The organism is Mesorhizobium sp. B2-3-13, assembly GCF_006442195.1.
Classification (GTDB): domain Bacteria; phylum Pseudomonadota; class Alphaproteobacteria; order Rhizobiales; family Rhizobiaceae; genus Mesorhizobium; species Mesorhizobium salmacidum.
The window spans coordinates 1-56,959 of record NZ_VFVQ01000027.1; the positions used below are offsets into that span (position 1 = coordinate 1).

Genomic DNA, 56,959 nt, shown 5'->3' on the forward strand with positions numbered 1-56,959 from the left:
AACGATCGACCATCCGAATCATCCCTCTTCATTCCTTACGCACGGAATCACCAACCCGGTTCCGTGCAAAGGCCTCCAAGCAGGATCAGCGCCGCAGCAGACGACGCAATATTGATCACGGTCCCGACAAGCATCATGTCACGCCAGAACAGCCGGTCGACCGGCACCTCGCCAAGCCAACGCGAGCGGAAGAAATCCGCGATCACTTACCCTGCCCAAGCACTTCGGTTACGGCGCGCTCGACCCGTGAGCATTCCGTGACCAGCCAGTCGGTCATGGCAGGCCAGTTGTCCTCGGGAAAGCAATTGACCCGCCACATCGAATTGATGCCGAGGCCTTCGCAGCTTTGTTCCGGCCTGAGTTTCAGCCTGTCTTCGATCGCCGGCCGGAACGGCTCCAGCCGCGACCAGCTTTGCGTGGCGCCGAACTTCTCGTTGCGGCCGAAGAAGACGCCGACATGGTTCTGCGCCGGCGCGACATACATGGAAAGGACCAGTGCGAAGTCGGGCAGCCCGCGCTGCCAGAACCAGGGTCCGCGCCGCGCCAGCCGGGCCCTTTCTTCCGGATGCCGTTCGGCAAACAGCGACCAGAAGCCGCGATGGCGGAATTCCGAGGCGCGACGGCCGCCGAAGTCGAATTCGCTCATGGTTAGATGCCGCTCCAGCATCACCCGGGTTAAGACCGTTGCTGAGCCTTGGCTAGAGGCTGTTTCGAAATTCGCTCTGGTGAGTCATGTGATTGTGGTTTCGAGAGCCGTAGCGCAGCGGACATTGGTCCGTGAGCAACGGAAGCGCAGAAAACGCCATCAGATGACCGCCAGAGTAGAATTTCCAAACAGGCTCTTAGACCATGCCGAGCGCGGCCATGTACAGATCGAGGATGGCATCCTCCTCCTGGCGCTCGGCCTGGTCCTTCTTGCGCAACCGGATGATGGTGCGGATTGCCTTGGTGTCGAAGCCGGTCCCCTTGGCCTCGGCGAAAACTTCCTTGATGTCGTCGGAAATCGTCTTCTTTTCTTCCTCGAGCCGCTCGATGCGTTCGATCAAGGCACGCAGCTGGCCGGCGGCAACAGTCTGGCTGGTCTCGGTGATATCGTCGGCCATGTTTTCTCCAAAATCGGTTCCGCGCCGCGACTCGGGGAACGTGCCGCGGCGAATTTCAGCGGTTCGATGCCCGACCCAGGCCGGCGGGTCAAGCCGTTATCGAACAGCTCGCCAAGCCTGCCGCCAGAAGCCGACAGCCTGCTCGTTTCTTGCGAGCTCTCAGTTGAACGCGATCAGCAGATCCTTCGCATCGATCTGGTCGCCGGCCTTGACCAGCACCTCGGCAACCGTACCGTCGCGCTCGGCGTGCAACGCCGTCTCCATCTTCATCGCTTCGATGGAGAGCAGCACGTCGCCGGCCTTGACCGCCTGGCCGGCGGCGACCGCAAGCGCCGAAACCACACCCGGCATCGGCGCCCCGACATGCGCCTCGTTGCCGGGCTCCGCCTTGCGGCGCGCCTTGGCTGCCGAGGCACCATGCGCACGGTCGGGCACCTTCACACGCCGCGGCTGGCCGTTGAGCTCGAAGAACACGGTGACCATGCCCTTCTCATCGACATCGCCGAACGCCTGGCAGCGCACGACCAAGGTCTTGCCCCTTTCGATATCGACGAAGATCTCGTCTTCCGATTTCATGCCATAGAAATAGGTCGGCGTCGGCAGAACGCTGACCGGGCCGTAGGTTTCCTGCGCGGCGACGAAGTCGGAAAACACTTTCGGATACATCAGCCACGAGGCGAACTCGTATTCCGACAGCTTGCGCTCGAGCTTGTCCTCGATCTCCTTGCGGCTCTTCTCGAGGTCGGCCGGCTTCAGCAACGAACCAGGCCGCGCCGTGATCGGCTTGTCGCCTTTCAGTGCCTTCTTCTGCAGCACCCGCGGCCAACCGCCCGGGGACTGGCCGAGGTCGCCGCGCAGCATCGAGACGACCGAGTCCGGGAAGGCGATGTCGCGGGCCGGGTTCTCGACATCGGCAACGGTCAGGTCCTGGCTCACCATCATCAGCGCCATGTCGCCGACGACCTTCGAGGACGGCGTCACCTTGACGATGTCGCCGAACATCAGATTGACGTCGTGATAGGTCTGCGCCACTTCGTGCCAGCGTGTCTCCAGCCCCAGCGAACGGGCCTGTTCCTTCAAATTGGTGAACTGCCCGCCCGGCATTTCGTGCAGGTAGACCTCGGAAGCCGGACCTTTCAGGTCGCTCTCGAAGGCAGCATATTGGTTGCGAACGGCTTCCCAGTAGAACGAGATCTTGCGGATCCACTGCGGGTCGAGGCCCGGATCACGTTCTGTGCCCTTCAGTGCTTCCACGATCGAACCGAGACATGGCTGCGACGTATTGCCGGAGAAGGCGTCCATCGCCGCGTCTATAGCGTCGACGCCGCTTTCCACCGCCGCCAGCACGGTTGCCGCCGACAGACCCGATGTGTCGTGGGTGTGAAAATGGATCGGCAGGTCGGTCGCCTCGCGCAGCGCCTTGAACAGCACGCGGGCGGCACTCGGCTTCAACAGGCCGGCCATGTCCTTGACCGCGATGATATGGGCGCCGGCTGCCTGCAATTCGCTGGCGAGCCCAACATAATATTTGAGGTCGTACTTGGCCCGCGCCGGATCGAGGATGTCGCCGGTATAGCACATCGCCGCTTCGATCAGCTTGCCCTCGGCGCCCACGGCGTCCATGGCGACGCGCATGTTCTCGACCCAGTTCAAGCAGTCGAAGACGCGGAAGAGGTCGATGCCGCCGCTTGCCGCCTGCTTGACGAAATGCTGCACGACATTGTCGGGATAATTGGTGTAGCCGACGCCGTTGGCGCCGCGCAGCAGCATCTGCAGCAACAGGTTGGGGGCTGCTTCCCGCACCAGCGACAGCCGCTCCCACGGATCCTCGGTGAGGAAGCGCATGGCGACGTCGAAAGTGGCGCCGCCCCAGCATTCGAGCGACAAAAGCTGCGGCAGGGCGCGCGCATAGGTGCCGGCGATCCCGGCAATGTCATGCGTGCGCACGCGGGTGGCGAGCAGCGACTGGTGGCCGTCGCGCATCGTCGTGTCGGTGACCAGCACTTCCTTCTGCTCACGCATCCAGGCGGCGAACTTCTCCGGCCCGAGCACGTCGAGCTTCTGCTTGCTGCCGCTCGGCACATTGCCGTTGAGATAGGGCACCACGGGCGGCGCCGCGTCGGCCTTTGGCGTCGGCCGCCCGCGCGTCTCGGGATGACCGTTGACGCTGACGTCGGCCAGATAGTTGAGCAGCTTGGTGGCGCGGTCCTGGCGCTTGACCTGCTGGAACAGCTCCGGCGTCGTGTCGATGAACCTCGTCGTATAGGAATTGTCGGCGAAGCTCGGATGATTGATGATCGCTTCGAGGAAAGTGAGGTTGGTGGCGACGCCGCGGATGCGGAACTCGCGCAAGGCGCGGTTCATGCGGGCGATCGTCTCTGCCGGCGTCGGCGCCCAGGCCGTGACCTTCTCCAGCAGCGGATCGTAGAAGCGGGTGATGACCGCGCCGGAATAGGCCGTGCCGCCGTCGAGGCGGATGCCGAAGCCGGTGGCGCCGCGATAGGCGGTGATGCGGCCGTAGTCCGGAATGAAATTGTGTTCGGGGTCTTCGGTGGTGATGCGGCACTGCAAGGCATGGCCGTTCAGCCGGATGTCCCTCTGCGCCGGTACGCCCGATTCCGGCGTGCCGATGGCGAAGCCGTCGAGGATGTGGATCTGCGCCTTCACGATGTCGATGCCGGTCACCATCTCGGTGACGGTGTGCTCGACCTGGATGCGCGGATTGACCTCGATGAAGTAAAATTTGCCGGTATCGGCGTCCTGCAGGAATTCGACGGTGCCGGCGCCGATATAGCTGGTCTCGCGCGCGATTTTCAGCGCGTAGCCGCAAAGCTCCTGGCGCAGGTCCTCGCTGAGATAGGGCGCCGGCGCGCGCTCGACGACCTTCTGGTTGCGGCGCTGGATCGAGCAGTCGCGCTCGAACAGGTGCACGGCATTGCCGTGTGTGTCGCCAAGCACTTGCACTTCGACATGGCGAGCGCGCTCGATCAGCTTTTCGAGATAGACCTCGTCCTTGCCGAAGGCTGCTTTCGCCTCGCGCTTGCCTTCCATGACCTCGCGAGCGAGATCGGCCTCGGAACGGATGGCGCGCATGCCACGGCCACCGCCACCCCACGAAGCCTTCAGCATGACCGGATAGCCGACCGTCTTGGCGAGTTCCTTGACCGCCTCCAAATCGTCCGGCAACGGATCGGTGGCCGGCACCACCGGCACGCCGACCTCGATGGCGAGATTGCGCGCGGCGACCTTGTTGCCCAGCCGGCGCATCGTGTCGGGCTTCGGTCCGATGAAGGTGATGCCTGCTTGCGCGCAGGCCTCAGCGAATTCGGGGCTTTCCGACAGCAGCCCGTAGCCGGGGTGGATGGCATCGGCGCCCGAAAGCCTGGCGACGCGGATCACCTCCTCGATCGACAGATAGCTCTCGATCGGCCCCATGTCCTTGCTGAGGTGCGGTCCGCGCCCGACCTGGTAACTTTCATCGGCCTTGAAGCGGTGCAGCGAATATTTGTCCTCCTCGGCCCAGATCGCCACGGTTTTGAGGCCCAACTCATTGGCCGCGCGAAAGACGCGGATGGCGATTTCTGACCGGTTGGCGACGAGGATCTTCGTGATGGCCAAGGCCTGGGCTCCAGCAGCGGAAGGGACGGGAAATGGAGGCAATGATTAACGTGAAAATGCTGCAGTGCAAACAAAATCGACGCCGGTTTAAACCGATTTAAATCTATTATCCGGCCAACACTCGCACGCATTCGTTCGAACGGACGGAACAATGGCGACAATTTCGATCCTGGATGCGATGTTCCCAACCAAGGAGAACCGACGGGGATGTCACCGTTGCCGGCGCGTCAAAGAAAATGCCCGGCGCGAGGCGCCGGGCATCGTTGGTTTCGGATCCGAATGAATTACGACTTCGGGAACCAGGAATACTTCCCGTCGTCCTTCTTCTTCCATTCGTACATGATGTAGCCTGGCAGCTTCGGATCGCCCTTGGCGTCATAGGCGAGGTCGCCGAGAACGGAGGGGAACGGCCCGTTTTCATGCATCGCCTTGGCGACGGCCTGCGGATCGTTCGTCTTGGCGGCAGCGGCTGCCTCGGCGACCACCTGCACGGCGGCATAGGCGTAGAGCGTGTAGGCTTCCGGCTCGAAACCCTGCGCGCGGAACTTCTCGACGAGTTCCTTATTGGCCGGGATCAGACGCGGGTCGGGGCCGAACGTGTTGAGGGTGCCGGCGACAGCGTCGCCCGCGATGGCGGCGAGTTCGTCCGTCACAATGCCGTCACCCGACATCATCGGGGCCTTGAGGCCCTGGTCCGCCGATTGACGGATGATCAGGCCGGCTTCGGTGTGCAGGCCTCCCCAGTAGATCAAGGTGACGCCGGCTTCCTTCATCTTGGCGATCAGCGCCGAGAAGTCCTTGTCGCCGACATTGACGCCTTCATACATCACTTCCTTGATGCCCGCGGCGTTCATCGCCTTCTTGGTTTCGTCCGCGAGGCCCTGGCCATAAGGGGTCTTGTCATGGATCACGGCAACCTTGGCATCCTTGAAGTTCGCCGCGATATAGGCGCCGGCGATGCTGCCCTGCTGGTCGTCGCGTCCGCAGGTACGGAACACATTCCACAGGCCGCGCTCGGTGAATTTCGGGTTGGTTGCGGCCGGCGTGATTTCGACGATGTTGTTTTCAGCGTAGACTTCGGAGGCCGGGATCGACACGCCCGAGTTGAAGTGGCCGATCACAAACTTGACGCCGTCGCCGACGAACTTGTTGGCGACCGAGATGCCCTGCTTCGGATCGGAGACATCGTCGCCGATTTCAAGCTTGATCTGCTCGCCATTGATACCGCCCTTGGCGTTGATATCGGCGACCGCCGCTTCGGCGCCCTTCTGCAGCTGTGCGCCGAAGGCCGCGTTCGGACCGGTGATCGGCCCGGCGACCGCGAACATTACATCAGCCCACGCGTTGCCGCCGAACGCGACGAGCGCGGTCAGGGCTACGGCGGACAAAAGTGACTTTTTCATTTAAACGCTCCCATTAACGGAGTGGGCGTGAATGAAGCTTTCATGCGATGCCCACCCTTATCGCAGAAAGCATAGTTTGCCGATTTTCAGGCACTTGTCACGCCGATTCATCCCTGACGCGGCGCTAATGATGAACGTCAACCTTTCGGTTTCCAGCTCAAGATGGAAGCTCTTTCATAGAGCCAATTATACTGTGTGACCATCTGGTTGGTTCGTGTGTATTGATAGCCAACGAAGCCCAGTATCATCAGCACGATGGTATCGACGATATAGTAATGCAGCGAGAACATCGTGCCGTCGAACAGCGCATGATGGATGAAACGGATACCGATGCCGAGGCCGAGCATATAGGCGAACAGCTGGATGAAGCTGCGCCATGTCTGGGCACTGGCCTTGCCGGTCATCCAGGCCGCCCAGCCGCCGAGCAGGCAGGTGACGAAGAAGAACTGCCAGATCGACGGTTCCTCGTAGAGAATGCCTTGCATGGGAAGTCTCCTGAACTCAGTGATGTCCGCCTTCGAGATAGGCGGCGCGCACTTCCGGATTGGCGAGCAGTTCCTTGCCGGTGCCGCTCATCGTCACATTGCCGTTGACCATGACATAGCCGCGCGTGGCGAGCTTGAGCGCGCCGAACGCGTTCTGCTCGACCAGGAACACGGTCAGCCCTTGGGTGCGGTTCAATTCGCGGATGGCATCGAAGATCTGCTTGACGATCAGCGGCGCCAGACCCAGCGACGGCTCGTCGAGCAGAAGCAGTTTCGGCCGCGCCATCAGTGCGCGTCCGATTGACAGCATCTGCTGTTCGCCGCCCGACAAGGTCCCGCCACGCTGGGCGATGCGCTCCTTCAGTCTGGGGAACAGCGTGAACACCTTCTCGACGTCCTCGCCATAGTATTTGAGGTTATCGAGGCTGGCGCCCATCTGCAGGTTTTCCATCACCGTCATGCGCGGGAAGATGCGACGGCCCTCGGGTGACTGTGCGATGCGCATGCGTGCGATTTCGTGCGTCGGCAACTGGGTAATATCGGCTCCGGCGAAGGTGATGGTGCCCGTGCGGGCCCGCGGAGCCCCGAAGATGGTCATCATCAGCGTCGACTTGCCGGCGCCGTTGGCGCCGATCAGCGCCACGATTTCACCCTGCTTGACGGTGACGTTGACACCGTTCAGCGCGCGGATGTTGCCGTAATAGGTCTCCACGCCCTTGATATCGAGCAGCGTTGTCGTGGCCATCACTTGCCCCCTCCACGCTTGCCCTGAACGGGCTTGCCTGTGCCCGCGGCCTTGCCGGAAGCATGACTTGTCGCCACCTTGCCCGCATCGACGCGGCGCGAGAATTGCGTATCCTTGCCCTGACCGAGCAGCTTCGCCTGCTTGACCCATTCCTCGCGCGCGATGCGTCCGTCAAAGGCGAGATAGGCCTCGACCGCCTCGACATCGGCCTTCTTCCAGGCGCCGATCTGGTCGAAGTGGAAGATGCCGTGTTCGTTGAGCTTCTTCTCGTTGACCGTCCCGATGCCCTTGATGCGCGTCAGATTGTCGGCCTTGCCGCCACGGGGGGCAGCGAGCCGGTTCGAAACGCCTTCGGCCTTCGCGGCAGGCGCCTTGGCGGCCGTTTTCCTTGGTGCCGCTTTCTTCGGCGCGGGCTTGGCTGGCGCCGGTGCGACAGGCCTGCTTGCCACGGTGGCGGCGCGGGCGTCGACCTGCGCTGCCTTCGAAGCGCCCTTCGACACGGTCACCCGCTCGCCTTCGCTATGGCCGACGGTGTCGCTCACCGGCCCGGCAAGATACGACGACGACGTCGCCGGGCCATGCGCCGAGTCGGGACCGATATCGAGCTGTTCGATGACGTCCTCGTCACCGACTTCGGTGAGCGCGGTCTCGACCTCCTCGTCGTCGACGCCGAGATAGGCGGCGATGACACGCGGGTCGGTGCGCACCGACTGCGGATTGCCGTCGGAGATCTTGCGGCCATATTCGAGCACCACGACGTGGTCGGAAATCTGCATGACCACCGACATGTCGTGCTCGATCAGCAGGATCGAGGTGCCGCTCGTGTGCTTGATGTCCATCAGCAGTTCGTTCAGCGCCGCCGATTCCTTCGGGTTGAGGCCGGCCGCCGGTTCGTCGAGGCACAGAAGCTCCGGACCGGTGCACATGGCGCGCGCGATCTCGAGCCGCCGCTGCGCGCCGTAGGGCAAGTCGCCGGCCGGATCGTCGGCGCGATCGACGAGATCGGCCTTTTCCAGCCAGTGCTTGGCAAGCTCCACCGATTCGGCCGAGGCCTTGCGGTAGCCGCTGAAGCCGAACAGGCCCAGGATCGTGTAGCCCGAAGCCTTCATCAGCTTGTTATGCTGGGCGACGAGCAGGTTCTCCAGCAGCGTCATCCCCGAGAACAGGCGGATGTTCTGGAAGGTCCGCGCCACCTTGGCGCGCGCCGGGATCTCATGGTTGGGCAGCCGTTCCAGCAAGTAGCTGGAACCATCGGCCCGGTTGAGCGTGATCATGCCCTCCGACGGTTTGTAAAAGCCGGTGATGCAGTTGAACACGGTGGTCTTGCCGGCGCCGTTGGGGCCGATCAGCGCGGTGATTTCGCCGCGCCTGGCGGTGAAGGACAGGTCGCCGATGGCGACCAGGCCGCCGAACTTCATCGACAGGTGATCGACCTGCAGGATGGCATCGTTCATTTGCGTGGTCGCATTCATCAGCCGTGGCCCTCCTTGGTGAAGGAGCCTGAGACAGCTCTTCGTTCCTTGAGGAAGGCTGTCGGTTCACGGCTGCCGACGAAGCCGCGGGGCTTCCACAGCATGACGATGACCATGGCCATGCCGAACAGAAGCATGCGGTAGAGTTCCGGTGTGAAATCGGGCCCGAAGACCTGCTTGAGGAAGTCGAGTTCGCGCAGCGCCTCGGTGCCGCCGATCATCACCATCGCGGCGACGGCGATGCCGACCAGCGAGCCCATGCCGCCGAGCACGACGATGGCGAGGATAATGGCCGATTCCAGGAAGACGAAGGATTCGGGGCTGACGAAACCTTGCCGCGCGGCGAAGAACGAACCGGCGAAGCCGCCGAACATGGCGCCGGTGGCAAAGGCCGTCAGCTTGGTGGTGGTGGTGTTGATACCGAGCGAGCGGCAGGCGATCTCGTCCTCACGCAAGGCTTCCCAGGCGCGGCCGACCGGCAGGCGCCGCAGCCGGATGGTGACGAAGGCGGTTAGCAGGCAAAGCCCAAGGATCAGGTAGTAGAGGAAGATCTTGTAGTAGGCGCTGGACGTGGCGATGTTCAGCACCTTGGCGATGTAATTCGGGTCCGACACGTTGAACGACATCAAGCCGAAGAAGCTGACCTTGGGAATGCCGGAGATGCCTGCCGACCCATTGGTGACCTCGCGCCAGTTGATCAGCACGAGGCGGATAATCTCGCCGAAGGCGAGCGTCACGATCGCCAGGTAGTCGCCGCGCAGGCGCAGCACGGGAAAACCGAGCAGCACCCCCCAGAGCGCGGCCATGGCGCCCGCGGCGGGCAACAGTATCCAGAACGACAGGCCGAAATGCGTGGCGAGAAGCGCATAGGCATAGGCGCCAAGCGCATAAAAAGCGACGTAGCCGAGATCGAGCAGACCGGCGAGGCCGACGACGATGTTCAGTCCCCAGGCCAGCATCACATAGATCAAGATCTGGATGCCGAAATTATCGACCCATTTTAACGAACCCTGCAACCCGGTGGCGACCGACCAGGCGTTGAGTGACAGCACCGCGACGACGAGGATCGGGTACAGCACCAATGCCGAGATGCCCAATTTGGTGAAGTTGGCATGGATGAAGGCGCGGAAGTAATAGATCACGCAGGCCAGCACATAGATGACCGTCAGGGCACGCAGGAATTGCAGGTAGCCGGCCGGTTCTGCCCCAACCCATCCGGCGAGAGAGCTGTTGAACAGGAACAGCAGCACCATGGCGACGACCGCTCCGATGAAGGTCGGCAGGGTGAAGAAGCGGGATGCCACACTTGCCGGCATGAGCCCGGTGGCGACATCGGCGATCTTCTGGTTAGCCATGAAGGGCTGGCCGTAGGCGACATAGAGGAAACGCCCGACGGCCGTGGCGATCACCACCGCGGCAAGCAGGCCCCAGCGCTGCACCACGACCAGTTCGTTGGAAATGTTCTGGTCGGTCCTGAGGCCGATGAACAGCACGAACAGGCCAAGCGCTATCGCGCCGGCATAGAAGGCCTCGCGCAGCGCGCGCTGCATGGGGCTGGCGACGAGGTCGCGCTCTGGAGATACGGTCACGGCCATTGTCTCAGACCTTTTCGACTTCTGGCCGGCCCAAGATGCCGGAAGGCAGGAAGATCAGCACGATCGCCAGGATCGAGAAGGCGGCGACGTCCTTGTAGTCAATCGAGAAATAGGCCGACCACATGCTCTCGATGAAGCCGATGAGGAGGCCGCCCAGCACGGCACCTGGCAATGAGCCGATGCCGCCAAGAACTGCCGCCGTGAAAGCTTTTACCCCGGGCGTAAAGCCGTCCGAAAAGGCGATGACGCCGTAATACATCAGGAACAGCGTGCCGGCGACGGCGGCAAGGGCTGCGCCCATGATGAAGGTGATCGAGATGGTGCGATCGACGTCGATGCCGAGCAGTGCGGCCATCTTGCGGTCCTGCTCGCAGGCGCGTTGCGCCCGGCCGAGCGAGGTCTTGTTGACCAGGTACCAGAACAGCGCCAGCAGCAAAGCGGTGACGATGACGATGATGATCTGCTTCAGCGACACGCTGACGCCGTTGATGTTGTAGACCTGGCTGACCATCGGCGGGATCGGCTTGTTGCGCGGGCCTTGCGTCACCTGGACGAAGTTCGACAGCGCGATCGACATGCCGATGGCGGTGATCAGCGGGGCCAGCCGGAACGAACCGCGCAGCGGCCGGTAGGCCACCTTCTCGATCGTCCAGTTGTAGAGGCTGGTGAGCAGCATCGCCACGATCATCATGACCAGCAGCGCGATGACCACGGGCACCGAATAAAACAGCGCGCCGAGGATGAGGAAGACGATCAGTGCCGTGAAGGCTCCCACCATGAAGATATCGCCATGGGCGAAATTGATCATGCCGATGATGCCGTAGACCATCGTGTAGCCGATTGCGATCAGCCCATAGATCGATCCCAGCGTCAGCCCATTGATAAGCTGCTGGACAAAATACTGCATGTGTACATGGCTCCCCTGGAACGTCGCCCATGCAGACGCATTCCTTTTCGTATTTCCCCTAGTCGTAAAGTTTCGAGCCCGGATTGCAACGTGATTTTTTTGACCGCTCCGCGTGGTTCCAAGTCACGTCTTCCCGATTGCTCGTTTTCGCACCCAGCCCCTGGACTATCGCGGACCCTATCATTGGCATAACGCAATGTCTTTGACGATTGCGCCGCATCATGCGCTCCGTTTCGAAGAAATCACCGTCAAGATTAGGTGATGAGAAGAATCGTTGCGTTCCTGACATGGTTCGTTTTTTCGTCACACTCCTTTCCGCAAGGTCAGGATTCTCCTACTTGACCACGAAACCATGCGCGAACGGGTCGCGGTCGTCGATGAAGATGGTGTTCAGTCCGGTCATGCGCGCCCAGCCGCCGATCGAGGGGATGATCGCCGGCTTGCCAGCCACGGTGACCTCTTTTTCGACCTTGCCCTTGAACAGCGAGCCGATGATCGATTCATGGACGAAGGCGTCGCCGGCCTTGAGCTTGCCCTTGGCATGAAGCTGCGCCATGCGCGCCGATGTGCCGGTGCCGCAGGGCGAGCGATCGATCGCCTTGTCGCCGTAGAAAACGGCATTGCGGGCATCGGCGCCCTCGACCGTCGGCTTGCCGGTCCACAGCATGTGCGACAACCCGGCGATGCCGGGGTTCTCCGGATGCACGAAGGAATACTTCTCGTTGAGCCGCTGCCGCACCACCGGGCTCCAGGCGATGAAGTCGCTGGCGGAATGGTCGGCCATGTCGCGATAGTTCGCCTGCGGTTCGACGATGGCATAGAAATTGCCGCCATAGGCGACATCGACGGTTATTTCACCCAGCCCTGGACATTCGACTGTCAGCCCTTCGGCATGGAGGAAGGACGACACATTGGTGATGCGCACCTCCTCGACATACTCGCCAACCTGCTTGTATTCGGCGATGACCAGGCCGGCCGGCGTGTCGAGCCTGAGCACACCCGGCGTCTTCGGCTTGATCAAGCCGTGCTCGATGGCCATCGTCACCGTGCCGATGGTGCCGTGGCCGCACATGGGCAGGCAACCGGACGTCTCGATGAACAGGATGGCGATGTCGCAATCCTCGCGTGTCGGCGGATAGAGGATCGAGCCGGACATCACGTCATGGCCGCGCGGCTCGAACATCAGGCCGGTGCGGATCCAGTCATATTCGGCGAGGAAATGCGCGCGCCGTTCCATCATCGTCGAGCCCTGCAGCAGCGGCCCACCGCCGGCGACCAGTCGCACCGGGTTGCCGCAGGTGTGGCCGTCGATGCAGAAGAAGGATTTCTTGGCCATGTCGCTCCTCAAGATCAAAACCGTTGTGGGCTGAAGGGGGCCAGATCAACGGACGAAGTCTGCCCCAGAACCAATTCCCTGATCAACCGCCCGGTTGCTGCGGCCTCGGTCAGGCCGAGATGGCCGTGACCGAAGGCGTAGATCACCGACCGGCTTCGCGTCGCCCTGCCGATGACGGGCACCGAATCCGGCAGCGATGGCCGGAACCCCATCCATTCGCGTCCGCCCGAGGGATCGAGCCCCGGAAGGAATTTCTGCGCCTTCTGCAGGAGCGCTTTCGACCTGTTGAAATTGGGCGGCCGCTCGATGCCGCCGAGTTCCACGGCACCCCCGACGCGCAGGCCCGTTTCGAGCGGGGTGATGACGAAGCCATGACCGGAAAAGATCAGCTGCCGCGTCACGTCGAAAGCGCTCGTCGGCAGCGTCGTGTTGTAGCCGCGCTCGGTCTCCAGCGGAATGCGATCGCCGAGTTGCCGCGCCAGCAGGTGCGACCAGGCGCCCGCGGCAATGACGATGTGCCTGGCTTGTCTTGTCGAGCCATCGGCCAGCGTCAGTGTTGCACCATCCTGATTCGCGGCGACGCGATCGATGCGGGCCATCTCGAAGCGGGCGCCTTTGGATTGCGCGTAAGCCCACACCGCCTTGCCGAGCAGTTTTGGATCGGCGACCGTCTTCCATCCCGGCACGAAGGTGCCCTTGACGAAGCGCGGTGACAACCCAGGCTGCAAGCCCGCGAGGTTCTCGCCCTCGACATGGCGGAAGCCGATGCCGAAGCGCTCGCGCGCCGCCCAGCCCGACAGTGAGGCGCGGAACTCGGCTTCGCTTTCGTAGAGCTCGAGCGAACCGTCCTCGCGCAGCATCGGCCGCGTGCCGGACCGATCGAGCAGATCCATCCATTCGGCCTCGGCAAGCTTCATCATGCCGGCCTGGGCCATCAGGCTCGCCTCGTATTTCCCCGGCGCGCCGGCGCGCCAGAACCGGATCAGCCAGGGCAGCAGCTTGGGCAGGTAGGCGGGCGGGATGCTGAGCGGGCCGAGTGGATCGGCCAGCCATTTCGGCAGCTGCCTGATCATGCCCTTGTGCGCCAGCGGCAGCACGTCGGAAAAAGCAAAGGCGGCAGCATTGCCTGAGCTCGTCTCCTCGCAGATGCCGGTGCGATCGAAGACCGTGACATCCAGCCCGGCCTCGGCGAGGAAGGCAGCCGCGCAAATGCCGATGATGCCGCCACCGACGATGGCAATGTCTTTCCCTTCTCCCCGTTCAGGGTTAAAAGGCGCCCGAAGGGCGGGGCGGCGCCCCGCTTCTGTCCATTTGGTACTTCCTGTCACGTGGGCGCTGCCCTTCACCTGGCTGGCGGCACCTTCTCCTTAGAACTGTGGCAGTGTCGGCCGTACCGCCAGCGCATCCTTGACGATCTTCTCGACGGTCTTGCGGCGTTCGCCCGACAGCGGCATGCGGGGCATTCGGACGCGATCGTTGGTGTTGATGGCGAACACTTCGGCAAGCTTGATGTTCTGCACCAGATAGGTCGAGACATCGAGGTCGAGCAGCGGCCGGAACCAGCGGTAGATGGCGAGCGCCTCTTCGCGGCGGCCGTGCTTCATCAGCTGGTAGATGGCGACGGTCTCGCGCGGGAAGGCGGTGACCAGGCCGGCCACCCAGCCGATGGCACCGACGGACAGTGCCTCGAAGGCGAGGTTGTCGACACCGGTGAACAGGTCGTAGCGGCTGCCCAGGCGGTTGATGATCTCGGTCGAGCGGCGGATGTCGTCGGAAGATTCCTTGATGGCGACGAAGCGCTTGTCCGATGCCAGCTCCTCCATCTGGTCGACGGTGACGTCGACGCGGTAGGCAAGCCGGTTGGAATAGATCATGACCGGCAGGTCGCCGGCCTCGGCCACGGCGCGCAGGGCCGCCACCGTCTCTTCCGCGTTGGTGTGGTAAATCGGGCTCGGCACCACCATCAGTCCGTTGGCGCCTTCCTTGGCGGCGCGCCTGGCGATGCTGGTCGCCTCGCGGGTGCCGGCCTCGTTGACGGTCAGCAGCACCGGCTTCTTGCCTGCGATCTTCTGCGCGGTCTTCAGCACCTCGATCTTCTCGTCAGGCGACAGCATCGGCCCTTCGCCGAGCGAGCCGCAGACGATGATGCCGTCGCAGCCGGCCTCCATCTGCAAGCTGAAGCAACGCTCCATTTCGGCGTGGTCGAGCCGGTCGTCGGCGGTGAATTTGGTCGTGACGGCGGGGAAAACTCCGGTCCACATGGCTATTTCTCCATCTGATATATCAGCCGTATATCTGTTAGGAAAGCCGCTGTCAATGCAGAATCCGTTATGATATATTCTAGATATATCAGGAGACCGACTTTGATATCCATGGAAGCAACCACCCTGTCCGAGCCCGCGGCGACCAAGGCTTACCGTGTCCTTGAGCACATGGTCGTCACGCTCGAACTGGCCCCGGCGAGTTTTGTCACCGAGGGTTCCTTGATCGAGCGGCTGGCGCTCGGCCGCACGCCGGTGCGCGAGGCGATCCAGCGGCTGGCCTGGGAAGGGCTGCTTGACGTCAGGCCCCGCGCCGGCATCGCGATCGCGCCGCTGCATCCCGGCGACTGGCTGCGTGTGCTCGATGCCCGGCGCGGCGTCGAGGTGGTGCTCGCACGATCAGCCGCCCGTTTCGTCACCCGCGAGGCCGCCGACCTGTTCCACGAGGCGGCGCTCGCCATGCAAAAAGCAGTGATATCAGGCAATGTGCTCGCCTTCATCCAGGCCGACAAGGCGCTCGACGAGGCGCTGGCGCTGGCCGCCGACAACCCATTCGCCGCCCGGCTGGCCGCCCCCCTGCAGACCCACAGCCGCCGCTTCTGGTTCCGCTACAAGGCGGACACCGGGTTGGCGGAATCCGCCGAGCACCATGTCGCGTTGATCCGCTCGATCCTGGACGGCGACGAGGAAGGCGCCGCCAAGGACGCCAAGAAACTGATGGCTCTGCTGCGCGGCCATGCCGAGGTGGCCGCGACGCGCTAACTGCAGAAATAGTTCAAGCGCCCGGCAAGGCCGCCTTGATGGTTGGGCTGTCCCAGCCCTCGCCGACCGACAGGATGCAACTCTGGCCCTTCGTGTCGGAAGCCAGAACCGTCCAGCTGCCTTGATCGGAAACGAACACTTCGAGGACCACATTGGGATTGATCAGGCCGCGCCCGGCTTCGCTTTCGTGGAAGTTCTCACCGAGCGCTTTCACGATATCGGCGCGTGCCGCGCATTGCCCGGCCGCATTTGCCTGAGCAGCGCCGGTGCACATCGTTGTCGCCGCAACGAACAGTGTCACTGTAAGTCGTCGTGTCATCTGACACCTCCTTGCGCCGGACGATGCAATGCCACCGGCCCGCCGTGCGGCGCCCTGGTTGTCTGCCGCGCCTCCTCCACGGCAGGATTGCAGCCCTAAGTCCCGCGAGCCCCCGCCGGTTCCATCACATTAGCGTTTGCAAAAACAAAAGGCCTAAGTCCGGGGACTTAGGCCTTGAGTAAAAATCGCGTCTTCTCGTCCGGTCAGTTCATCGTCCGATGGCGAACTCGGCGCCATCCTTGATGCATGCCCGCGCGCCCGGAGCGAGGACGCGCAGACGAAGAAAACGTCCGGTCAGTTCATCGTCGGGATGACGAATTCGGCGCCATCCTTGATGCCGGACGGCCAGCGCGAGGTCACCGTCTTGGTCTTGGTATAGAAGCGGAACGCGTCCGGGCCGTGCTGGTTCAGGTCGCCGAAGGAAGACGCCTTCCAGCCGCCGAAAGTGTAGTAGGCGATCGGCACCGGGATCGGCACGTTGACGCCGACCATGCCGACCTGAACACGGCTAGCGAAGTCGCGCGCCGCGTCGCCGTCGCGGGTGAAGATGGCGACGCCATTGCCCATCTCGTGATCGTTGGCGAGCTTGATGGCGTTCTCATAGGTCGGTGCGCGCACCACCGAGAGCACCGGTCCAAAGATCTCTTCCTTGTAGATGCGCATGTCCGCCGTCACGTTGTCGAACAGGCAACCGCCCATATAGTAGCCGTCCTCATAGCCCTGCATCTTGAAGCCGCGGCCGTCGACGACGAGCTTGGCGCCTTCCTTGACACCGGTATCGACGTAACCCTTGACGCGCTCCAGCGCCTGGGCGGTGACCAGCGGGCCGAAATCGGCGGCCGAGTCCGTCGACGGGCCGACCTTCAGGCTCTCGACGCGCGGGATCAGCTTTTCCATCAACCGGTTGGCGGTGTCGTTGCCGACCGGCACGGCCACCGAGATCGCCATGCAGCGCTCGCCGGCCGAGCCGTAACCGGCGCCGATCAGCGCGTCGACGGTCTGGTCCATGTCGGCGTCGGGCATGATGATCATGTGGTTCTTGGCGCCGCCGAAGCACTGCACGCGCTTGCCGGCCGCCGTGCCGCGCGAATAGATGTAGTGGGCGATCGGCGTCGAGCCGACAAAGCCGATGGCCTTGATATCGGGATCGTCCAGGATAGCGTCGACGACATCCTTGTCGCCGTTGACGACGTTGAGGATACCGGCCGGCAGGCCGGCCTCGATGAACAGCTCGGCAATGCGCATCGGCACGCCCGGATCACGCTCCGAAGGCTTCAGGATGAAGGCGTTGCCGCAGGCGATCGCCGGTGCGATCTTCCAAAGCGGGATCATCGCCGGGAAATTGAACGGCGTGATGCCGGCGACGACGCCGAGCGGCTGGCGCATTGAATAGACATCGATGCCGGGGCCGGCGCCGTCGGTGAACTCGCCCTTCATCATATGCGGCGCGCCGATGCAGACCTCGACCACTTCGAGGCCGCGCTGGATGTCGCCCTTGGCGTCGGCGATGGTCTTGCCGTGTTCGCGCGCCAGGATTTCGGCCAGTTCGTCATAGTCGCGGGCGACCAGTTCGAGGAACTTCATCAGCACGCGCACGCGGCGCTGCGGATTGGTCGCCGCCCATTTGGGCTGCGCCACCTTGGCATTCTCGACCGCCGTGCGCAGTTCCGCCTGCGAGGCCAGCGCCACCGTGCCGCGCACCGTACCGTCCATCGGCTGCATGACGTCCTGCTTGCGGCCGCTGGTGCCGGCGACACGCTTGCCGCCGATGAAATGACCGTAGTCGATCATGATTTCTCTCCCTTTGTTTGTGATGCCGTATTGTCCGCCTTTGCGGCGGCGAAGGCAACGCGAGGGAGAACGCAACCGTTGTGCAGGAAATAGATAACAAACGAGGCCTGTGCATCAATTGCCGCAAATGATAAAATGTGCTCGACATCACTGGCATGGCCATATTGAATTCTGTGGAACGCGGCGTTGACGATTGCCATCCGGAACATCCCCATGAATTGGGATGACGTCCGCATCTTCCTCGCCGTGGCGCGTGCCGGCCAGATTCTTGGCGCCGCGCGCCGGCTGGAGCTCAACCATGCCACCGTCTCGCGCCGCATCGCGGCCCTTGAGGAAGCATTGAGGACGAAACTCTTTCGCCGGCTTACCACCGGCAGCGAGTTGACGCCGGCCGGCGAGCGCTTCCTCGATATCGCCGAGCGCATGGAGGGCGACATGATCGCCGCGCGCTCGACCATATCAGGCGAAGGAGATGACGTGTCTGGAACCGTGCGCATCGGCGCACCCGACGGCTTCGGCGTCGCCTTCCTGGCCAAGCGGCTGGGCGAACTCATCGCCCTTCACCGCGAACTCACCATCCAGCTCGTGCCGGTGCCGCGCTCCTTCTCGCTGTCGCGGCGCGAAGCCGATATCGCGATCACCGTCGAACGGCCGACCGAAGGCCGGCTGGTGGCGGGAAAATTGGTCGACTATTCGCTCGGCCTGTTCGCCTCCCGCGCCTATGTCGAAGCCCATGGCCTGCCCAAAACCGCCGCCGAGCTCGGCCAGCACACACTGATCGGCTATGTGCCTGATCTCATCGTCAGCCCTTCGCTCGACTATGCCGCAGAATTCAGCGCGGACTGGCGCACCGGCTTCGCCATCTCCTCGGCGCTCGGCCAGGCCGAAGCCGTGCGCTCGGGCGCAGGCATCGGCATCCTGCACACCTTCGTCGCCCGCTCGATGCCGGAGTTGGTGGCCGTCGATGTCGTCGCGCCTATCCGCCGCGCCTACTGGCTGGTCTATCATGAATCGGTCAGGCCACTGCGCCGCGTCCAGATCGTCGCCAGCTTCATCACAAAGGCGGTCGAGCGCGAGCGGGGCCTCTTCCTTTAGAAGCGCCGTCACGGCAAAACAGCCAGGTTTCCACACGCCGCCTTTTCCTTGCCACAAAACCGCACAGTGTGGCATCACCGGTCGCCGGCCATGGGGTGGGTGTCGGGTGGGGAAATCTTTCAGAAAGCTGGCGCGGATAGACATGCGAGCCGTTCTTGCCATCCTGCCGCTGCTGTTCGTCTCCGCATGCGCCAACCCATGGACAAAAGTGCCGGAAGCCGAATTGCCCAAACCGATCCGCTACGTCATGGCGCGCCCCTCGCCTTTCGTCATCGGCAATTACTGCGGTCCCGGCACCCGCACCGGCGATCTGTCGGCCCGGCCGGTCGACCGCCTCGACGCCGTTTGCCGAACCCATGACGCCTGCTACATCGCTCGCCGCAACCATTGCGACTGCGATGGCGCCCTTGTTGCCTCGGCGAGCGCAATCCGCGACGACAAGACGGCGCCCCGCAAGATGCGCAGCGAGGCGGAACTGCTGATCGCCACCTTCACCATCCCTGTCTGCAAGATTTTTCCGCAAGGTTTCATGCCGCCGCGCGACCCCGCGCAGTTGAGCGCCATGAAGGCCGGAGCCGCCGGGTGAGCGTCCGCAGGGCCGTCATCCTCGTCCTGTTCGGACTGGCCGCCCTTGCCGGCTGTGCCGGCGCAGGCGGCAATGCCTGCGACCTCCTGGCGGGACAGGAGGCTTGCGCGCGGCCCTCGCTATCGGCCAGCACGCCCGGCGCGCAGGTCGCGGCGGCGCAGTTTTTCGGAGATACCGGCGACAGCGACTACGAACGACGGTTCCTGGCGCTACTTGCCAACAACCAGCTCGGTGCCATGGACCGTGCCAACGGCACCGGCCCCTTCGGGCACAACCGCCGCGATGTCCAGAACCGCGATTTCCAGGCGACATATTCGACGCTACGGCGACTGGCCGGACCGGTCGCCAACATACATCTGCCCCCAGCCGGCATAGGCAGCGGCGACGGCCGTTTCGACGGCCGCTGGCGGGTGTCGCGGCAGACGCTCTACATCGATGCGGCGGCGCGTCCTTCGGCGCCCAAGACCTTCGATTTCTCCGGCCTGCAGGCGCGCAGCACCGAGATCGTCGTGCGGCAGGCAGGCAAGCAGCCGGCCGACATTGAGGGCACTTGCGACGGTGGATTGGCGATCCGCGCCGCCGGAGCCTCACGCATCATCGCCGCCGGCGCGGCATTCGGCTTTCGCCTGTCCGGCGAGGACGACACGGTAAGCCTATTTCCGGGTGACAGCCTGAACCGGTGCACGGCAAGGATCCGCTCCAGCCTTGCGCCCACCGGCGCGCCCCTCACCATCCGGCGCGAAGAGATCGCCGATCCAGCGCTCGCCAGCTTGGACAGCCGCTACCAGCGCTGCCCGGCCCCCAGCGGCGCCGGCGTCGACGCCCTCGAGCGCGCTTTCTATGCCAGCCGCTGGCTGTCGCAGACCTGCGCCATGCCGATCGGCGAGCCCAGACTGCTGCGCAAGTCGCGCGACGGCTTCAACGCCAAGGTCGAGGCGCTGATGGGCGCGCCGCTGTCCGATGCGACAATAGACAAGGGTGACCCCGAACTGCCGCTCGATTTCTCGAAGGCGCCAACGCTGAAGCTGATCTATCTGTCCTCGCTCGAGTTCAAGGCGGACTTTTCCGGCCGTATCGTCGAACGATTGATCCGCCATCATGCAGCGCTTGGCACCAAGGTGCGCATCATGATCACCGACGTGCTGGAACGCGACAAGGACGACGCCATGCTGCACCGCCTGGCGGCCGAATTCCCCAATGTCGAATTGCAGGAATATCGCTGGCAGGCGGACCATGGCGCGCCGATCGACGAGCAGATTTCACAATTGCACAAGGTCCATCATATCAAAATGCTGGCGACGCTGGCGCAGGACCCTGCGCGTTCGCGCGTCATCATCGGCGGCCGCAACATCCATGACGGCTTCCTGTTCCACCAGCCCATCGACCTGTCGCGCTATCCGGACCTCGAGCAATATGGCAAGACCGATGGATTTTCGCTGAACTACTATTCGAACTGGAGCGACTTCGACATCGAGTTCGCCGACCGGGCGACGGTCGAGACGCTGGCCGCGCATCTGTCGACGATATGGCTGCGCGACGCCGACACCAACCTGGCGCGCCCCTTCTCCGTCCCGGTCCACGGAGATGGCCGCCCCCAGGGCAATGCCCGGCATTTCATCTCGGTGCCCTATGAGGATGATCATGCGCTGGAGGCCTATTTCGTCGAGCTTGTCGATGCCGCCCAGCACCGTATCCAGATCGTCAACCCTTACCTTAATCTGACCCCCAGCCTCGCCGAGGCCTTTGACCGGGCACTCGCCCGCGGCGTCAGGATCGACATTGTCGGCCGCATCGACCTCAAGGGCGACATCGGCGGCAAATTCCTCACCGCGCTGAACAAGCTGTTCGTCGAGAAATATGGCGACCGCATCGACATCCGCGAGTTCAAGGCGCCTGACGTGGTGCTGCATTCCAAGATCATGATGATCGACGAAAGGCTGGTCGCCATTTCCTCGGTCAACCTCAACAACCGCAGCTTCTTCCACGATTCGGAGAACGGCATGACGGTGCTCGACCCCGCCTTCTACGCCAGGATGAAGCCGGTCTACGACGACTACCTCGCGCACTCGAACCCGGTTTCCACCAAAGTGACGATCCCGTGGGCCTACCGGCTGCTGTTCGACGAGGCGTGGGTCAGGCAGGCGTTCTGATGCATGTCGCCCAAAAGCGGCTCCGGTTTTGGGGCAACGACATGCATCAAAGCAAAGAACAAAGCGCGTCGGCAGACGCGCGGGCCGCTATTTCAGATAGCGCTCCTGCGCCAGGGCACGCACGTCGATGTCGGGCACCCGGTTCGACATGATGTCGGCCAGCACCTTGGCCGAGCCGCAGGCCATGGTCCAGCCGAGCGTGCCATGGCCGGTGTTGAGAAAGAGGTTCGACAGTTCGGTGCGGCCGATCAGCGGCGGTCCATCCGGCGTCATCGGCCGCAGCCCGCACCAGAACGTCGCTTCGCGCATGGCGCCGGCGCCGGGAAAGAGATCGCCGACCGAGTGCTCGAGGGTGCGGCGCCGCGATTCGTGCAGCCTGAGATCGAAGCCGGAAATCTCGGCCGTGCCGCCGACGCGGATGCGGTCGCCGAGCCGGGTGATCGCGACCTTGTAGGTTTCGTCCATCACCGTCGACACCGGTGCGGCGGCGGCGTCCTTGATCGGCACGGTGATCGAATAGCCCTTGACCGGATAGACCGGGATCGGCCGCTTCATCCGGCGCATGAAGTCCGCCGAGTAGCTGCCCAGCGCCATCACATAGGCATCGGCGGTCTTGAAACCCTTGCTCGTGCTGAGATTGGCGACGCGATTGCGGCTGCGGATGACACGCCAGATCGTCACGTCGTATTCGAACTTGACGCCGCGCGCCACGCAGAGCTCGGTCAGCCTGTCGGTGAACATCTTGCAGTCGCCGGTCTCGTCATGCGGCAGCCTCAACCCGCCGATGAACTTATCGCGCACCCCGGCCAGCGCCGGCTCGGCCGCGATACAGCCGTTCGGATCGAGGATCTCATAGGGCACGCCATATTTCTTCAGCACCTCGACATCGCCTGACGTGCCGTCGAGCTGCTTTTGCGTGCGAAACAGCTGCAGCGTGCCCTGGGTCCGCTCGTCATAGGCAATGCCCGTTGCTTCGCGTAGCGCCTTCAGCGTGTCGCGACTGTATTCCGCCAGCGGCACCATGCGCGATTTGTTGATGGCGTAGCGCTCGGCGGTGCAGTTGCGCAGCATCTTGACCAGCCATGTCCACATATGCGGGTCGAAGGCCGGCCGCACCACCAGCGGGCCATGCTTCATCAAGAGCCACTTGATCGCCTTGAGCGGAATGCCGGGGCCGGCCCAGGGCGAAGCATAGCCGGGAGAAATCTCGCCGGCATTGGCAAAGCTGGTCTCCAGCGCCGGGCCTTTCTGGCGGTCGATCACCGTCACCTCGTGGCCGGCCTCGGCGAGATAATAGGCCGTGGTCACCCCGATGACGCCACTGCCCAGCACCATGATCTTCATTCATTCACTCCTTACGCCATGTCCTTCATGCCGATGAACACGGCCGCACCTGCGATTCGCGCACGATCGCCGGCGAAAATCGATGCCGATCTTCCCGACCTTGCGCCTGGCTTTCACGCCGCCGGCGGCCCGGGATCGTCATCTCTCTCTGTCTGCCGCATTCCTGCCATCCCGCCAAGAGGCCGGATAGAAATGTCGGCGCTGTAGACGAGGGTCAGTCCGTGCGGCCGCGGTCCGCCGGCGGCGGCTCTTTCCCGGGCTGCCCGCCGCGCGGCTTCCGGCTGATAGAGCACCGCCTTGATCCGGATCGATTCGCGCCTGCCGTCGGGGTGCTCGAGCGAAGCCGTCTGGCCTTGCGCCATGCCAAGCATGCACAGCCCGCGCCTGGTTGCCACCGACAGGCTGGAGCCGACTGGTCCACGTATTTCGCTCTGCACCAGGGTGCGCGTCTCGGCCACACCGGCATCGACGCAAAACACCACCCGGCTGTTCAGCGTCACGATATCGGCTTCGATCGACTCGATGGGCACGACGCCGGCATTGGAAAGCTTTTCTTCGATCATCCGGACCATCGGATCCGCGAAGGCCCGTCGGCGCTCAAGCATCACTTCCAGGACGGCGTAATCCTTCGTCGTCAGGCGGCAGCTTCCGTTTTTCATCACCGCCTCCACGATCAGTGCTCGCCGCCGCAGACGGGCGTATCGACGGCCTCCACGGTCGCCGACAGTTTGCGGCCGCCTCGACCGCTCCAGCACACCACCTGCCCGATGCTGGCGCCGACCAGCGCCGTTCCCATCGGCGTCAGCACCGAAATCCGGTTTTCGGCAATATCGGCGTCGGCTGGATAGACCAGCGTGATGTGCTTGATATCACCGCTTTCGCCGCGAACCGTGACCGTCGATCCCATTCGTACTACGTCGGTCGGCATTGCCTCCGCTTCCGTGATCACCGCCCGGTCCAGCTCCGCGAGCAACTCTTCAGCCGTCTCGGGGGCGCGGTCGAGCACGGTGCTCGCCAGACCGGTCAACCTGTCATGGTCGGTGTCGCTGATCAGAATCTGGGCGGATGGACGCAGTCCCGTTGCATGTTGCATGACAAACCTCATGGATCGGCGCATCGAGCAGATGCGCGCTTGCCGCCGCGCTGACGGCGGCCTGATGAAAGCCGGCAGCCGCGGAAAGCGGTGCGGCTTGATGGCGATGGGTGGATGTATGGATGCCCCGGGACGGACGAACGCCGGAAGGCGGCCGCGCCGGGGCTACGATCCCGCGATCGGGCAGACCCTGAACAAGGTTCTGATATAAGCGAGGTTGCTCATGCGCCGAACCTTGCCGACAGGCGTCCGCTTGTCAAGCGCGGCCAAACCGCTCAACCGCCAACATAGCGCCGGTGGAAGCGCGTGCCGAGACTGGCCAGGATTTCATAACCGATGGTGCCGGCATGGCCGGCGGCGTCGTCGACGCTTTGCGAAGGGCCAAGCAGTTCGACGAGATCTCCTTCGCGAAGCTTGCCGGGCGGCAGGGCGGAAATGTCGAGAATGATCGAATCCATCGACACGCGCCCGAGGAAGGGCAGGCGCGCTCCCTCGAACCAGGCGGCGGACGCTGACCGCCGCAACCAGCCATCCGCATAGCCGAACGAGATGGTCGCCAGGCTGAGCGGCCCTTCCGCATGATGGGTGTGGCCATAGCCGATGCCGGTGCCCTGTTCGACGCTGCGCGTCTGCGCCACCTTGGCCTGCAGCCGCACCACGGGCAGCATTGGGTTGGGTTCGGCAGGCGTCGGATTGATGCCGTAGAGCGCGGCGCCAGGGCGGGCGAGATCATAATGGCAGGACGGCCCGAGAAAGATGCCGGAGGAATTGGCGAGCGAGGCGGGCGCCTCGGGCAGCATGGCGCGCAGCCGCTCAAAGGCTAACCGCTGCTGTTCATTGGCGGGATGGTCAGGCTCGTCGGCGCAGGCCAGGTGGCTCATCACATATCTGACGTCGATGCAGTCAAACGCGGTGGCATCACCGGCCATCGCCTCGACTTCGGCTGGTGCCATGCCAAGCCGCGACATGCCGCTGTCGACCTGGATGGCGGCCGGAAGTTTTCGGCCAACGCGATGTGCCGCCGCGCGCCAGGCTTTCAACTGCGCGCCACTGTTGACGACCGCGCAGAGATCGGACGCGACCGCTTCCGGCTCGGAGCCCGGCGGCAGTCCGTTCAGCACGTAGATCTCAGGTCCGGCCCCGATTGCCTTCCGGAGCGCGATGCCTTCGGCCAGCAGCGCGACGAAGAAGACGTCGCAGCCTTCTTCCGCCAGCACCGATGCCACTTGGCTCGCGCCGAGACCGTAGCCGTCGGCCTTGACCACGCCGGCGCAGCGCACGCCGCCCAGCCTTGCCTTCAGCCGCCGGTGGTTTTCGCGGATCGCACTGAGATCGATGGTGAGAATGGCCCCGGCCGCCGCCTCGCTTACGGCAGCGCCATCATCGGGCAGCAATCTTGTGGGGGCGTCGTTCATGGCGACCCTCCTTGTAGCGGATAAGATATCAATAGGACCGCTGGGCCGACACGGCAACAGCGGCCCTCGAACCACGGCCGACGCGCGACATACTAGGGAACCAGATGCCGGAACGCCGCCACCACATCTTCATAGACCTGACGCTTGAACGGCACGATAAGGTCGGGAAGGTCCTGCATCGGCCGCCACGACCACTTGTCGAATTCGGCGGTGTGGCCGCCCGGCGGCGGGTTGATCTGGATCTCGCTGGTATCGCCATGGAAGCGGAAGGCGAACCATTTTTGCGTCTGGCCGCGATACCTGCCCTTGAAGGCGATGCCGACGAGGTGGTCCGGCAGATCGTAGTTGATCCAGTCCGGCGCTTCGGCCAGCATCGAGACGCTGCGCATGCCGGTCTCCTCATAGAGCTCCCGCTCCGCCGCCTGCAGCGGCTCCTCGCCCATGTCGATGCCGCCTTGCGGCATCTGCCAGAGCTGCGTCGTACCGGCGAATTCGCTGTCGGGTTCGGCAATGCGATGCCCGACCCAGACCAGCCCCTCGCCATTGAGGATCATCAACCCGACACAGGGGCGATAGGGCAGCGTTTCGCGGTCGACTTTTTTGGCCATAGGTGAGGTTCCAGCCGTTTTGAGAATTCGCTCTGATGAGGCAGGTGGCGAGTGATTTCGAGAACCGGAGCGGAGCGTACTTAAAGTACGCGAGCACCGGAAGCGCAGAAAGCGCCGCCAGATGCCCGCCGGAGTGGAATTATCAAGACGGCTGTTAGCCTTTTTGTGGATCGACGGCCACCGCTGAAATCGGCACGATCTCGATGCCGCGCTTCTTGGCCTCGGCCACCCATGACGACACCGTGTCGACCGTCAGGTCGAAAGCCGAGCCGATGCCGACGGCCGTGCCCTTGGCACGCGCGGTCGCTTCGAGACTGTCGAGCTTCTTCAGGATGGCGCCGCGATCCTGCACCGCGTCGATCACCGTGTCGCCGGCGACGAAAGGCACGCCATCCTTCAGCGCCACGTCTGGCGCCAGGCTGCGCGCCGACGAGCCATCGTCGATATAGGCGAGGCCCCTTTTGCCGAGCTCGGCCATGAACGGCTGCATCGCCGCCGCGTCGGAGGAAAACCGCGCGCCCATATAGTTCATGACGCCGGTATAGTTCGTCGTCCGCGACAGCGCCCAGTGCAGGTTTTTCAGATTCTCGTCGGGGGTCGCCGCCACCGTCAGCGTGTTGCGGCCGGGGTTGACGTTGGGATAATCGAACGGTTCGAGCGGCACCTGCATGACGATCTCATGGCCGCTCTGCCTCGCTGCCTGCATCCAGCGGCCGATGCTGTTGCCCTGTGGCGCGAAGGCCAGCGTCACTTCCGCCGGCAGCTTGGCAATGGCCGCCTGGGTGCCGGTCTGTGAAACCGCGAGGCCGCCGATGACGATTGCCACACGTGCGCCGCGTGTGCCGGACCATGGCCGCGCATAAACGTCGAACGGCCGCCGGCCATCGGCGGAGCGCATCGGCAAGGGTCCGGTTTCACTGGTTTCTATCAGCGCCCTGTCGGGAATATGCGCGATCTTGAGGTTCTGGCCGACGGTCGACGGATCGCGAATGACGATTGCGGCCTTGGGCGGGCCATCGCCTTCTTCCGTCTGCACATGGATGATCTGCGGACCGCCCGTCTTCGCCGGCGTCTCCACTTTTGGCGTCGCCGCCGGGGCCAATGCGGGAGACGACGCGGTCGGCTCGGCCGCCGCAGTCACTTTCGGCGTCGAAACGGCGACTTCCTGCGGTTTTCGAAACGGCTTTTCCCTGAGCGCGATCGCGGCCGAGACGCCGACCACGGCCAGCACGACCGCGCTCGCCGCGATCACGCCTACGCTGATCTTGCCGGCGGCACGCGGCACCCGGACAGTCTGTCCAAGCGGGCGTTCGATGTCCTTGCCGATATCAGCCAAGCCCTGTCCCCGGTGCACGGTTCCGAAGACGACCTCCTTCGGCAACAGATGCACGCATTCATCAATCCTGGCGCCCGCCTGGAGGCCTGGTCCTGCCCCCCGAATCAAACTGCCGGAACCTTTCGGTCCCGGCAGCATCGCATTGCTTCGTTCAACCGGCCAGACCGGTTGCCGACCTTACTGGTTGAGCACGGCCTTTTCCGGATTGGGCGGGAAGGACGGATCGGTCTTCTGGCCGCGCAGCAGCTGCTCGGCATAGATGAGCTGCAGGTCGTTCTTCGGATCCGGCGGCACATAGGCTGCGGAACCGGAGCCGGTCTTGCTCTCGTCGGCACCCTTGATATGGCCCTTGAGATCGGATTCGCCGCGCGTCAGGTCCCTGCCCTGCAGTTCCGGCGGCAGCGGCTGGTCGACCTTGATGTCGGGCGTGATGCCCTTGCCCTGGATCGATTTGCCCGACGGCGTGTAATAGAGCGCCGTCGTCAGCCTGAGCGCGCCATTCTCGCCGAGCGGGATGATGGTCTGCACCGAGCCCTTGCCGAAGGACTGCGTGCCGACCACCGTGACGCGGCGCAAGTCCTGCAGCGCGCCGGCGACGATTTCCGAAGCGCTGGCCGAGCCGCCATTGACAAGCACGATCATCGGCTTGCCGTTGATGTCGTCGGTCTGCTTCGGCTTGGCGTCGAAGCGGGTGACGTCCTTCGGATCGCGGCCGCGCGTCGAGACGATCTCGCCGCGCTTCAGGAAGGCATCCGACACGCTCACCGCCTGGTCGAGCAGGCCGCCCGGATTGAGGCGCAGGTCGAGCACATAGCCCTTGAGCTTGTCGTCCGGCACCTGCTTCTTGATGGTGTCGATGGCGTTCTCGAGGTCGTCATAGGTCTTTTCGGTGAAGGAGGTGATCTTCATGTAACCGATGTCGTTCTCGACCCGGAACTTGACCGCCTTGACCTTGATGATGTCGCGCACCACCGTCAGTTCGATCGGCTTGTCGGCGCCCTGGCGCAGGATGGTGAGCTTGATCGGCGTGTTGACCAGGCCGCGCATCTTGTCGACCGCGTCGTTGAGCGTCAGGCCGCGAACCTCCTCGCCGTCGATCTTGGCGATATAGTCGCCGGCCAGCACGCCCGCCTTGGCAGCCGGCGTGTCGTCGATCGGCGTGATCACCTTGACCAGGTCGTTCTCCATGGTGACCTCGATGCCGAGGCCGCCGAACTCGCCCTTGGTCTGCACGCGCATGTCCTGCGCCTGCTCGGCGTTCATGTAGGAGGAATGCGGGTCTAGCGAGGAAAGCATGCCGTTGATGGCGTTCTCGACCAGCGACTTGTCGTCGGGCGGGGTCACATACTGGGCCCGCACCCGCTCGAAGATGTCGCCGAAGATCGCCAGTTGCTTGTAGGTCTCCGACCCTGCAGCGTTCGCCGCCGAGCCGGGTGCGCCATAGACAAGGCTCATGGCGGAGGCGCCCATCAGCGCACCGGCAATCAGAAGCGACAGTTTCCGCATCATTTCACGTCCTTCCAGAAAAACGGTCCGCCCACCATGGGGCCGGATCGACGGGTTTTCCATCCTTGCGGAACTCGACATAGAGTTCCGGCGTGGCATTTCCATTCTTCGAAACCGAGGTGCTTGCCACCCGGGCTTCTCCCATCGCACCGACCGGCTCTCCTGCGAGCACTGACTGGCCAGTCGCGACGCTGATTCTGCTCATCCCAGCCAGAACGACATGATAACCGTCGCCGGCATTGAGGATCAAGAGCTGACCATAGGAGCGAAACGGCCCCGCATAAAGCACATTCCCATCCGCCGGCGCCGTAACGATGGCTCCCGATTGTGTCGCAACCATGTCCCCAAGCATCAAGGCGCCGTTACCGTCGTCGGCGCCGAACCGGCGTTTGATGCGGCCGGTGACCGGCAAGGCGATCTGTCCCTGCAGTGCCGAGAAAGGCGTCGCCGCGGTCAGCCTGTTGCCTTCGGGAACCGGCAGCGATGCTGTCTGGTCGCCACCGGGCTCGGCCTTTGCCGCATCGGCTGCCTTCGCGGCATCCGCGGCCTTGCGGTTCTTATCGGCCTGCGCTTCGAGCGAAGCGATCAGATCCTTCAGGCTGCTGGCTTTGGCGGCCAATTGCTCGGAACGCTGCTGTTCGGCCGCCATCTGCGCCTTCGTGTCGGCCTCGATCTTCTGCTTGGCCTCCAGCAGCATGCCGAGCCGCTTCTTCTCCGCCGCCTGGTCGCCGACCGCTGCCGTCAGCCGCGTCCGCTCGGCCTCGATCGAGGCCGTCACCCGGGTCTGCTCCTTGAGGTCGGCCAGCAGACTGTCGGTCTCCAGGCGCAATTCCGGCACCACGGCGCCGAGCAGGATGGCGCTGCGCACCGACGACAGCGCGTCCTCCGGCTTGACCAGGATCGCCGGCGGCGGATTGAGCCCCATGCGCTGCAGGGCGCCCAGCACTTCGGCCAGCACGTCGCGCCGCGCGGCCAGTGAAGCGCGGATCTTCTGTTGCTGGCCCTTCAGTCCTTCCAGCTTGGCGCCGATGTCCTCGATGTCCTGGCCAAGCTTCTGTTCGGTCATCGCCGACTGGATCAGCGCGGCGGTGATCGAGGCGTGGTCCTTCTTGACCGTGGCGATATCGGCGGCGAGCTTCGCCAGCCGTTCCGACGATAGCGTTATTTCCTTGGAGACCTGCTCGTATTCCGCGCGGCTCTGGTCCGGATCGGGCGCCATGTCGAGCGTGTTTTCGGCCCGCGCCGCATGGAGCGACAGAAGCACCGCCGCCGCGATACCGCAGCACGCGCGCCAGGAACTCCCGGTCGATGAGCCCGTCGTCGATTTCCAGCCTTCAGACATTCGCGATCGATTCTATCCGCTGCTTCGTTAACGAATCATCAACCATGTTAGCGCCTGTCGCCCAAGGGGTCGCAATAACGCCCTGCAAAGCAAAGGCAGCCCCAGAATGAATTTTACGCGGCATTGGGGCTAAATTCGGTGCGACCCGGCGGCTTTCAGGATCTGTGATAGGGATGGCCCGACAGGATCGTCGCCACCCTGTAGAGTTGTTCGCCCAGCATCACGCGCACCAGCTGATGCGGCCAGGTGAGCGCCCCGAACGACAGCACCAGCTCGGCTTGGTCACGCAGCGGCGGATCGTGGCCGTCGGCGCCGCCAATGGCGAGCACCAGCGCCTTGCGTCCGCCATCGCGCAACTGTCCGATACGGCCGGCGAAATCCTGCGAGGACAGGCTCTTGCCTTTTTCATCGAGCAGGATCAATGCCGTGCCTGGCTGCAGCTGCGCCTGCAGGCGCGAGCCTTCGTCGCGCTGCCGCTCGCTGGCGCTCTGCGCGCGGCCCTCGGCGATCTCGGTGATGCCGGCGAATTCGAGCCCCACGGCGGGTCCGCTCTTGGCGAAGCGCTCGAAATAGCGGTCGGCCAACTCCCGCTCGGGGCCGGCTTTCATTCGGCCCACGGCATGAACTGAAATCTTCATCCTCGCCTCTATAAGCCGCTAGTGCATGTCACCCAAGGGTGGGAGCCGGTTTTTCGGCATGGCATGCATCAACAAAGGCGGCCTAGTGGAGGGTCTCTTCCTCGAGGTCCGGCGCCTGCCACATCTTTTCGAGATTGTAGAATTCGCGGACTTCGGGGCGGAAGACATGGACGATGATATCGCCAGAATCGATCAGGACCCAGTCGGCGCCGGACAATCCCTCGACGCGCGCAGTGCCGAGGCCGGCATCCTTGAGCGCCTTGAGGAGATGATCGGCGACAGCCGCGACATGACGGTGCGACCGACCCGACGCGACGACCATGTAGTCGCCGAGGCTCGATTTTCCCTGAATGTCGATTGAGACAATATTTTCGGCCTTGGAGTCTTCCAGACTGGCAAGGACTGTCTTGATGGCACGGGACACGGCGTCGTCTACGCTGATCCTGGCCGGCGAAGGCATGATATCGGCCTTCTTCCGCAGTGCTGTTCTCAGTGTATTTCCTTTCGCAGCAAGAACAACCAAATCACCCCTTGAAGCAGGTGACACCTCTTAGATAGGCAGAGTTCCGTTGCAGTTTCAAGACGGAGCCCCAACTCACGCGAACTCGCCGACTGGTATATTGTTCCACGCGAGACGCAGAAACATCGGAACCCAGGCGTTCCGCAGCGGTTATCGGCTGACCGACCAACCGGAATCCCATCATGCCGATCGACCCGCAAAACACCCTTCTCACCGTCCAGGCCGGCCTCGCGCAGCTGAGTACGCTGATCGTTTCCTATTCCTTCTCCGCCATTGGCGCCGTCATCCTCCTGGTGGTCGGCTACATCATTGCCAACCTTGCCGAGCGCTCGATCTCGGCTGGCCTCGGCCATATCCACGGTTTCGACGCGACGCTGCGGCATTTCTTTTCCAAGATCGTTCGCTACGCCATCCTGATCCTCGTCGTAATCATGGTGCTCGGCCAGTTCGGCGTGCAGACCGCATCGATCATCGCCGCGATCGGCGCTATCGGCCTGGCCATCGGTCTCGCGCTGCAAGGCACGCTGCAGAACATCGCCGCCGGCATCATGCTTCTGGCGCTGCGACCGTTCCGAATCGGCGAATCGGTCGAGGTCGGCGCCATTGCCGGTTCGGTCGAGGAAATCGGCCTCTTCGCCACCAAGCTCAGGACCGCCGACGGCGTCTATATACTGGCCCCCAATTCGACGCTGTGGAACCAACCGGTACGCAATTTCACCCGTAATGGCGTGCGTCGCACCGACATCACGCTCAGCATCGGCTCCTGGAACGACATAGACGGCGCGCAGAAGACATTGCTTGGCATTGCCGGCGCCGAGAAGCGCATCCGCCGCGAACCGGCGCCGATCGCCTTCGTGGGCGCACTCGGCGATACGACCGTTTCGCTCACCTTGCGCTATTGGACCGCGGCGGCGGACTATTTCGCCACCCAGATCGATATGACCAAACGCGCCAAGCAGGCCTTCGACAGTGAAGGCATCTCCATCCCGCTGCCACCCCCGGAAGCACCGTCGCCCGAGACCCGCAAGCAGTAATCAACCGCCTCTGCGGCGGGCCTCTTCGTCCGGCGCGAAGGCGAGTTCCACCGGCAACGGTGCTTGCGCCGACATCGGTGCGAAACTACCCGTGGCGGCCGCCGGAACAGGCCGCACCGCGATCACCCGCCACAGCACGAACAGGCAGAATGCCGAGGCGATGACGATGCCGACATAGATGAAGGTTGCCGTGCCGAAGACGGCGGAAAGCGCCGTGACGATGCTTGGCACGATGAAGCCGGCAAGCGACCAGGCAAACAGCATCGAGCTCGACAGGGCAAGCAGTTCATCCTTCCTGGCGCGGTCGGCGGCATGCGCGCTGGAGAGCGCGTAGATCGATTCCGCCGCCCCGTCCCAAATCAGGTAGATCACCAAAAGGGCCATCAGCGCACCGCCGTCGAAGGCTACGGCCAGCACGCTGGCGAAGACCGCGAGCGCCGCGGCGCCGGCAAGCACGTAACGCCGATCGGTGCGGTCGGAAAGCCAGCCAAGCGGTATCTGCAGGATCAGCGTGCCGACCGGCATTGCCGACAACAGCAGCGCCACGTCGGCCTGGCTATAACCCTTGGCCGTGGCATGGATGGGGGCGAAGCCGGAAATGATCATCGACAGGCCGCCGACCGCCAGCATGCCAGCGACCCCGACCGGCGAAATCCGCCAAGCCTGGCGCAGCGCCACCGAAGCAGCCTGCGGCACCGGCGGCTGGGCAAGGCGCGTCATGCCGACAGGCAGGATCGACAGAGCGGTGAAGGTGATGCCGATCAACGGCGCCGCGGCCGTGTGGATGTCGATGACGGCAAGCGTCGCATAGCCGACGCCAAGGCCGGCAACGTAGGCGACGTAGAACACCGCCATCACCCGGCCGCGTATGGCGTTCGGCAGCGCGTCGTTGAGCCAGCTCTGGGCGACGATGAACAGCCCGCATATGGCAAAGCCGTAGAGCGCACGCGCCACGATCCACAGCAGCGGATGCGGTCCGGCGCCGATGGCGACATTGGACAGCGCGATCAATGCCGACAGCACCATGAAGGCGCGTGCGTGGCCGACCCTGCGCACCAGCGGGCCGGTCAGGATACAGCCGGCAAGGCCGCCGGCCGACAGGCCGGTGACGATCAGCCCTGCCCAGACCGGGTCGAACCCCTCCACGCCGAGCCGGACGGGGATATAGGCGAACATCAGTCCGTTGCCGATGGCAATCAGCGCCATCGACACGATGACGCTGGCAATCGCGGTCAGCGGCGTCGGTGCACTGCCCTGTGTCGGATCGATTTGGGGGTGGGTTTTCTTTTGGACCGCCATGGCTGATCAGCATCGCCCATCGGTCAGGCGGACGCCGCTGTAAAAACGACATGGCCGGATGGACGAGATGCTCAACCCTTCGTCATTTTCCGGATCGCGGTCGACGACAACGAGGAACGCGGACCGTGGATGAAGGTCCAGGCCGGCGCCTTCATGCGGGCGAGCAGCGGCGCGTCGCCCTCGTCGATGCGGGCGTAATCGAAGGTCTTGGCAACCACCGACGACAGGAACGACAGCGTGGCGCCCGGACGATCGATGACTGCGATCGGAAAGGTGAGCACAATCTCGCGCCATCGCTGCCAATGATGGAAATCGCGCAAACTATCCGCGCCCATGATCCAGACGAAGTCGACGCCGGGATTGCGCGCCTTGACCAGAGCCAGCGTGTCGGCGGTGTAGCGCACATTGTGTGCCGCCTCGAAGGCCGTGACCTTGATCTTCGGGTTCCTGGCGATCTTCTCCGACAGTTGCAGCCGCTCGGCCAGCGGTGCCAGCTCGCGTGCGCTCTTCAACGGATTGCCCGGGGTTACCATCCACCACAGCTGGTCGAGCGCCAGGCGCCGCAAAGCGATTTCGGCAACCAGCGCATGGCCGGCATGCGGCGGGTTGAACGAGCCGCCGAACAGGCCGACGGCGAGGCCTTTTTCGGCGTGCGGCATCTTGAGGTAGTGGGAAGAGACCGTGGGCTGAGGGGACGAAAGCATGGTGCTAGGCGCCCCCCTCTGCCCTGCCGGGCATCTCCCCCGCAAGGGGGGAGATCAGCAGTTTCAGCGCAGGCGCAGATCTTGCAACGCCCACAATCAGCGACACCGGAAATGTCAGCCGATCTCCCCCCCTGAGGGGGGTGAGGAGTGGTCCGCGAAGCGGACGGAAAGCCAATTGCTTGGCTTTCCGAATAACGAACGCCCGGAGCGACAGCGAAGGGCCGGATCCGGCAGGACGGAGGGGGTTGCGTGGGCGCAAAGTTTCAGGCCTGGTGGGCGAAAGACATCAAGGCCTCACCTGTCCTGATCCGCGAACGCGGTATTTGAACGAGGTCAGCTGCTCCACGCCGACCGGTCCGCGCGCATGCATCTTGCCGGTGGCGATGCCGATCTCGGCGCCCATGCCGAACTCGCCGCCATCGGCGAACTGCGTCGAGGCGTTGTGCAGCAGGATCGCCGAATCGATCTCGTTGAAGAACCGTTCGACCGCCTTGGCGTCCTCGGCGACGATCGCCTCGGTGTGGTGCGAGGAGAATGTCTCGATATGATCGATCGCACCGCCTATGTCGTCGACCAGCTTCACCGCGATAATGGCGTCGAGATATTCCGTCACCCAGTCGGAATCGGTCGCCGGCCTGGCGTCGGAGAAGACTTTCAACACCTCGGCATCGGCATGAATTTCACAGCCGGCGGCGCGCAGCGCGTCGAGGATCGGCACCAGATGGGTGGTGGCGATGGCGCGGTCGACCAGCAGCGTTTCGGCGGCACCGCAGACACCGGTGCGCCGCATCTTGGCGTTGACCGCGATCCGCACCGCCATGTCGAGCTCGGCGGAGCGGTCGATATAGAGATGGCAGATGCCTTCGAGATGGGCAAAGACCGGCACCCGCGCCTCGCTCTGCACCCGCCCGACAAGGCTTTTGCCGCCGCGCGGAATGATGACGTCGAGATCGCCGCCAAGCCCCTTCAGCATTTCGCCGACCGCGGCGCGGTCCGTGGTCGGCACCAGCTGGATGGCATCCTCGGGCAGCCCGGCCGCCTTCAGTCCCTCGACCATGCAGGCATGGATCGCCGAGGAGGAATTGAGCGAATCCGAACCGCCGCGCAAAATCACCGGATTGCTGGCCTTGAGGCAAAGCGCACCGGCATCGGCAGTCACGTTCGGCCGGCTTTCATAGATGACGCCGACGACACCAAGCGGCGTACGCACGCGCTCGATATGCAAGCCGTTCGGCCGCTCCCACGCGGCGATGATATCGCCAATCGGATCCTTGAGCCCGGCAATTTCGCGAATGCCGTCCGCCATGGCGCGGATGCGCGCCGGATCGAGCTTCAGCCGGTCCATGAAGGATGCGGACAATCCCGATTGCTCGCCGTTCAGGACGTCGATGGCATTGGCATCGAGAATGTCCCGTTCCCGGGCGACGATTGCCTCGGCCATGGCGGCAAGCGCGGCGTTCTTGGCGGCGGTGGTGGCGATGGCCAGCGGTCGGGCGGCAGCGCGGGCGCGGCGGCCGATGTCGGCCATCAGCGCCACGGTGTCGTCCCCGGATTTTTCATGCAGCTTCAGCATGGCTCATCCTCCGCTTATGTCGCCTTCAGCCCGCACTTGGTCACTGGCCTGTACTTGGTCACTGGCCCGTACCTGGTCACTGGCCCGCACTTGGTCACTGGAATGACTCACCACAAGATCGTCGCGGTGGATCATCGCCGAACGCGCCTCGTAACCGAGCACCGTCTCGATCTCGACCGTCTTCAGGCCTGCGATCCTTACGGCATCGGCGGCATCATAGGCAACCAGCCCGCGCGCGATCTCGCGGCCCTCGGGCGACAGGATCGCCACCGTGTCGCCGCGCGAGAAATTGCCACTGACCAGTTTGACGCCGGCCGGCAGCAGCGATTTTCCCGAAATGAGCGCGCCGATGGCGCCGGCATCGACCGTCAGCCGCCCGGCCGGCTCGAGCTGGCCGGCGATCCAGGTCTTGTAGCCTTTGACAGGATTGGTGCTCGGCTTGAAGAAGGTGGCGCGCTCGCCGCGTTCGATCGCCATCAGCGGCGACAGCCTAGTGCCCGAGGTGATGATCATCGCGGTGCCGGCGGCGGTGGCGATCTTGCCGGCATCGAGTTTCGTGCGCATGCCGCCGCGCGACAGCTCGGACGCGGCGGCTCCCGCCATCGCCTCGATATCAGGCGTGATGCGGTCGACCACCGGGATGAACTTGGCTTGCGGGTCGCGGGCCGGCGGCGCGGTGTAGAGCCCGTCAATGTCGGACAGCAGCACCAGGAGGTCCGCGCCCATCATCGTCGCCACGCGCGCGGCCAGCCGGTCATTGTCGCCATAGCGGATTTCGGAGGTCGCCACCGTGTCGTTCTCGTTGATGACCGGCACCGCCTTCATCTTGAGCAGCGTCGAGATCGTCGCGCGTGCGTTAAGGTAGCGGCGGCGCTCCTCGGTGTCGCCGAGCGTCAAAAGGATTTGACCCGACTTCAGGCTACCCTTGCCGAGTGCGTCCGACCAGGCGCCGGCCAGCGCGATCTGGCCGACGGCGGCCGCCGCCTGGCTTTCCTCGAGCTTCAAGGCACGCTTGCCGAGGCCAAGTATGGTGCGGCCAAGCGCGATGGCGCCCGACGACACGACCAGGATCTCGGCACCGCCATTGGCAAGCGCGGCGATATCGTCGGCGAGCGAAGCCAGCCAGTCGCGCTTCAGGCCGCTCGCCCGGTCGACGAGCAGCGCGGAGCCGATCTTGACGGTGATGCGCCGGTATTTCCTGAGCGACTGCATGGTCCTACTTTTCCCAGCGCGTCTCGACCGGGGCGGCAATTTGCGCGCGGGCTTCGGCGATCACCGCCATCAGCGCGCGCTGCACCGCCTCGACGCCTTCGCCGGTGACAGCGGACAGCAGCATCGGCGCACGCCCGGCGGCGCGCTTCAAGGAAGCGACCTTCTTCTTGCGCGCGTCGGCGTCGAGCGTGTCGACCTGGCTCAGCGCCAGGATCTCGACCTTGTCGGTCAGGCCGTGGCCATAGGCCTCGAGCTCGGCCCGCACGGTCTTGTAGGCCTTGCCCGGGTTCTCCTCCTGCGCGGAAACCAGGTGGAGCAGCACGCGCGTGCGCTCGACATGGCCGAGGAAGCGGTCGCCGATGCCGACGCCTTCATGCGCGCCTTCGATCAGACCTGGAATGTCGGCGATGACGAATTCGCGCGCATCGATGCGGGCGACGCCGAGACCCGGATGCAGCGTCGTGAACGGATAGTCGGCGATTTTCGGCTTGGCCGCGGTGACGGCGGCGAGGAACGTCGACTTGCCGGCATTGGGCAGCCCGACCAGCCCGGCATCGGCGATCAGCTTCAGCCGCAACCAGATGTTGAGCTCCTCGCCCGGCAGGCCGGGATTGGCGCGGCGCGGCGCCTGGTTGGTCGAGGTCTTGAAATGCTGGTTGCCGAAGCCGCCATTGCCGCCCTTGGCCAAGAGAAACCGCTGCCCGACAACGGTGAGGTCGCAGATCAGCGTCTCATTGTCCTCTTCGAAGACCTGCGTTCCGGCCGGCACCTTCAGCGTGACATCGGCGCCCTTGGCGCCGGTCATGTTGCGGCCCATGCCGTGGACGCCGGTCTTGGCCTTGAAGTGCTGCTGGTAGCGATAGTCGATCAGCGTGTTCAGCCCGTCAACCGCTTCCAGCCAGACATCGCCGCCGCGGCCGCCATCGCCGCCATCCGGCCCACCGAACTCGATGAACTTCTCGCGCCGGAACGACACCGAACCGGCGCCCCCGTCGCCGGAGCGGACATAGACCTTGGCTTGATCGAGAAATTTCATGGGATCGCAGTTTCTTTTATTGGCCTTGCGGCATTGCTCTAAACCTTGGGCCTTGCTCTAAACGAAGGCGCGGCGAAGGGCGAGGCCGTTTTATGACGATGGCCACGCGGGGTTGGCCGGAGAGATTGCGGCATGAAGCTTGTAACCTACAACATCCAATACGGCATCGGTCTCGATGGACGCTACGATGTCGGGCGTATTGCCGATGCCGTACGCGGCGCCGACGTGATCGCCCTGCAGGAGGTCACCCGCAACAACCCCAGGAACGGCAGCCGCGACATGGTCGCCGAGATCGGCGAGGCGCTGCCCGAATATTTCGCCGTCTACGGCAGCAATTTCGAGGCCAATATCGGCTCGCGCATCGAGGATGGCCGCGCCATCACCACCACCTTCCAGCTCGGCAATATGGTCCTGTCGAAAACGCCAATTCATCTGTCGCGCAACCTGCTTTTGCCGCGCAGCCGCAGCTTCGAGATGATGAACTTCCAGCGCGGCGCGCTGGAGGCGCTGATCGAGACGCCGCTTGGTTTCATCCGCTTCTATTCCATCCATCTCGATCACCGCAGTCCGGTCGAACGCGCCAGCCAGATCCAGTTCCTGCGCCGGCGCCTGTTGAACTATGCGCTCGAAGGCGGCGCGCTGTCCGGCGTCGCCGAGATCGGCCTGCCGGAATTGCCGCATCCGGAAGCCTTTGTCGGCATGGGCGATTTCAACATGCTGGCCGGGTCGCCCGAATATGTCGAACTCGCCGGCCGGCCGGACCATGAATTCGGCATGCCGCTGACCGCAGACTTCGCCGTCGATGCCGCCATGCGCCTCGATGTCGCCGGCGACGATCTCGTCTCCTGGGTCGATCCCAAGGAACCCGCCAACGCCAGCCGCCACAAGCGCATCGACTACATCTTCACCAGCGCGTCGCTGGCCCGCTCGCTGAAGCGCCTGTGGGTCGACCGGAGGGCGAGCGGTTCGGACCACCTGCCGGTCTGGGTCGAACTGGGCTGAGGCCAGTCCAGCCCGGCACCCTTGGTATCGACCTGGACCCCGATGTGTGTTGAGATTCAGGTCAGGCCGAGCCGAAAACATTGGTTTTCGAGAACCGGAGCGGAGCGTACTTATCGTACGCGAGCATCGGAAGCGCAGAAAATCAACGTTTGCAGGCCGGCCTCACCTGAATATCAGCACACATCAGAAGTGCACCCAGTTGCGCAGGCTGGTCCAGGTCTTCCTGTCGAGCCGGTAACGCTCGACCGGCACCTGGCCGGCCACGATCGAGTTCAGCATGCCCTGGCCGGCATACTGGAAGCCGCACTTGTGGATCACCCGGCGCGAGGCCGGATTGATGACCCGGGTCGAGGCATGCAGCACCTGGATCGAGGTGCTCTGGAAGGCGAGATCGACCAGCGCGTGGGCTGCTTCGGTCGCATAGCCGCGCTTCCAGTGGGGCTCGCCGATCCAGTAGCCGAGCTCCAGCCCGCGATCGGTGGTGTTCAGCCCGGCGCAGCCGACGAAAGTGTCGGTGCCGGCCAGCGTCAGCGCATAGGCAATGCCGGCGCGGCGTGACTTGGTCATGGCGAGGAAAGCGCGAGCCTCGGCTTCGCCATAGGGGTGCGGCATGCGTGCCAGCATCTCGGCGACGTGACGGTTGTCGGCAAGCTCGACCAGTTGCGCGATATCCCGCTCGTCTGGAGCCCGCATCACCAGCCGCTCGGTGACCAGCACCGGGCAATCTATCGCGTAACTTTCGTCTTCTGAGTCTTCCGCTTCGGCAACCATTTCAAAGTCCTCCAGGCAAAAGAAAAGGGAGATGGAAACCCATCTCCCCTGATCCTTTTCCTGGCTTTGCCAGACACCGGTCCCGAGATGGGCGCCGGTGTTCTAGTGCGGAACCGGCTACTCCGCGGCTTTGGTAATCGGATTGACCGATACGTAGGTTCGGCCGTTGGCTTTTTTGTTGAACGTCACGGCGCCTGTTTCGAGCGCGAAAAGGGTGTGGTCCGTGCCCATGCCGACATTGACGCCGGGATGCCAGGTGGTGCCGCGTTGACGAATGATGATGTTGCCCGGGATGACGGCTTCGCCGCCGAACTTCTTCACGCCCAGACGCTTGGAATGCGAGTCGCGACCGTTGCGCGACGAGCCGCCAGCTTTCTTGTGTGCCATCTAACTAACTCCGTTGCGCCGCGAGGCGCCTAAAAGGCGTTATGAACGCGTTCGCGTTCCGTTTCAAGTCCGATCCGGCTGATGTTTCGCCGGAAAATTACTTCTTCGCCAGTTCCTTGGCCTGTTCGCGCCAGTCCTTGATCTGGTCGGCGCTGAACGGCATGTGCTCGTCGATCTTGGCGACATCCTTGTCGGACAGCTTGGCGAGCTGCGCGAAGGTGATGATGCCCTGCTCGGCGAGATCCTTGGCGGCGACCGGGCCGATGCCCTTGATCACGGTCAGGTCGTCCGGCTCGCCCTTCGGCGCCTTGAACAGCGGCGCGGCCGCGGTCTCGGCTGCCTTGGCCTTGGGCTCCTTCTTCGGCGCGGCTTCCGCCTTCGCTTCGGTGGCTGCCTCTGCCTTGGCTTCCTTCTTCGGCGCCTTGACCGCTGCAGTCTTCGTCGGCTTGGCGCCACCCAGCAGGATCTCGGAGATCCGCACGGTGGTCAAAAGCTGGCGATGGCCGATCTTGCGGCGCGAATTCTGGCGGCGGCGCTTCTTGAAAGCGATGACCGTGCGGTTCTTGCCCTGCTCGACGACTTCGGCGGTGACCAGAGCGCCATCGACGAACGGCGCGCCGAACGTGACATTCTCGCCCTCGCCATGCGCGAGCACGTGGCCGATCTCGACGATGTCGCCGACATTGGCTTCGACTTTTTCGATCTTCAGGAGATCGTTGGCGGCAACGCGATACTGCTTACCGCCCGTTTTAATGACTGCGAACATTTTTTGCCTTTCGCTGTTCGGTCGGCCTTGATGATCCGCCTCTGGCGGTTCGGCCGTCTTTTTGTCAGTCTGCGGGTTCAAAAAACAAGCGGCGCGGAAGAACCCTCCACGCCGATTGCGCGCTGTCCCTAACCGAAGGTTGAGTGGGAGTCAAGGCAAACAGCCATTGCCGAGGCTGTTATTGGCCGCTCGGCGATGCGGCCGCGGCAAGCTTCTGCGGCGACAACGACGGCAAGGCTTACGCCCCGGGAGAACCGGTGACGACAGCGACGACGGCCGAGGCCGCCAATGGCGGACCACCCGATGAGCGGCGGATGCCGCCTTGAACCCGCTGACTGAGCACACTGCTTGTCCGGCAAGCCAAATATCGCTGGATTTGGCCTTGTAACCTGCCCGTTCAGCCGTTATCTAGTGCGCCGCGCCGGCAACGGCCGACCATGACCGCGGAGAGGTGGCAGAGTGGTCGAATGCACCGCACTCGAAATGCGGCATGGGTGCAAGCCCATCGGGGGTTCGAATCCCTCCCTCTCCGCCAGAAGTCTTATAACTATCTGGTTCAATTACGCTTTTCGGGACAAAATTTAGGCAGTTCTCCGACCTGGTACAGAAACCTGGGCCAGAATGGAGGATGGCGTGCCACGATCCACGCCTCGTGTCGTCAGGCGGTCTAACACCTTCTATTTTCGGATGGCGATCCCACGACACTTGACGGCCCGGTTCAGAGCGCGTGAGATCAAGCTCTCGCTACGAACAGCCGACCCTCATTTGGCAAGATTGCGAGGGGCCAGCCTCAGCAGCGCATTGGATCTCTTTCTGCTTGGATTGCCCCGCATGCCGGACCTCACCTCCGAACAGATTTATGTCCTCGTTCGGGGCTACTTTGAGCAGGCCCTCGGCCAATCGATGGAACTCGCTTACATACTGCCTAAAGACAGTCTGTACGATCAGGCCGGGGAAATTGGTTCCCTAAAGAAGCGCATGCAGGAATTGGAAGCGCTATTGGCTCACCGGTCTTGGCCGGCCTCGGTCCAGTCAGAGGCTCATGCGCTTCTGGGCACCATCATCCCGGAAAAGCTTGCACCCGCGTCCGAGAGGTTCCAGCAGCTCTGTCAGGGCATTCTGCGCGCAGACCTCGAAAACGCGCGTATCCTCGCCGCCATGCTGGCCGGCAAATTTCATGAGGTCGCGCCTCAGGATCCGATCTTCGCTGGGATCGTCGTGAATGAACCGCCGCCTGTTCCAGGAGACGGCACGACCGCCCCTGCCGAACAAACGCTCGCGTCCGTTGCAACGCTGTTCCACACCTACAAGGCGAAGCACGACTGGGTGCCGAAAACGGCTGCCGACGCATCTCGCGTTCTGTCTATCGCTAAGTCGATAATAGGCGAAAACAAGCCATTTAAAACGTTGGGCATCGAGGACGTGAAGGCTGTACGTGATGCCATCGCCTCGATCCCGCCCAACTACGTGAAGCTGGCCGCCAACAAGGGGATCAGCCCTAAAGAGGCTATCAAGGCCAACACAGACGGCCACACGCTGTCGCTAAACACCCAGGACAAGTATTTCACGATGTTCCGGCAATTGCTCATCTGGGCGCACCACGAGGGCTATATCGACAAGATACCCGGCGAAGGGGTGAAGCTCGCGGGCTCGGCGAAAGTCGATGCTACAGGAAAGCGGAAACCGTACTCAAAGGAGCAGCTACAGGCGATCTTCGCATCGCCGCTCTACAAGGGTCATAAATCTGAGACCACGCGGCACAAATCTGGTTCGGAGTTAGTCCGCGACGGCAAATATTGGGTGCCCCTGATCGCCATCTTCAGTGGCATGCGAATGGGCGAGATCGTTCAGCTGCTAGTTTCCGATATTAAGACGCAGGACGGCGTCGCTTATTTTGATGTCTCGAAGAGCGAAGGTGAGGACAAAACCCTCAAGACGCAATCGAGCGTGAGGAAGGTGCCGGTCCACAAGGTTCTTCTCGACCTAGGCCTCCTTGACCACGCACACGGATCGGGGCGGATGTTCCCCGATATCAAAAAGGGGCAAGATGGCTATTTCAGCCACAATTTTTCAAAATGGTGGGGGCGATACGCTCGACAGATAAAAGTCAGCACCAAAGACACAGCGTTTCACAGTTTTCGCCACAGTTTCAAGGACGCGCTGCAGTCAGCCGAAGCACCCGAGTACGTTTCAAAAGCCCTAATGGGACACGCCGGCAATGACGTCCATGCAGCCTACGGGAGCGGGCCGTCCTTGTCTCTTTTGAAGAAGATTATCGACACAGTCAGCTACAGTTTCGAGCTGCCTCCGCTATGACGGCTGACCGACTTTCATACCAGTCTCATGAATTATCGTTGCACCTGCTTTCAAGGTATCCGATGCATTCCCATACAGTCATCAGGAGCCCGGAAGATGGACGTACAACCTCCCCCAAAGACATTGCGAACGACCGAAGCCGCTCAATACATCGGCGTCGCCCCATCAACATTGGCCAAATTGCGGATGAATGGCCAAGGCCCGGCGTACTCGAAAGCGGGTAAGCGCCTGGTCGTTTATCGATCCACAGACATTGACGATTGGCTGTCGAAGAGCCGGCGCACCTCCACCGCCCCTACCTAGCCGCATCATTTCGTCGGCGAACTTGCACTGTAGCCGCTGGGATTTTCTTGACGAGCGTGACAGGCAAGCGTGCCCGGCAAAGCCGCGAAATCAAGCCATTTGGGCCGAAACACGAACCTGGATGTCACGGTCATGAGTAAAAAGAAGATGTCGTGTCGCGCAACCAAGAAAATCGGGAAAACCACTAAGCCCGACGTGATAATTGACTGCCACACCCTTTCCAAGATGCAGCTGCGGCAACGCTACAACCACGAAGCCAACACACATCGAAACATGCTCTCGCGGCAAAAAAGCCATGGCGCACTGATCCATCCCGATTTCCGCGAGTTTGCCAGTTTCCTTCGTCAGGTCGGGCCGATCCCAGCGCTTGGTGCAACCATAGACCGGATCGACAATGCAGACCCGGAATACGCTCCAGGTAAGGTACGGTGGGCAGACAAGCGCACGCAGAACAACAACAAATCTGATACGCTGCTTTTCTACTACTCACACACGCGTGAGAGCTATACGGCCTCCCGGCTCGCCAAATTGCAAGGCATTGATCCCGGGTCTATCCGACAGCGCAAGCAGCGCGGCTGGTCCGATGACGAGATTATCGAAGGCAGACGTTTCACCCCGCCACCTCAGCAGGCTCAACACCATTACCAAGAGCCACGTCATCGCGTGTCCAGATCCCGGTCCCCTTCCCAAATTAGCCCTTCACCCTGGGCTCGGGACATCATGTTTCAGCGAATGGCCGAAAGATACAAGGCCATGCGGGAAGACGGCGATCCAGAGGAAGTCATGGCGACATACGAGTTTCTGGTCGAGGAAATTCCCGAGTACTTTTCGTCTGTTACCCGGGAGCAATATGAGCGTCATTTTGCTAAGAGGTGGCCTCAACACCGCCCCCACGTGATTTTCGATAGACTGCCCGTCGTACAGCAAGAGCTGATCAGAAAAATCGATCCTGAATACGTGGCGGCAGTGAGCGCCAAGGAAGGTTTCCAGAGTGCGGTGAAGGATAAGCTTTAGCCTGGCTCAGCATCAATAGGACCGGTATCCGACATGGCTTGTGAAGTTAATTACACTTGGCAGTAAACACACTACGGGTTGCGTTTGTAAGAAGCTTGAAGTCCTCCGCGACATTTTCGGGGACACGACCCGTGATGCCTAACAAGGGGGGGCAGGGAGCCCGATTGGAGCGAAAAGCTGACGTTAATCAGGCACTTACACCAGGGGATGTCGAGCTAAGGAAAATCCCCGTATACGTGGAGAGATTGAACGGCCCCAAGAAAGGCCCTTTCACTCACAGGCTTGTCGCTGAATTTCTTGCCGGAGACATCTTTTGTCCCTGACAGTCATTCGGGGTGAACTCCCCAACCGTAACGCGATCCGATGGCCTCCCGCCAGCCATCAGACAGCTTCACCGGAAAAGTGGCAAGCACCTTGGGATCTGAGTACCAGGCGTCGTGCTCGAAGAATTCGCCGATCAGTGCATCACAATGGAAGCAACCGTTGCTCAGGTAACTGTGCTCGACGGTACGGCTGAACCGATGTTTGATGACGCCGACCTGCTCACCCGGCGGGAGCTTCTGCACGACCTGCTCGACCAGATTATCGGGTAAGTCGTGTATCGTCCGTTGAGCCTTGTACGGGCCGACCGCCACTTCGATGAATGTGATTATTCTCGTCTCTGCACCGCACCGCCAACACCAGATCGTGCCGGATTGAACGGTCACGGTTGCCGATGTTTCTGCGTCAATTCCAAAACGAAATCGTTGGGCGAACACAGCGTCGAGAAACGATGTCAACGGGAGCACTTGCCGCCAGCGCGTCGCATCGTCCATTCCGCGCAAACTCGTCGTATTGGCGTGTGGGACTTTGGCTTCAAATCCGCTGTGTTTGTCGCCCTCGACGCACACTGCGGGCAGCTCTTTCGAGATCGGATAGCCGGGCCTGCGAAACAGCCATAGACAGCGAACACCAGATTGCTGGTACCGTGCTTGCCGTCGCAGTGTTTCATCGCTTGTCTGGGGCGACCACTGAATTTCCAAAGCGACGCGATACTTGCCTTTGGACGCGAGGACATCGGCTGTCCATTCCTCCCCAGTCGGTGAGGTTCCCCGAACTTCGGTCGAGGCATCCCACCCTGCTCTGCGAGCGGCCTCCACGGCCAACTTCTTGAGCGAAAGGTGCTCTTCCGTTTCCGGGGCAGTGGTGCAAATCCCCCGTGACTGGTGAGCGAAAAACTGAAGCCCGTGGGATGACATCTTCATCACCACACGAGCGGTGCAACAGGGCATCCGTAGTTGACGCGATCGAGCGTTCACATTGCGTAGGGTTCCCCATTCCTGATCACTTAGGTCGAAAGCCTGGATACTCTCGCCTTCTGGCCCGAGGCAGCGTAGTGGCATAATGCGTCACGCCGACCTTGTCTTCGATGGTCGCTTCTTTGCGATAATTTCTTTTCGCAGTCGCTGGACCTCGTCAATGGTGTTGGCGATTTTGCTCCAGGTTTCCTGTCCAAGCCCCGAATGCGTTCGGGTGTGAGACAAGCCACCATACGCGCAGTTCATCAAGGCAAGATATTCGTACTGGGTTTCATCCAGCCATTGCCCATCTTTGGGTTCGGGAAACTCGACTTTCTGGATTGGCCGGACGCGGTAGTTGGGGGAAGCACCGCTGCCTTTGAGGCCAACGCGTACGCAGGATGGGCCATACAGCTTTTCACAGTCGCGCATACGGACCCAGACCTGACGAAGGAACTCCTCGGCCCCCTTCAGCCGCCCGCTCTCCCACAAATCCCTCAACGTTGTCTGGTCAGACATCATGACTTAGGTCCACCTAGCGATCTTCGGCTCTTCGCAGAGCGCGTCCGAGCGCTCGCCAGTCGGCTTCTATTTCCACCATTGAGTCGCACGTCTTCGCGCCCTGTAGACGGTTATTAACGCCACGCTGTCCGGGGTGTGCAAGGGCGAAGATTTGCAGGTTTTCGTATCGTACCGGCTTTCGCGCATCGATTTGACTACGCCAGGCGGTTGTGAGCCCCAACCAACTCATGGTCCCGTCGAAGGCACATTCCCCGAGGCACCCAATCGCTTTTAGCCTTGGCATTTTCGAGATCACGAATTCAAACACAGGCTTTGAAGCTGCCACACCCCTAGTCGGTTTCCCATCGGCGTCCTTTAGGAAGAAGCAGGCATTGCCATAGAGGACCCCGCACTCCTCAGATCCTTGCCCTTTCAGATCGACCCGACGACCAATCAGGTTAAGCAACCTGCAGAGATTGGTGTTGGTGATCAAGCCGATGCGACCATAACGCCCATCGCCATCGTTATGACGCCAGGCAGCTTTGACACCATATGTCTGAGCGACGGCGCGGACGTTCGCACAAGGAGCAAAATCCTGGCCAAGCAGTAGCAAATCGCCACTCCAATCTCCGCACAACGTCTCCGGCCCAAAGAGATTTGGACCACGAATTCCGATAGCAAATGGATTTGTGAAACCCGGCGGGGGTTCCAACTTGCGTATAGTTTTCGGAATTACCGGACGACTTGCCATTATGGGTTTCTCCGAGACAGGGAGATCCAAATCTTAAATGAGATACTCCAGTAAAAAAAGAAAAACTTCACGCAAAAAACTTGAAATAGCCCAACAAAATCAATACGTTAAAAGCGGGACCTTTGTTTTCCGGCCCTCCTGAAACCAAGGAGGGAGCCAATGAACGGTCTCGAAACCCTTTCTATTCTGCGACACGAGTTGGTACGGCAACTGCTTCGTCATGAGCCGCCCGTGCCCAGTCCTTTAGATATTTCGCCCTGGTTGGCCATGGCCTTGCTTCAGAAGGCAATCCGGCGCGGACATAGGCAATTCGCATTGCAGGCTGCCGCCACGCTGCTTCGACAGTCACACGAAGGGTTCTGGAGGCGTTGCGCAGTCATTGCATTCGAAGATGTTGGTGTGGCCGATCTCGACACCGTGAGCCTGGTAATCGCATCCCTCGGCGGAAAGACCCTTCGAGCAAAGATCGGCGGCGAATGGTTGGTCGCAAGTCTTCTCGTCGAGAGGTTGGTGAGCGCTCGAAAATGCCGGAGCGCCGACGATCTGCTCATGATCGCCGACCGCCATCCCGCCTATGAGCGAGCCAGGCTGGCCCTCACCTACGGCACGATCCCAGAACTGCTCGCTTTCGTCAGGAGTGATGCTCCGCTGCCGAAGCGTGCACTGGCCTTGTGGTATGGTGTGGGAACGGATCGTTGCCCGTCACCGCAACTACGGACGCGCAAGGGCCTGCCTCAAATCGTCTTCGATGATTTATGCGAAGCAGGTCATCCCCACACCCTGGTGGAGGTTGCGCGGGAAGGATTTCGAAGAACCGGACAGGTCCTTTGCCCGCTCGTGGTTCTGCTCGCGTCGCTGAAGCCCGAGCAGCCGATGTTGATCGAGGACGACGATTTTCCTCCCGAAACCACGTGCGGTGCCCTGCCGGGTTGGGCGTTGGACGTCTATTCCCGCGAAGGGCAGCACGCGCTGAGACGGCTTCTGGGACGGGACTGCAAGACAACGCATTGGGTTCGGCAACACGTCCCGTCCGCGCAGCGGATCAAATTCCTCGGTAACATCCTATTCGCAGTCGAAGGCGGATTGTTGCGGAACCACTATCGCTGGCCGGTAGCGGACGAACTGCGGCGATCCTGGGAGATCGAATGCCAAGGCCCCCATTGCAACGACGCCACAGAAATTATCGGATTGCTCCGAAGGGACATCCCGCTGCTGAACGAGGAGCGCCAACATGTCTAACACCGGTCTAACTCGTGATAATCCCCCATTATCACGACCCACATTAGGGCCTTTGGCAGACCTGTCAGAGACGACCGGAGCCGCTACGGGCGCTACCACGCCGCGTAGTGAAATTAACTTCACAAGTGAGTTGCCCGGCGATGTAGCCGGGTACGTGGAAAAGAGCCTGTCGGAAAATACCCGCAGGGCATATGCCGCCGATCTCGCTCACTTCCGGGCCTGGGGCGGCAGCATCCCAGCGACCGATATGACCATTGCCAAATATCTTGCGGAGCATGCGGACACTTTAAGCGTCGCCACGCTCGGTCGGCGTCTGTCAACGATCTCCAAGGCGCACACCGCAAAGGGTTTGACCAGTCCGACGGGGTCAGAGCTGGTGAGGTCCACAATTCGCGGCGTCAAACGCAGTCGCGGAACCGCTCAAGTTGAAGCAAAGCCCCTCCTACGCGATGATTTGTTCACAGTGCTGGAGCGCATGGGCGACGACACTAAGAGCATTAGGGATCGAGCATTGCTTCTGATCGGCTTCGCGGCCGGATTTCGGCGATCAGAATTGGTCGGCCTCAACGTCAACGATATCGAGCATGTCCGACAAGGCATCGTCGTCTTATTGCGCCGATCCAAGACGGATCAAGAAGGCAACGGGCGTAAGATTGCTATCCCATTCGGACGAACGCGCTGGTGCCCCGTCGTCGCTCTCGATCATTGGTTGTCTAGAGCTACAATAGATGCCGGACCAATATTCCGGGGTGTCAGCCGTCACGGCCATATCAGCGAACAGCGTCTGTCTGCAGAGGCCGTAGCTCTGGTCTTGAAGGAAAGACTGCTGGCCGCCGACATCAGCCCAAATGGCTTTTCAGCTCACTCGTTGCGAGCCGGGCTGGTCACATCGGCAGCCGTGGCCGGGGCGTCCACCTGGAAAATCCGACAACAAACCGGGCACGCCAGCGATGCCATGGTCGGTCGCTACATTCGGGACGGCGACCTGTTCAACAGCAATGCAGCAGGCACAATTTTATGAGGGAACCCCTGGCCAGACTGCCGGCGAAGTAAGACCGCTCAGCGGCAAGTTCTCACCCAAAGATCGGCAGCCCAGGCCATGTAGCCCGGGGCGATGTCGGTGGCTATCCCACCTCCATCTTGCGACCCGACGTCTATGTCGAGCTTCACACCGTCTCCCCTGTCCAGCCTCTCCAGCAGATACATCGAATGGGAGGCATAGCTGCAGTAGACCTTAGCGCCCTTGGAAACGTTGCCGTCATGCCGGTAGGAGACGATGAAACCCTTCTGATTTCCTGCGCTCCAAGGTCTCTTGCTCAGAATGGAAAGGTCGTCGGCGAATGCGACGCCGATTGTCGACGCCAAAACCATTCCGCTTGCGACAGCCAGGGCAGCTACTCTCATGTCCCCCGATCTCCTATATATTTGGCGATGCATCCTCACATCCGGCTGACGATGCATCAAGCTTAGCGCGCTATCGAGCCACCCCTAGCCTGTCCACGAGCTTTTCGACTGATCGCCTGAGTTCAGAAAGTCTCGTGTGGCCACCGCGGCGTCGTTCTTGTGCATTTCCGGTCATCCGTTGCTTAGGACGGGATACGGCGGAGCGCCGACGGTCGTTTTATGGGCGAGGTGGGCCGCTTCATGTCCTCGATGACGCAGCAACTGAGTTCATGCTATGAGCGATTTGGGCAAAGATGGAGGCGGGGCTATTGGCAAATCTATGGAGCACATCTCGGCGGGGCGATAGGGACAAAGGCAAAAAGGCCGTCGATACCACCGGGCCGTCGGATGTTCGGACCCCCTTTGAGCACGACTATGACCGCCTTATGTTTTCCACCCCGGTCAGACGTATGGCTGACAAAACCCAGGTATTCCCGTTGGAGAAAAATGACGGCGTCAGAACGCGGCTGACCCATTCCTACGAAGTCGCCAATTTAGCTCGTTCCATTGGTAACCGGCTCGTAAGGACGAAGCCTGGAATATTCGGCTCACCGGAAGGTGATCTTCATGGCCCAACGGTGCTAGCAACCGTGGGGCTGGCTCACGACTTGGGAAATCCTCCGTTCGGGCATCAAGGCGAGAATGAAATCCGCCGCTGGTTCGAGGCGAAGTCAGCGGCGGAGATTTTCATGCCAAAAGGAATGGAGGGCGTGCTAGCGCCCCTCCAACATGACTTTTTGAAATTCGAAGGCAATGCCCAGACCTTGCGGCTTTTGTCATGTCTGCAAGTGTCATCCGGTGGATATGGATTGGATTTAACAGCCACGACTTTGGCTGCGGTTATGAAGTACACCGCGCCAGCGGCAAAAGCAGGAAAGGGTGCAAACGCGAGCCTGAAGAAGCCGGGCTTTATGAGATCGGAAGCTGAGGTGGTCGAGTGGGTTCGAAATGAAACTGGGTTGCAGGAAGGCCAGCGACACCCACTCACCTGGCTGATGGAAGCCTGTGATGACATTGCTTATTCCGTGCTCGACGTAGAAGACGCCATCAAGAAATCCATTGTCTCAGCCGAGGATGTGCTCGCTTACCTTCACAGGGAAGCAAATAAAAATGAATGCATGCTGGGTGTTGCAAAGCAACTCACCAAAGATTTCGAGAAGGCTGATGCTCACGCCAGCCCCACTCAGGCGAAAGAGATCAAAGCATCGTACCTCCGTACCCGTTTGATTGAAGCGCTCGTGGTGACAGCTACCAGCGCTTTCATTGAGCACCAAAAGGGGATCTTTGACTTTTCACATCAGGTGGCGCTGCTGGACGAAAGAACTCCAGGCGGAGAGCTTTATGAGAAGCTGAAGGGCTTTGCGAAGTCCCATGCCTACAATCATCCAACGGTTCTTCGGACCGAGCATCTCGGAGCCGTAGCCCTGTCGAAGCTGCTGGATTGGTTCTGGGAGGGTATCACGGATCGACAAAAGCCTGAGGACCCGCTCTCTCGAAGGAGAACGGCATTTGGATCGTACGTATATGCGCTTATTAGCGATAACTACCGGCACGAATTTGAGGTGAGGGCTGGAGCCAAAAAGCTGCCTCTCCGTTACACTGAAATGCAGTTGCTAACGGATATGGTCTCGGGAATGACCGACGGCTTCGCAATGGAGCTTTTCGCTGACTTGGAGCACTTGCGAAATGCCTAGCTTGGCGGGCGACTACTCGGTCTTGCGTAAGAGGCTTAGGCGCTTGTTGTTCCACAACAAGCGGCCCGACCGACCAGAACTGCACAGCGTAATCCTACCCATGCTGTCTGAGGTAGGAAGTCTGGCGCTTATCGGTGGCGCAATTAGGGACGTCGCTCTTCGAGGCGGTGAAAATTTCCGCTCTGACTTAGATTTCGTAATGTTTGACGGCGACCTTGCAGCGTTCCACGCACTCATGGTTTCGCTCAACGCTACTCCCAACAGGTTCGGAGGGTACGGCCTCAGGTTTGCGCGATGGAAGGTGGATATCTGGGCTTTGGAAAATACCTGGGCGCATACAGCCGGGCATAAGCGGGTCGAAACGATCTCCGATCTCCTAGATTGCACGTTCTTTAATTGGGATGCGGCAATCTTCAACCTGACGGACTGCACTCTACATACTCGAAAACATTATCTTTCAACGCTACGAAAGCGTGTTCTGGAGGTCAATCTGCTCGCCAATCCCAATCCGAAAGGATCGCTGGTGAGGGCCTTGCGCAGAGGACGACTGTGGAACACGTATTTTGGAGAGAGGCTAACGGAATTTACGAGGGAGGAAATAAGACGCCATTCTTGGGATGAATTGCTCAAGATCGAGACAACTGCTTTCCGGCATTCATCCCTCGCTACTTTCGACTACCATCAGTTGCTCGAGAACTTGAACCGCCCATGCTGGGTAGACGGGCAATTAGTTACCAAGCCATTTGGGGCTGACCCACGGCAGCTAGAGCTTGATCTCAGGTAGGCTGCGTTCCATCCAAAAATGCTCAAAATCGCAGCAAGGTCGTTATCCCAAAGGACCTAGATTGACTGCCGAACCACGCGTTGTTAACCTTTTGGCAACGATTTTTTTTACCTGCAGTTAATTGCTGTTGGCGCAATCTGTAGTCAGGGCCGTATCGAGCCGGAGCGTGTGACGTCTCGATCATAGGTGCCGCTCGGTCGGAGGGAACGACCGAGAAAAAACGACATGCCGTCACCAGCTCCACAAGTGCAATCGCTTGCCAATTTTGTTTGGCAGATCGCCGAAATTCTGCGCGGCGACTTCAAGCAGTCGGAGTACGGCAAGGTCATTCTGCCCTTTGTCGTTTTGCGACGGCTCGATTGCATTCTTGAACCTTCGAGGGCTGCCGTTCGGGCCGCTTTCGCTTCATTGCCGGAGGGCATTGACGAGCAGACCCGCGAAATGATGCTCTACGGGGCTGTGGGCAGCGGCATTCGTGTCTACAACACCAGCAAACTGACATTCTCGGTATTGAGAGGGCAGAACGCCTCCGATCTGCACGGCAACCTTGTAACCTACATCACCAGCTTTTCTCCGTCCGTGAAGGATGTCTTCCTCGACAAGTTCCTTTTCACGGACCAGTTGAAACGCCTAAATGAAGCGGCGATCCTCTGGAAAGTGTTCGAGCGGTTCGCTGCGCTCGACCTTAGGCCCCAGTCCATTTCGACGCTCGACATGGGCTACCTGTTTGAAGACTTAATCCGCCGTTTTTCGGAAATCTCGAACGAGACTGCGGGCGAGCACTTCACTCCCCGTGAGGTCATCCGCCTCATAGTCGATCTGCTTCTCGTCAATGACGCCCCCGCCCTCGTCGGCGACGGCATCATCCGGCAGGTTTATGACCCGGCCTGTGGAACAGGCGGCATGCTTGCTCTGACCGAAGAGGGCATGAAGGCGTTCAATGAGAAAATCCGGGTCGAACTATTCGGTCAGGAACTCAATGGAGAGAGCTTCGGCATCTGCAAATCGGACATGCTTGTCACCGGGCACGACCCGGAACAGATCGCTTTCGGCAACACGCTGACGCACGACGCCCACAAGGGGAGACGTTTCCACTACATGCTGTCGAACCCGCCTTATGGCGTGGACTGGAAAAAATACGCCGATCCGATCAAAGACGAGCACGAACGGCTCGGTAAGAATGGCAGGTTCGGAGCGGGTCTGCCACGCATTTCGGACGGGCAGCTTCTATTCCTTCAGCACATGATTTCCAAGATGCGTGACGATGAAGCGGGATCGCGCGTCGGCATCGTCATGAACGGGTCGCCGCTATTCACCGGCGGAGCCGGATCGGGCGAGAGCGAAATTCGCCGCTGGATGCTGGAGAAGGACTGGATCGAGGCCATCGTCGCGCTCCCCACCGACCTTTTCTACAACACCGGCATACAAACTTACGTTTGGCTTTTGACGAACCGCAAGGAGCCGAAGCGTCGAGGCAAGGTCCAGTTGATCGATGCGTCGGGTGAGCGGTTCTGGAAGCCCATGCGCAAAAGCCTCGGTTCGAAGCGCCGGGAAATTCGCGACGACGCTCGCGAGACAATCGTCCATATTTTCCATGAGATGGCGAATGGCGGTGGCGAGTGGGCCGACGTATCGAGGATCTTCGACACGACAGATTTCGGCTATCGCGAGATCAAGATCGAGCAGCCTCTCCGCTTGAATTTCCAAGCGAACCCGGAACGTATCGAGAGGCTGACGCTCACCAAGCCCTTCCTGAAACTCGACCCATCGGAACAGGAGGACGTGCTTAACGTGGTCACTGATCGGCTACCCAATTCGCTGTTCAAGGATCGGCCTTCATTTGAGGCTGCCTTGGCCAAGGCGCTAAAAGGAGCCGGTGTGAAGGTCGCCACTCCGGTCAAAAAGGCGATCCTTTCGGCGCTTTCAGAGCGGGACGAGACTGCTGCGATCTGCCTCGACAGCAACGGCGGTCCTGAACCAGACGCGGAGCTTCGTGATTACGAACTCGTGCCGTTGAAGGAAGATTGGCAGGAATACGTAACCCGCGAAGTAACGCAGTTCGTTCCCGAAGCATGGGTGGACGAAACGTACAGGGATGACGCCGACAAGGGCGTTGGTCGGGTCGGTTATGAAATCAACTTCAGCCGCTATTTCTACCGCTACGTCCCGCCACGTCCGCTCGCTGAGATCGACGCCGAACTGAAGACGCTGGAAGCGGAAATCGCTGGCCTCCTGAATGAGGTCGCAGGATGAGCGACCAGCTTGAAGCGGCGCGTCTTGCTCGGGCCGAGACGTCTTGGCCGGTAAAGCGCCTTCGGCATATCTCTCGCTTGGTCGGCGGCGGAACACCGTCAAAGGGGGAAGCTGCGTTTTGGACGGGCGGCGCAGTGCCGTGGGCTTCTCCAAAAGACATGAAGACCCGCATCGTTTCGGAGACAGAGGACTACATCACAGAGGAAGCTGTCGATGGCAGCGCAACAACCTACGTGGAACCCGGATCGCCGTTGATTGTCGTTCGCTCGGGCATTCTACGCCACACCCTGCCGGTAGCAATCGCAGGACGACGCCTAACGCTCAATCAAGATATGAAGGCGTTTCGGCTGTCGAAGGAGGTCGATGGTAGCTTTCTGACATGGTGGATTGAAGGTCAGAGTTCCGAACTGCTTTTGGAGTGGAGGCAATTCGGTGCAACGGTTGAAAGTATCGATACACGCCGCATGATGGGCGCGCGGATTGCACTCCCTACCTACGACATCCAAAAGGCTATCGCCGCCTATCTTGACCACGAAATCGCCCGCACTGACCGATTGATTGAGAGGCGGTCACGCTTCATCGTGCTGCTGAAAGAAATGCGGCTGGCGGTAGTCGCCCATGCGGTGACACGAGGCATAGACACAGATGTAGAACTCAAGGAAACGGGCGTTGACTGGCTCGGCAAGATACCTGCCCACTGGCAGGTAGTTCGGCCAACCGCACTTTTTACCGAAAGCAAAGAGCGCGCCCGCGATGGCGACCAGTTGCTATCCGCCACTCAGAAGTACGGGGTGATCCCTCTCTCGGAGTTTGAGGAGATCGAAAAAAGGCAGGTCACGCTAGCCGTTGTCAACTTGGAAATGCGCAAGCATGTTGAGATCGGAGATTTCGTGATCAGCATGCGCAGCATGGATGGCGGGCTTGAGCGTGCGCACGCGAAGGGCTGTGTACGGTCCTCGTATTCGGTACTGAAGCCGGGACCAAATGTCGAAGGTCGTTTTTACGGGGCACTTCTGAAATCAAGCCTCTATATCCAGGCGCTTAGGCTGACTTCGAACTTCATCAGAGACGGCCAAGACCTGAATTTCGGCCATTTCCGAAAAGTGCGACTGCCGAAACTGGATGTTCAAGAGCAAGCCGCAATCGCCGATCACATTGAGAACGAAACTGCGCGTATCAACTCGCTCCTCACACTGACCGAACGGAGCATCAGCCTTCTACGCGCACGCCGCGCCGCCCTGGCTACTGCCGCCGTTACAGGCCAGCTCGACGTCCGGGCGAAGCTGCCCGCCATGACAACAAAGCCCCACCGCAGCAAATTCCGCCTGTTGGTCGGTGCGGAGATCACTCACCGACATCAGGGCAATGCGAAATTCGGTCGGGTGAAGCTGCAAAAGGAACTCTTTTTGGCCGAAACTCATGTCGGCATAAGCGAGCTACAGGGCAACTATCTTCGTGAAGCCGCAGGTCCGTTTGACCGTGCTTTGATCGATGAGACGGAGCGGTTGTTGGAATTGGAGGGGTTCTATCGCGTCAAGCAGTCAGATGGGGTCGGCGGGGCTGTCATCTACATGCCGCTCACCAGGGCGGGCCAGCATGCCGACGACCTCAAGACCTTGCTTGGCCGCCAGCGCGTTGGTGCACTCCGAAACCTGATCATCCTCTTGAGTGACCTGGATCGCCGACAAGTCGAAGCCGTCGCCACGCTCTACGCTGTCTGGAATGATATGTTGATGGATGGGCAACAGCCGGATGATGCAGCGATCATCAGCGGCGTCCTCACCGAATGGCACATGGAAAAGGGCGAGAAATTCAAGGACGCCGATTTGCGCCATTGGCTTGACTGGATGAAGCGCAACGGCCTTGTCCCTAAGGGCAAAGGCCCCCGCACTGCCCACACGATGACGCCGGACATGTTCGCATGACGATGTCGTTGGAAGACATCTTCACCGAAGAGGCAATGACGCGCCCGCTCTTTGAAGAGCTTGCCGAACATCATGCACGGGAGAACGGCTGGTCTGGACCTCATGGTTTTGCCCTCGGCGGTATGATGCAGGCAAACAACGCCTCGCTCGCAGAGGAATATTTTGCTGCGGCAAATGAATTGATCGAAGCGATCAAGGACCAACGTGTTGAAGACTATCGGGTCGGCAATGCGGCTTTGTTTCTT

The 56,959-nt window shown here is 61.7% G+C and carries 51 protein-coding genes and 1 tRNA gene (1 of these 52 cut by a window edge); 16 read left to right on the forward strand and 36 right to left on the reverse strand.

Annotated features, from left to right (window positions below; translation table 11 throughout):
* Nucleotides 1–202 precede the first annotated feature (202 nt).
* The 12 genes from FJ941_RS25330 to FJ941_RS25385 all read right to left on the reverse strand — a co-directional run bounded on the left by FJ941_RS25330 (nt 203) and on the right by FJ941_RS25385 (nt 14,925).
* Complete coding sequence (locus tag FJ941_RS25330; protein WP_140509910.1) at nt 203–646, reverse strand: hypothetical protein; 444 nt, start codon at nt 644–646, stop codon at nt 203–205.
* 196 nt (nt 647–842) lie between these two features.
* Entirely contained in the window at nt 843–1,103 is a 261-nt protein-coding gene (locus FJ941_RS25335) for a DUF2312 domain-containing protein (protein WP_015315223.1), read from the reverse strand.
* A gap of 159 nt (nt 1,104–1,262) precedes the next feature.
* Nucleotides 1,263–4,721 carry a pyruvate carboxylase gene (pyc, locus tag FJ941_RS25340; protein ID WP_140509912.1) on the reverse strand — a complete coding sequence of 1,153 codons (3,459 nt, stop codon included), beginning with the start codon at nt 4,719–4,721 and terminating at the stop codon, nt 1,263–1,265.
* A 284-nt stretch (nt 4,722–5,005) separates the two neighbouring features.
* Nucleotides 5,006–6,124, reverse strand: coding sequence for a branched-chain amino acid ABC transporter substrate-binding protein (locus tag FJ941_RS25345; protein WP_140509914.1), 1,119 nt, complete (start codon nt 6,122–6,124; stop codon nt 5,006–5,008).
* A 137-nt stretch (nt 6,125–6,261) separates the two neighbouring features.
* Complete coding sequence (locus tag FJ941_RS25350; protein ID WP_140509916.1) at nt 6,262–6,609, reverse strand: DUF6867 family protein; 348 nt, start codon at nt 6,607–6,609, stop codon at nt 6,262–6,264.
* Nucleotides 6,610–6,625: 16 nt separating this feature from the next.
* The gene (locus tag FJ941_RS25355) at nt 6,626–7,354 is read right to left on the reverse strand and encodes an ABC transporter ATP-binding protein (RefSeq protein WP_140509918.1); all 729 of its coding nucleotides are present in this window, start codon (nt 7,352–7,354) and stop codon (nt 6,626–6,628) included.
* Nucleotides 7,354–8,826, reverse strand: coding sequence for an ABC transporter ATP-binding protein (locus FJ941_RS25360; protein ID WP_140509919.1), 1,473 nt, complete (start codon nt 8,824–8,826; stop codon nt 7,354–7,356). Before FJ941_RS25360 ends, FJ941_RS25355 begins: the two co-directional genes overlap by 1 nt.
* Nucleotides 8,826–10,421, reverse strand: coding sequence for a high-affinity branched-chain amino acid ABC transporter permease LivM (gene livM / locus FJ941_RS25365; protein ID WP_140509921.1), 1,596 nt, complete (start codon nt 10,419–10,421; stop codon nt 8,826–8,828). The genes FJ941_RS25360 and livM overlap by 1 nt, the downstream gene beginning before the upstream one ends.
* A gap of 4 nt (nt 10,422–10,425) precedes the next feature.
* Nucleotides 10,426–11,328 (reverse strand): branched-chain amino acid ABC transporter permease, encoded by a 903-nt coding sequence (locus FJ941_RS25370; RefSeq protein WP_015315217.1) that lies wholly within the window; start codon nt 11,326–11,328, stop codon nt 10,426–10,428.
* 334 nt (nt 11,329–11,662) lie between these two features.
* Nucleotides 11,663–12,664, reverse strand: a complete 1,002-nt coding sequence (locus FJ941_RS25375) for a 4-hydroxyproline epimerase (protein WP_140509923.1) — start codon at nt 12,662–12,664, stop codon at nt 11,663–11,665.
* Nucleotides 12,665–12,678: 14 nt separating this feature from the next.
* Nucleotides 12,679–13,992 (reverse strand): FAD-binding oxidoreductase, encoded by a 1,314-nt coding sequence (locus FJ941_RS25380; RefSeq protein ID WP_246673992.1) that lies wholly within the window; start codon nt 13,990–13,992, stop codon nt 12,679–12,681.
* 39 nt (nt 13,993–14,031) lie between these two features.
* Nucleotides 14,032–14,925 (reverse strand): dihydrodipicolinate synthase family protein, encoded by an 894-nt coding sequence (locus FJ941_RS25385; protein ID WP_140509925.1) that lies wholly within the window; start codon nt 14,923–14,925, stop codon nt 14,032–14,034.
* A 111-nt stretch (nt 14,926–15,036) separates the two neighbouring features.
* Between FJ941_RS25385 and FJ941_RS25390 the strand changes: the two genes are divergently transcribed.
* Nucleotides 15,037–15,687: a GntR family transcriptional regulator gene (locus FJ941_RS25390; protein ID WP_246672656.1), complete on the forward strand. Its 651-nt coding sequence runs from the start codon at nt 15,037–15,039 to the stop codon at nt 15,685–15,687.
* Nucleotides 15,688–15,700: 13 nt separating this feature from the next.
* Here the strand turns inward: FJ941_RS25390 and FJ941_RS25395 are convergent, their stop codons facing one another.
* The 3 genes from FJ941_RS25395 to FJ941_RS25405 all read right to left on the reverse strand — a co-directional run bounded on the left by FJ941_RS25395 (nt 15,701) and on the right by FJ941_RS25405 (nt 17,997).
* Nucleotides 15,701–16,006: a hypothetical protein gene (locus FJ941_RS25395; protein WP_140509928.1), complete on the reverse strand. Its 306-nt coding sequence runs from the start codon at nt 16,004–16,006 to the stop codon at nt 15,701–15,703.
* Nucleotides 16,007–16,300: 294 nt separating this feature from the next.
* The gene (locus tag FJ941_RS25400; RefSeq protein WP_140509930.1) at nt 16,301–17,797 is read right to left on the reverse strand and encodes a CoA-acylating methylmalonate-semialdehyde dehydrogenase; all 1,497 of its coding nucleotides are present in this window, start codon (nt 17,795–17,797) and stop codon (nt 16,301–16,303) included.
* Nucleotides 17,794–17,997 (reverse strand): hypothetical protein, encoded by a 204-nt coding sequence (locus tag FJ941_RS25405; RefSeq protein WP_140509931.1) that lies wholly within the window; start codon nt 17,995–17,997, stop codon nt 17,794–17,796. Before FJ941_RS25405 ends, FJ941_RS25400 begins: the two co-directional genes overlap by 4 nt.
* A 13-nt stretch (nt 17,998–18,010) precedes the next feature.
* On the opposite strand from FJ941_RS25405, the gene FJ941_RS25410 reads away from it, so the two are divergent.
* The 3 genes from FJ941_RS25410 (at nt 18,011) to FJ941_RS25420 (ending at nt 21,628) form a co-directional block, all read left to right on the forward strand.
* Nucleotides 18,011–18,892 (forward strand): LysR family transcriptional regulator, encoded by an 882-nt coding sequence (locus FJ941_RS25410; RefSeq protein ID WP_140509933.1) that lies wholly within the window; start codon nt 18,011–18,013, stop codon nt 18,890–18,892.
* A 142-nt stretch (nt 18,893–19,034) separates the two neighbouring features.
* A complete protein-coding gene (locus FJ941_RS25415) occupies nt 19,035–19,478 on the forward strand; it encodes a hypothetical protein (protein WP_140509934.1) in 444 nt (147 codons plus the stop codon).
* Entirely contained in the window at nt 19,475–21,628 is a 2,154-nt protein-coding gene (locus FJ941_RS25420; protein ID WP_140509936.1) for a phosphatidylserine/phosphatidylglycerophosphate/cardiolipin synthase family protein, read from the forward strand. Before FJ941_RS25415 ends, FJ941_RS25420 begins: the two co-directional genes overlap by 4 nt.
* Before the next feature lie 87 nt (nt 21,629–21,715).
* On the opposite strand, the gene FJ941_RS25430 is transcribed toward FJ941_RS25420, so the two are convergent.
* From FJ941_RS25430 to rsfS, 10 genes are all read right to left on the reverse strand, one after another.
* Nucleotides 21,716–22,972: a D-amino acid dehydrogenase gene (locus tag FJ941_RS25430; RefSeq protein WP_140509939.1), complete on the reverse strand. Its 1,257-nt coding sequence runs from the start codon at nt 22,970–22,972 to the stop codon at nt 21,716–21,718.
* A 113-nt stretch (nt 22,973–23,085) separates the two neighbouring features.
* Nucleotides 23,086–23,631, reverse strand: a complete 546-nt coding sequence (locus FJ941_RS25435) for a GreA/GreB family elongation factor (RefSeq protein ID WP_140509941.1) — start codon at nt 23,629–23,631, stop codon at nt 23,086–23,088.
* A gap of 14 nt (nt 23,632–23,645) precedes the next feature.
* The gene (gene rnk, locus FJ941_RS25440; RefSeq protein WP_140509943.1) at nt 23,646–24,065 is read right to left on the reverse strand and encodes a nucleoside diphosphate kinase regulator; all 420 of its coding nucleotides are present in this window, start codon (nt 24,063–24,065) and stop codon (nt 23,646–23,648) included.
* Between the two features lie 275 nt (nt 24,066–24,340).
* Nucleotides 24,341–25,480 (reverse strand): alanine racemase, encoded by a 1,140-nt coding sequence (gene alr / locus FJ941_RS25445; protein ID WP_140509945.1) that lies wholly within the window; start codon nt 25,478–25,480, stop codon nt 24,341–24,343.
* 92 nt (nt 25,481–25,572) lie between these two features.
* Nucleotides 25,573–26,088, reverse strand: coding sequence for an RNA pyrophosphohydrolase (locus FJ941_RS25450; RefSeq protein WP_140509947.1), 516 nt, complete (start codon nt 26,086–26,088; stop codon nt 25,573–25,575).
* Nucleotides 26,089–26,242: 154 nt separating this feature from the next.
* Nucleotides 26,243–27,424, reverse strand: coding sequence for a divergent polysaccharide deacetylase family protein (locus FJ941_RS25455; protein ID WP_140510003.1), 1,182 nt, complete (start codon nt 27,422–27,424; stop codon nt 26,243–26,245).
* Between the two features lie 177 nt (nt 27,425–27,601).
* A complete protein-coding gene (locus tag FJ941_RS25460; protein ID WP_027141729.1) occupies nt 27,602–28,933 on the reverse strand; it encodes a S41 family peptidase in 1,332 nt (443 codons plus the stop codon).
* A 1-nt stretch (nt 28,934) separates the two neighbouring features.
* A complete protein-coding gene (locus FJ941_RS25465; protein WP_140509949.1) occupies nt 28,935–30,272 on the reverse strand; it encodes a murein hydrolase activator EnvC in 1,338 nt (445 codons plus the stop codon).
* Between the two features lie 155 nt (nt 30,273–30,427).
* Nucleotides 30,428–30,910, reverse strand: a complete 483-nt coding sequence (gene rlmH / locus FJ941_RS25470) for a 23S rRNA (pseudouridine(1915)-N(3))-methyltransferase RlmH (protein WP_140509951.1) — start codon at nt 30,908–30,910, stop codon at nt 30,428–30,430.
* A gap of 82 nt (nt 30,911–30,992) precedes the next feature.
* On the reverse strand, nt 30,993–31,370 hold the full coding sequence (rsfS, locus tag FJ941_RS25475) for a ribosome silencing factor (protein WP_015315198.1): 378 nt from the start codon (nt 31,368–31,370) through the stop codon (nt 30,993–30,995).
* Between the two features lie 242 nt (nt 31,371–31,612).
* Here rsfS and FJ941_RS25480 point away from each other — a divergent pair, with 242 nt between their 5' ends.
* Entirely contained in the window at nt 31,613–32,464 is an 852-nt protein-coding gene (locus FJ941_RS25480) for a mechanosensitive ion channel domain-containing protein (RefSeq protein ID WP_140509953.1), read from the forward strand.
* Here FJ941_RS25480 and FJ941_RS25485 read toward each other — a convergent pair whose 3' ends face one another.
* The 5 genes from FJ941_RS25485 to obgE all read right to left on the reverse strand — a co-directional run bounded on the left by FJ941_RS25485 (nt 32,465) and on the right by obgE (nt 38,288).
* Complete coding sequence (locus FJ941_RS25485) at nt 32,465–33,763, reverse strand: MFS transporter (RefSeq protein WP_140509955.1); 1,299 nt, start codon at nt 33,761–33,763, stop codon at nt 32,465–32,467.
* 71 nt (nt 33,764–33,834) lie between these two features.
* A complete protein-coding gene (locus FJ941_RS25490; RefSeq protein ID WP_140510005.1) occupies nt 33,835–34,422 on the reverse strand; it encodes a nicotinate-nucleotide adenylyltransferase in 588 nt (195 codons plus the stop codon).
* 331 nt (nt 34,423–34,753) lie between these two features.
* Complete coding sequence (locus tag FJ941_RS25495; protein ID WP_140509957.1) at nt 34,754–36,040, reverse strand: glutamate-5-semialdehyde dehydrogenase; 1,287 nt, start codon at nt 36,038–36,040, stop codon at nt 34,754–34,756.
* 3 nt (nt 36,041–36,043) lie between these two features.
* Nucleotides 36,044–37,252 carry a glutamate 5-kinase gene (gene proB / locus FJ941_RS25500; protein WP_140509959.1) on the reverse strand — a complete coding sequence of 403 codons (1,209 nt, stop codon included), beginning with the start codon at nt 37,250–37,252 and terminating at the stop codon, nt 36,044–36,046.
* A gap of 4 nt (nt 37,253–37,256) precedes the next feature.
* Complete coding sequence (obgE, locus tag FJ941_RS25505) at nt 37,257–38,288, reverse strand: GTPase ObgE (protein ID WP_127872161.1); 1,032 nt, start codon at nt 38,286–38,288, stop codon at nt 37,257–37,259.
* A 132-nt stretch (nt 38,289–38,420) separates the two neighbouring features.
* On the opposite strand from obgE, the gene FJ941_RS25510 reads away from it, so the two are divergent.
* Nucleotides 38,421–39,290 carry an endonuclease/exonuclease/phosphatase family protein gene (locus tag FJ941_RS25510; RefSeq protein WP_140509961.1) on the forward strand — a complete coding sequence of 290 codons (870 nt, stop codon included), beginning with the start codon at nt 38,421–38,423 and terminating at the stop codon, nt 39,288–39,290.
* A 183-nt stretch (nt 39,291–39,473) separates the two neighbouring features.
* Here the strand turns inward: FJ941_RS25510 and FJ941_RS25515 are convergent, their stop codons facing one another.
* The 3 genes from FJ941_RS25515 to FJ941_RS25525 form a co-directional block, all read right to left on the reverse strand.
* Nucleotides 39,474–40,061: a GNAT family protein gene (locus FJ941_RS25515; RefSeq protein ID WP_140509963.1), complete on the reverse strand. Its 588-nt coding sequence runs from the start codon at nt 40,059–40,061 to the stop codon at nt 39,474–39,476.
* A 117-nt stretch (nt 40,062–40,178) separates the two neighbouring features.
* The gene (rpmA, locus tag FJ941_RS25520) at nt 40,179–40,448 is read right to left on the reverse strand and encodes a 50S ribosomal protein L27 (protein WP_015315190.1); all 270 of its coding nucleotides are present in this window, start codon (nt 40,446–40,448) and stop codon (nt 40,179–40,181) included.
* A 97-nt stretch (nt 40,449–40,545) separates the two neighbouring features.
* The gene (locus FJ941_RS25525; protein WP_140509965.1) at nt 40,546–41,214 is read right to left on the reverse strand and encodes a 50S ribosomal protein L21; all 669 of its coding nucleotides are present in this window, start codon (nt 41,212–41,214) and stop codon (nt 40,546–40,548) included.
* Between the two features lie 445 nt (nt 41,215–41,659).
* Between FJ941_RS25525 and FJ941_RS25530 the strand changes: the two genes are divergently transcribed.
* The 3 genes from FJ941_RS25530 (at nt 41,660) to FJ941_RS25545 (ending at nt 44,847) form a co-directional block, all read left to right on the forward strand.
* Nucleotides 41,660–41,749: transfer RNA gene (locus FJ941_RS25530), tRNA-Ser, on the forward strand.
* Between the two features lie 296 nt (nt 41,750–42,045).
* Nucleotides 42,046–43,530, forward strand: a complete 1,485-nt coding sequence (locus FJ941_RS25535; RefSeq protein WP_181169972.1) for a site-specific integrase — start codon at nt 42,046–42,048, stop codon at nt 43,528–43,530.
* Nucleotides 43,531–43,965: 435 nt separating this feature from the next.
* Nucleotides 43,966–44,847 carry a hypothetical protein gene (locus tag FJ941_RS25545; RefSeq protein ID WP_140509971.1) on the forward strand — a complete coding sequence of 294 codons (882 nt, stop codon included), beginning with the start codon at nt 43,966–43,968 and terminating at the stop codon, nt 44,845–44,847.
* Nucleotides 44,848–45,173: 326 nt separating this feature from the next.
* On the opposite strand, the gene FJ941_RS25550 is transcribed toward FJ941_RS25545, so the two are convergent.
* A complete protein-coding gene (locus tag FJ941_RS25550) occupies nt 45,174–46,229 on the reverse strand; it encodes a competence protein CoiA family protein (RefSeq protein ID WP_140509973.1) in 1,056 nt (351 codons plus the stop codon).
* 6 nt (nt 46,230–46,235) lie between these two features.
* On the reverse strand, nt 46,236–46,646 hold the full coding sequence (locus FJ941_RS25555; protein ID WP_140509975.1) for a hypothetical protein: 411 nt from the start codon (nt 46,644–46,646) through the stop codon (nt 46,236–46,238).
* A gap of 889 nt (nt 46,647–47,535) precedes the next feature.
* On the opposite strand from FJ941_RS25555, the gene FJ941_RS25565 reads away from it, so the two are divergent.
* Complete coding sequence (locus FJ941_RS25565; protein ID WP_140509979.1) at nt 47,536–48,615, forward strand: hypothetical protein; 1,080 nt, start codon at nt 47,536–47,538, stop codon at nt 48,613–48,615.
* The gene (locus tag FJ941_RS25570) at nt 48,608–49,636 is read left to right on the forward strand and encodes a site-specific integrase (protein ID WP_140509981.1); all 1,029 of its coding nucleotides are present in this window, start codon (nt 48,608–48,610) and stop codon (nt 49,634–49,636) included. Before FJ941_RS25565 ends, FJ941_RS25570 begins: the two co-directional genes overlap by 8 nt.
* Before the next feature lie 38 nt (nt 49,637–49,674).
* Here FJ941_RS25570 and FJ941_RS25575 read toward each other — a convergent pair whose 3' ends face one another.
* Nucleotides 49,675–50,019 (reverse strand): hypothetical protein, encoded by a 345-nt coding sequence (locus FJ941_RS25575; protein ID WP_140509983.1) that lies wholly within the window; start codon nt 50,017–50,019, stop codon nt 49,675–49,677.
* 293 nt (nt 50,020–50,312) lie between these two features.
* On the opposite strand from FJ941_RS25575, the gene dgt reads away from it, so the two are divergent.
* The 5 genes from dgt to FJ941_RS25600 form a co-directional block, all read left to right on the forward strand.
* Nucleotides 50,313–51,752 (forward strand): dGTP triphosphohydrolase, encoded by a 1,440-nt coding sequence (gene dgt, locus FJ941_RS25580; protein WP_140509985.1) that lies wholly within the window; start codon nt 50,313–50,315, stop codon nt 51,750–51,752.
* A gap of 199 nt (nt 51,753–51,951) precedes the next feature.
* Nucleotides 51,952–52,536, forward strand: coding sequence for a hypothetical protein (locus tag FJ941_RS25585; protein WP_140509987.1), 585 nt, complete (start codon nt 51,952–51,954; stop codon nt 52,534–52,536).
* A gap of 225 nt (nt 52,537–52,761) precedes the next feature.
* Entirely contained in the window at nt 52,762–54,789 is a 2,028-nt protein-coding gene (locus tag FJ941_RS25590) for a class I SAM-dependent DNA methyltransferase (RefSeq protein ID WP_140509989.1), read from the forward strand.
* Entirely contained in the window at nt 54,786–56,714 is a 1,929-nt protein-coding gene (locus tag FJ941_RS25595; RefSeq protein WP_140509991.1) for a restriction endonuclease subunit S, read from the forward strand. Before FJ941_RS25590 ends, FJ941_RS25595 begins: the two co-directional genes overlap by 4 nt.
* Nucleotides 56,711–56,959, forward strand: the 5' end (the start) of a protein-coding gene (locus FJ941_RS25600) for a HEPN domain-containing protein (protein WP_246674000.1). The gene runs 348 nt beyond the window's last position; 249 of the gene's 597 nt are visible here — the first part of the coding sequence; the start codon lies at nt 56,711–56,713; its stop codon lies beyond the right edge, outside the window. Before FJ941_RS25595 ends, FJ941_RS25600 begins: the two co-directional genes overlap by 4 nt.

What these genes read in the sequence shown, in the direction of transcription:
- FJ941_RS25330 (WP_140509910.1), bottom strand. Translation starts at nt 646, where the DNA reads ATGAGCGAATTCGACTTCGGCGGCCGTCGCGCCTCGGAATTCCGCCAT.
- FJ941_RS25335 (WP_015315223.1), bottom strand. Translation starts at nt 1,103, where the DNA reads ATGGCCGACGATATCACCGAGACCAGCCAGACTGTTGCCGCCGGCCAG.
- FJ941_RS25345 (WP_140509914.1), bottom strand. Translation starts at nt 6,124, where the DNA reads ATGAAAAAGTCACTTTTGTCCGCCGTAGCCCTGACCGCGCTCGTCGCG.
- FJ941_RS25350 (WP_140509916.1), bottom strand. Translation starts at nt 6,609, where the DNA reads ATGCAAGGCATTCTCTACGAGGAACCGTCGATCTGGCAGTTCTTCTTC.
- FJ941_RS25355 (WP_140509918.1), bottom strand. Translation starts at nt 7,354, where the DNA reads ATGGCCACGACAACGCTGCTCGATATCAAGGGCGTGGAGACCTATTAC.
- FJ941_RS25360 (WP_140509919.1), bottom strand. Translation starts at nt 8,826, where the DNA reads ATGAATGCGACCACGCAAATGAACGATGCCATCCTGCAGGTCGATCAC.
- livM (WP_140509921.1), bottom strand. Translation starts at nt 10,421, where the DNA reads ATGGCCGTGACCGTATCTCCAGAGCGCGACCTCGTCGCCAGCCCCATG.
- FJ941_RS25370 (WP_015315217.1), bottom strand. Translation starts at nt 11,328, where the DNA reads ATGCAGTATTTTGTCCAGCAGCTTATCAATGGGCTGACGCTGGGATCG.
- FJ941_RS25375 (WP_140509923.1), bottom strand. Translation starts at nt 12,664, where the DNA reads ATGGCCAAGAAATCCTTCTTCTGCATCGACGGCCACACCTGCGGCAAC.
- FJ941_RS25385 (WP_140509925.1), bottom strand. Translation starts at nt 14,925, where the DNA reads ATGTGGACCGGAGTTTTCCCCGCCGTCACGACCAAATTCACCGCCGAC.
- FJ941_RS25390 (WP_246672656.1), top strand. Translation starts at nt 15,037, where the DNA reads ATGGAAGCAACCACCCTGTCCGAGCCCGCGGCGACCAAGGCTTACCGT.
- FJ941_RS25395 (WP_140509928.1), bottom strand. Translation starts at nt 16,006, where the DNA reads ATGACACGACGACTTACAGTGACACTGTTCGTTGCGGCGACAACGATG.
- FJ941_RS25400 (WP_140509930.1), bottom strand. Translation starts at nt 17,797, where the DNA reads ATGATCGACTACGGTCATTTCATCGGCGGCAAGCGTGTCGCCGGCACC.
- FJ941_RS25405 (WP_140509931.1), bottom strand. Translation starts at nt 17,997, where the DNA reads ATGGCAATCGTCAACGCCGCGTTCCACAGAATTCAATATGGCCATGCC.
- FJ941_RS25410 (WP_140509933.1), top strand. Translation starts at nt 18,011, where the DNA reads ATGAATTGGGATGACGTCCGCATCTTCCTCGCCGTGGCGCGTGCCGGC.
- FJ941_RS25415 (WP_140509934.1), top strand. Translation starts at nt 19,035, where the DNA reads ATGCGAGCCGTTCTTGCCATCCTGCCGCTGCTGTTCGTCTCCGCATGC.
- FJ941_RS25430 (WP_140509939.1), bottom strand. Translation starts at nt 22,972, where the DNA reads ATGAAGATCATGGTGCTGGGCAGTGGCGTCATCGGGGTGACCACGGCC.
- FJ941_RS25435 (WP_140509941.1), bottom strand. Translation starts at nt 23,631, where the DNA reads ATGAAAAACGGAAGCTGCCGCCTGACGACGAAGGATTACGCCGTCCTG.
- rnk (WP_140509943.1), bottom strand. Translation starts at nt 24,065, where the DNA reads ATGCAACATGCAACGGGACTGCGTCCATCCGCCCAGATTCTGATCAGC.
- alr (WP_140509945.1), bottom strand. Translation starts at nt 25,480, where the DNA reads ATGAACGACGCCCCCACAAGATTGCTGCCCGATGATGGCGCTGCCGTA.
- FJ941_RS25450 (WP_140509947.1), bottom strand. Translation starts at nt 26,088, where the DNA reads ATGGCCAAAAAAGTCGACCGCGAAACGCTGCCCTATCGCCCCTGTGTC.
- FJ941_RS25460 (WP_027141729.1), bottom strand. Translation starts at nt 28,933, where the DNA reads ATGATGCGGAAACTGTCGCTTCTGATTGCCGGTGCGCTGATGGGCGCC.
- FJ941_RS25465 (WP_140509949.1), bottom strand. Translation starts at nt 30,272, where the DNA reads ATGTCTGAAGGCTGGAAATCGACGACGGGCTCATCGACCGGGAGTTCC.
- rlmH (WP_140509951.1), bottom strand. Translation starts at nt 30,910, where the DNA reads ATGAAGATTTCAGTTCATGCCGTGGGCCGAATGAAAGCCGGCCCCGAG.
- rsfS (WP_015315198.1), bottom strand. Translation starts at nt 31,370, where the DNA reads ATGCCTTCGCCGGCCAGGATCAGCGTAGACGACGCCGTGTCCCGTGCC.
- FJ941_RS25480 (WP_140509953.1), top strand. Translation starts at nt 31,613, where the DNA reads ATGCCGATCGACCCGCAAAACACCCTTCTCACCGTCCAGGCCGGCCTC.
- FJ941_RS25485 (WP_140509955.1), bottom strand. Translation starts at nt 33,763, where the DNA reads ATGGCGGTCCAAAAGAAAACCCACCCCCAAATCGATCCGACACAGGGC.
- FJ941_RS25490 (WP_140510005.1), bottom strand. Translation starts at nt 34,422, where the DNA reads ATGCCGCACGCCGAAAAAGGCCTCGCCGTCGGCCTGTTCGGCGGCTCG.
- FJ941_RS25495 (WP_140509957.1), bottom strand. Translation starts at nt 36,040, where the DNA reads ATGCTGAAGCTGCATGAAAAATCCGGGGACGACACCGTGGCGCTGATG.
- proB (WP_140509959.1), bottom strand. Translation starts at nt 37,252, where the DNA reads ATGCAGTCGCTCAGGAAATACCGGCGCATCACCGTCAAGATCGGCTCC.
- obgE (WP_127872161.1), bottom strand. Translation starts at nt 38,288, where the DNA reads ATGAAATTTCTCGATCAAGCCAAGGTCTATGTCCGCTCCGGCGACGGG.
- FJ941_RS25510 (WP_140509961.1), top strand. Translation starts at nt 38,421, where the DNA reads ATGAAGCTTGTAACCTACAACATCCAATACGGCATCGGTCTCGATGGA.
- FJ941_RS25515 (WP_140509963.1), bottom strand. Translation starts at nt 40,061, where the DNA reads ATGGTTGCCGAAGCGGAAGACTCAGAAGACGAAAGTTACGCGATAGAT.
- rpmA (WP_015315190.1), bottom strand. Translation starts at nt 40,448, where the DNA reads ATGGCACACAAGAAAGCTGGCGGCTCGTCGCGCAACGGTCGCGACTCG.
- FJ941_RS25525 (WP_140509965.1), bottom strand. Translation starts at nt 41,214, where the DNA reads ATGTTCGCAGTCATTAAAACGGGCGGTAAGCAGTATCGCGTTGCCGCC.
- FJ941_RS25535 (WP_181169972.1), top strand. Translation starts at nt 42,046, where the DNA reads ATGCCGGACCTCACCTCCGAACAGATTTATGTCCTCGTTCGGGGCTAC.
- FJ941_RS25545 (WP_140509971.1), top strand. Translation starts at nt 43,966, where the DNA reads ATGAGTAAAAAGAAGATGTCGTGTCGCGCAACCAAGAAAATCGGGAAA.
- FJ941_RS25550 (WP_140509973.1), bottom strand. Translation starts at nt 46,229, where the DNA reads ATGCCACTACGCTGCCTCGGGCCAGAAGGCGAGAGTATCCAGGCTTTC.
- FJ941_RS25555 (WP_140509975.1), bottom strand. Translation starts at nt 46,646, where the DNA reads ATGATGTCTGACCAGACAACGTTGAGGGATTTGTGGGAGAGCGGGCGG.
- FJ941_RS25565 (WP_140509979.1), top strand. Translation starts at nt 47,536, where the DNA reads ATGAACGGTCTCGAAACCCTTTCTATTCTGCGACACGAGTTGGTACGG.
- FJ941_RS25570 (WP_140509981.1), top strand. Translation starts at nt 48,608, where the DNA reads ATGTCTAACACCGGTCTAACTCGTGATAATCCCCCATTATCACGACCC.
- FJ941_RS25575 (WP_140509983.1), bottom strand. Translation starts at nt 50,019, where the DNA reads ATGAGAGTAGCTGCCCTGGCTGTCGCAAGCGGAATGGTTTTGGCGTCG.
- dgt (WP_140509985.1), top strand. Translation starts at nt 50,313, where the DNA reads ATGGAGGCGGGGCTATTGGCAAATCTATGGAGCACATCTCGGCGGGGC.
- FJ941_RS25585 (WP_140509987.1), top strand. Translation starts at nt 51,952, where the DNA reads ATGTTTGACGGCGACCTTGCAGCGTTCCACGCACTCATGGTTTCGCTC.
- FJ941_RS25590 (WP_140509989.1), top strand. Translation starts at nt 52,762, where the DNA reads ATGCCGTCACCAGCTCCACAAGTGCAATCGCTTGCCAATTTTGTTTGG.
- FJ941_RS25595 (WP_140509991.1), top strand. Translation starts at nt 54,786, where the DNA reads ATGAGCGACCAGCTTGAAGCGGCGCGTCTTGCTCGGGCCGAGACGTCT.